Here is a 54,847-nt window from a genome sequence, read left to right as displayed (position 1 = left end):
GCTGCTGCGCCACACGGCCAGGGCGGCGAACCTCCCGTGAACGCGCAGATCTTGATCATTCAGAACAGCAGGAGCGGCGGCCCCAGCCGGCTGGGCGGCTGGCTGGAGGAGGCCGGGCTGAGGCTGGACGTCGTGCTCGCCCACGAGGGCGCTCCCCTGCCCGCCCGCCTCGACCACGCGGCCATGATCATGCTCGGCGGCGGCTACCTGCCCAGCGAGGACGACCGGGCGCCGTGGCTGGCCGACGCCCGGCGGCTGGTGGGGCAGGCGCTGGAGGAGGGCGTGCCCTTCTTCGGCATCTGCCTGGGCGGGCAGCTGCTCGCGGAGGTCGCGGGCGGCGAGGTGACCGCCGACACGGGCGCGCCGGAGAACGGCAGCCTCCCGCTCACGATCCGGCCCGAGGCCGCCGGCGATCCGCTGTTCCACGGGCTGCCGGAGGTGGTGCCCGCGATCGAGCACCACAAGGACGCGGTCACCCGGCTGCCCGGCGGGGCCGTCTGGCTGGCGGAGACGAGCGCCTGCCCGTACCAGGCGTTCCGGGTGGGCGAGCGGGCCTGGGGCGTGCAGTTCCATCCCGAGGTGCTGCCAGCGCGCATCCGCGAGTGGTCGCCGGACGGGTTCGACCCCGAGGAGGTGCACGCGCGGGCGGTGGCGGACGAGCCGGTCTCCACGCCGGTCTGGCACCGGGTCACCACCCGCTTCGCCGCGCTCACCACCGCGCTCACCACTGGGGCGCCCCGGGAGGTCAGCGCGCGTAGGAGTCCCAGCCGAGCTTGACCGCCACCGCCAGGCCGCAGGCGGCCGCGAGGTAGCGCAGGCTGTTGCCCGGCAGCCGGCGCGCGATCCTGGGCCCGATCCATCCCCCGAGCAGGAACCCGGCCGCCAGCGGTGCCGCCGCGCCCCAGTCCACCGGCCCGAACAGCGCGAACCCGAGCGCCGCCACCGCGTTCGCCAGCCCGGACATCACGTTCTTCATGGCGTTCAGCTTGGCGGCCGGGTGGTCGAACATAAGGGCCAGCACCGCGAAAACCAGCAGCCCGCCGGCCGCGCCGAAATACCCCGTGTAGATCGTCACGACGAACAGCGCCACCCGCCCCAGCACGCCGTGCTCGCCGTGCGTCCGCCCCGACGGGGGTCTGACCAGCAGCAGCGAGGCCATCGCGATCAGCCACGGCGCGATCAGCTCGAACGTCCTGGCCGGGGTGACCAGCAGCAGCAGCGCGCCCGTCGCGCCGCCGATCGCGGCCACGGGGCCGAGCCTGAGCACCCGCGCGCCCTCCCCGGCCAGCTCCGGCCGCGATCCCGCGGCGGCGCCGATGCCGGTGAAGACGAGGGCGACGGTGTTGGTGACGTTCGCGGTGAGCGGGGGCAGGCCGAACGCCAGGAGCGCCGGATAGGAGACGATCGAGGCGAGGCTGACGACCGTGCTCACCACTCCGGCCGCCACCCCGACTCCGAGCAGGCCGAGCGTTTCTCCGACGATCACCCGGTTATGTTATTTGTCGTCCGTTTTATCCCCTTGAGGCGGGGCCAGCGCATGGGCGATGGCCTCGGCGGTGGCCTGCCAGATCGGGGTGGCGGGGTTGATGACGTCGAAGTGGTCGCCGGGCATCTCGAGGTAGGTCACGTCGTCGCCGGCCCGCTCGGCCGCGCGCGCGTAGCGGCGGCTGAAGTCGACCAGGTCCAGATCGTCTGCCGCGCCCTGGACGATCAGCTGGCGGACCCGGAGCGGGAGCCGGAGCAACGGCGAGGCATCCGCGTACGGCGGCGCCGCCTGGCCTTCCCCCGGCCCGGGTGCGCGCCCGCCCAGGGCGGCACCGACAGCGCCGGTCCCGACCCATCGCCGGTCGCCTTCCACAAGATCGAGCACCCCCGCAAGCGACACAGCCATCACCACCCCCACCCCACCGGCCACGCCCTCCGCCGCTCGGGCACCGCCGGCGGCACCCGCCTCACCGGCCGCCGCGTCGGCCACGGCACGGAGGGCGAGTTGGGCGCCTGCCGAGTGGCCGACGACGGCCACCCGGGTGAGGTCCAGAGCGGCCGCCGGGCTCCGGTCGGCGCCCGGCGGGAGCGCGTCCGAGCCGGCCGCCATCGTGAGGGCGGCCGTCGCCACGTCCACCGTCGCGAGGGCGGCCAGGCCCGCCGCCACGTCCGCCGTCGTCGCGTCCCAGCCGTGCAGGTCGGGCCGCCGGTACTCGAGGTTCCACACCGCGAGCCCGCGCCGGGCCAGGTCGGCGCAGAGCGGCCCCATGATGTCCGCCGCCCAGATCGACCGCCAGTATCCGCCGTGGATCAGCATCACCACGGGCGGCTCATCGGCGTCCGGAAGGTACAGCTCGCCCCACTGCTCCGGCAGCGGCCCGTACGCGATCCGCCGCGACGGATGCCGTACCCGGTGCACGGCATGGCGGATCGCCCAGGCCGGCCCGCTGATGCCGCGCCCGTGGAGGTGAGTGGCGCCCTTCCCGGCCGTCACCCCGTCGGCGCGCTCGACGTCCACCCAGACCACCGCCCCGAGATCGCGCCCGATCAGCGAGCGCACCTCGGCCGAGGGCCCCGGCAGCACGACCGCGCAACCCGCGCCGCCCGGCGAGGACGGCGAGGACAGCAGCGAGAGGACGTGAGAGGCGTCGCGGGCGTGGACGAGCGTCCCGGAGACCCCCGCGGCGGCGAACTCGCGGGCCGCGATCTCCTCCAGCAACCCATCGTCGGCCACCAGGCCGGGACCGACGATCACCAGCACCTCGATCATGAGCCAGACCTTACGCGTAATAGCTTAGGCCGGGTGCAGGTAAAGCAGCTTCACCCATGGCCCACCACCACCGCCGAGGCCGAGGCCGTCCAGGACCGGCTCCGCGGGCGCGTCGAGCTCACCGGCCCCACCGACTTCTCCCTGGTCGCGGGCCTGGACGTGCACTATCACGGCGACGACGCCCTCACGGCCGCCGTGGTCGTCCTCGACGCCGGCACGATGGCGACGGTGGAGGAGGTGACGGTGCGCGGCCGGGTGGCGTTCCCGTACGTGCCGGGGCTGTTCGCCTTCCGGGAGCTGCCCGCCCTGGTGGAGGCGCTCGAACGGCTCACGGTGACGCCCGACCTGCTGGTCTGCGACGGGTACGGGCTGGCGCACCCGCGCGGCTTCGGCCTGGCCTGCCACCTGGGCGTGCTGACCGGCCTGCCCGCGCTCGGCGTGGGCAAGACGCCCTTCGTCGGCACGCACGAGCCGCCGGGGCCGGAGCGCGGCGACTGGGCGCCGATCGTCCACGAGGGCGCCGTCGTCGGCCGCGCGCTGCGCACGCAGCGGGAGATCAAGCCGGTGTACGTCTCCCAGGGCCACCGCATCTCCCTGGACACGGTCACCGACCAGGTCCTGCGCCTCGCCCCCAGCTACCGCCTCCCCGACCCGATCCGCCGCGCCGACCACCTGGCCCGCCACCCCGGCTGATCCGCGCCGTCACGCCGGGCGCCAGGCCCAGACGAGGAGCCAGACGCTGAGCCCGAAGAGGGTCATCCCGAGCGGTACGTGCACCGCCAGCACGCCCGAGCCGCCCAGGGCGGACTGGGCGAAGCCGAGCAGCAGCACCGCCAGGCCGACCAGCGCGGGCCAGCCCGGCCCCCGGCCGGGCCGCCACAGCAGGACGGCCGCGACGAGTTGCAGCAGCCCCAGCACGTGCACGGCGAGCGCCCCCATGCCGTGCGAGCCCGCCCCTCCCCCGCTCATCAGCTGCCCTGCCGTGACGGCCTGCGCCAGGACGGACAGCGTGTTGAGGACGACGACGGCCTTGAACGCGGTCACGTACCCGTTCCCCTTGGCGACCTGGGTTACCACTGCATCTCTCCCCTTCGACCTCGTTTGCGGTCTCCCAGGATCGTGCCGGGCCCGCCGGAGGGCATCCGCCGCTCGTCGTCATCCCCGATACACCGACGGTCGTATGGCCTAGACGCCCGAATAGGCCACCGGCGGGAGCACGGCCTGGGCGTCGGCGCCGCCGAACCAGAGCCCGATCATGAACGCGGCCGTCGCCTCCAGCAGCGTGGCCCGGTCGAGCCCGCCGCCGTCCACCGGGGTGCAGCCGAGGTCGGTGACCAGCGTGCGCACCGCGGCCAGGGCGGCCGGGTCGTCACCGCACAGCGGCACCGCCAGCGGCCTGCCGTCGAACACCGGTGGCGTCAGCCGCCACACGTCCACGTGGCACAGGTTGAACGCCTTCACCACGTGCCCTCCCGTGAGGTCGCGGATCAGCGGGGCGATGGGGCGGTTGGGGTCGTACGGGCCCTCGGCGTTGGCCACGTCGATGACGGGCTTGCCGCGCAGCGCGGCGCCGGCGGACTCGAGCACGCCGGTCAGCCCCGCCTGCCTGACGGCCACCATCACGACCTCACCGAACGCCGCCGCCTCCGCCCAGCTCCCGGCCCGCACCCCCACCACCTCGGCCGATGTGCGCGCCACCCGAGCCTCCGTGCCGGCCGCGTCGGCCCGCGTGCGCGCCGCCTCGGCGGTCATCGCCGCCGCCCGGGTCGCGCTCGCCGAGGCGTCCCTGCCGCTGATCATCACCTCGTGCCCCGCCCTGGCCCACTGCGTGCCCAGGGCGTCCGCCATGCCGCCCGCCCCCAGGATCCCGATACGCATGTTCGTCCTCCGTCGCATGAACTGGTAAGTAGAAGGACTGTAGAAAGCCCGTCACACACCATTTGGTGCCTAACGGAGGCCTCGTTGGGGTTCATCGCCGACTGCCAGGCCCGGCTGGCCTTCGACCTGCTGGCCAACACCTGGAACGCGGTCGTCCTGTGGGCGCTGCGCCACGGCCCGCGCCGGCCGGGGCGGCTGCGCGAGGAGATCGGCGGCATCAGCACCAAGGTCCTCACCGAGACGCTGCGCCGCCTGGAGTTCAACGGCCTGGTCACGCGCCGCACGTACGCCGAGGCCCCGCCCCGCGTCGAGTACGAGCTGACCGACCTCGGCCGCACCCTCCTCGGCCCGATCGAGGCGTTCGGGGCGTGGGCGCACGACCACGGCGACGAGGTCATGGCCGCGCAGGACCGCTGGGAGTCGTGAGAGCTTTCTAATATACGTAGCGTTACTGGATCACTACCCTGGGTAGCTAGACGACGGTTGTTCATTACCGTCTCCCAGGAGGTTCCATGCTTTTCTCCCCCCGAAGGATCGTCGCCGTCGCGGCCGTCGCCGGTGGCCTGACCCTGCTCGCCGCCCCTGCGTCCTACGCCGTGGTGGATCCTCTCACTCTGGTCCCCTGCCTGGCCGAGGCCGGCGCCGGCGCCTCGACGCTGATCGACCCGACCGCGCCGGCCGTGCCGGCCGAGGTTCCGGCCGTGAGCTGCCTGCAGCCCTGACCGGCCCAGCCTGGGCACGTCCCCGGCCGATCCGGTTATCCGGGCAGGCGGCGCGGCGAGCCGGCCGCGCCGCCGCCACGGCGGCCCGATCAGTTCCCCCCTACAGCGCAAGCCCAGTCCATCCGATAGCGCAGAGCAGCTAGGAGATCCTTTGAAGGTCCGCGTCCTGACCGCCGTCGCCGCACTCGCGCTGGCGGGCGCCATACCCCCCATCGCCCTCGACAAGCTCACCACCGACCCGCCCATCGTGCGCGTCGAGACCTGGGTCCAGCACGTCAACGTCTTCACGTCCTAGTGCGGCTCGCGCAGGTGCCCGTGGCCGACACTCCACCGGAGTCACGGACCATGTCCGGGTATGTCGGCTATTTCATGTTCCTCAGCCGGTGGATTCAGGCGCCGCTCTACATGGGGCTGATCCTCGCCCAGATCGTGTACACGTGGCGGTTCATGCTGGAGCTGCTCCATCTGATCGAGCTCGGGTTCGGCGGCTCACCACCGGAGACCACCGTCATGCTGATCGTCCTCGGCCTCGTGGACGTGGTCATGGTCTCCAACCTGCTCATCATGGTCATCATCGGCGGCTACGAGACGTTCGTCGCCCGGCTGCGCATCGAGGGGCACCCCGACCAGCCCCAATGGCTTTCCCACGTCAACGCCAACGTGCTGAAGGTCAAGCTGGCCATGGCGATCATCGGCATCTCGTCCGTCCACCTCCTGCAGATCTTCATCAACGCGTCCAGACCGACCATCACCGACAGGGAGCTGCTGTGGAAGACACTGATCCACCTGACCTTCGTGGTCTCGGCACTGGCGCTGGCGCTGATCGACCGCATCATGGCGGGCGCGCGGCGCGAGGCCGGGACGAACGGGGGCGAGCGGCAGTCGGCCCTGCAGCAGGAACGGGTCGCCGCCTAGCCGGGGTGCCCCGGTGAGGCGGCCGGCCGCCGTCGTGGCGATCGCGGCGTTCGTGTGCTCGCTCGCGGGCGCCGCGCACGCGGAGGGCGAGGCCCCCAGGCCGAGCGGCCCGCCGCCGCTGATCGGCAACGTGACCATCTTCAACGACGAGATCATCGAGCCGGTGTCGCTGCCCGTGAGCACCTGCGGGTCGCTGCTCCCGCTGCTCGGCAAGGGGCCCACCACATGCCAGGGCGCCTCACGGGTGTCGGACGACGACGCCTGACGCCGTACGTGCCCGCCTGCGGGGGCGGGCGGGCACCTCGGCGGGCAAAGGCGATCGTCAGCCGTAGAGTTCCTCCAGCACCGCGGCCACCCCGTCCTCGTCGTTGGACAGCGTGCGGCGCTCGATCGCCGCCAGCACCAGGTGGTGCGCGTTGGCCATGGCGTACCCGGCGCCCGCGTAGGCGAGCACGGCCAGGTCGTTCGGCATGTCGCCGAAGGCCACCACCTCGCCGGGCTCGACCCCCCGCTCCCGGCACAGCACGTCGAGCGTGCTCGCCTTCGTCACCCCGGGAGCGCTGATCTCCAGCAGCCCTTCCCCGCCGGAGTGCGTGACCTCGGCCAGCCCCTCGATCGCCGCGACGACGGCCGCCACCATCTCGTCCGCCGTGCTGGTCTGCGACTGGGCGAGCAGCTTGATGATGGGGTCGTCGCCGTCGAAGACGGAGCTCACCTCGCGGAGGAAGGCCAGGTCTTCCACGATGCGCCTGGTGTAGGCGGCCTCGGCGAGCACGCCCCGGCCCGTCTCGACGGCCAGGCCGACTCCGGGCAGGGCCGCGGCCAGGGCCTGCGCGACCCTGTTCGCCGCCGTCCGGTCCAGGAGATGGCTGGTGACGACCTCGTCGGTGTCCAGGTCGTACACGATCGCGCCGTTGCTGCAGATCGCGACGCCCGTGACGCCCGCCTGATCGGCGATCGCGCGGACGCCGCGCGGCGGCCTGGCGGTGACGAAGACGATCTCGGCTCCGGCCGCGCGGGCGGCTTGCAGGGCCTCTACGGTGCGGGGGGTGACGGCACGTGCGGAGTTGAGGAGGGTTCCGTCGAGGTCGGTGGCAACGAGGCGGGGGAGGATGGGGGCGCTCACGCTGCCGATTATGCCGATCTTTCAGATCCGCATCTCGGGCGGGAGCCGCGAGGACGCGTTCGAGAGCTCCAGGCCGAGGAACTGCCCGGTGTCGCCGAAATCAAGGACGACATCCGCCACTTCAACCTGACTTACGACCTCTTCTGGCGCTATTTCGTGCTTCGTCGCGATATAGGCGATATCGCGGATCTTGTCCAAGCTCACGTACACCGTCTGCGGCCGCTGCCCGAACGGCGCCTCGTCCCAGCTCAGCAGCCCCTCCTTGGCCTCGTGCGAGCCCGCCAGCGCGGCCCGGACCATGGCCAGGGTCAGCTCGATCGCCTCCAGCGAGTCGACCCCGGTGACCTTCCGCTCGTGCTCCCACCCGTCGAGCCCGTCGATCCGGTACGGGCACGACCAGTCCCCCGTCGGCTCCTCGTAAGGCACGCCGATCGTGACGGTGACATCACGCGGCGGATCGGTACGCAGCACCAGCACCCGATGGGCGATCTCGTACATGTAGCCTGATCTACCCCATGTAAGACACTTGAAGGCCCGATCCCATACCGTCGCCGAAGTATGCATTCCTGGCTACGGCCGCCGCAAGCTAGGCTGCCTACGGTCGTAAGGGGGCCCATGAGATGAACGAGTCATTCGGGACGCGCCTTCGAGCCAGGCTCGACGAGTGCGGGCCGCTCTGTGTGGGCATCGATCCGAGCCCGGCGCTGCTGCACGCCTGGGGGCTCGACGACTCGCCCGCCGGTCTGGAACGCTTCAGCCGCACCGTCGTCGAGGCGGTCAGCGACGTCGCCGCCCTGGTCAAGCCGCAGTCCGCCTTCTACGAGCGCTGGGGCAGCCGCGGCATCGCGGTGCTGGAACGCACCATCGCCGACCTGCGCGAGGCCAGGACGCTGGTGGTGCTCGACGTCAAGCGGGGCGACATCGACAGCACGATGGCCGCCTACGCCGAGGCCTACCTCGACCGGGGCAGCCCGCTGGCCGCCGACGCCGTGACGCTGAGCCCGTATCTCGGATTCGGGTCGCTGGAGGGCGCGATCCTGTCGGCCATGGCCAACGACGCCGGCGTCTTCGTGCTGGCCCGCACCTCCAACCCGGAGGCGGCGCCGCTGCAGCGGCTCGTGGCCGACCAGGTGCTCGCCGGGGTCGCCGCGGCGAACGCCGGGCACGAGCCGCTGGGGCCCATCGGGGTCGTGATGGGGGCCACGCTGCCCGAGCTGGAGCACTCGCTGGACGACCTCAACGGCCCCATCCTCGCGCCGGGGCTGGGCGCCCAGGGGGCCTCGCCCGCCGACGTGGCGCGGCTGTTCGGTTCCGTACGGCACGCCGTCGTGCCCTCGGTCTCCCGGGCGGTCCTGGCCGACCCCAAGCGGCTGCGCTCCCGTACGCTCTACTTCCGCGACGAGTGCGCGGCCCACCTGGACGCGAAGATCGCCACCCAGACGTGAGCCGCGCCCGCCGGTGATCAGGCCGGCACGGACGCCAGCACGCGGTTGACGGCGGCCAGCACGGCGTGCGCCGAGGCGGTCAGGACCGAGGTGTCCTGGGCCGCGCCCCAGCTGGTGACGCCGTCGACGCGGGCCTCCACGTAGGCGATGGCGCGGCTGCCCCGGCCCGGGTCCAGGGCGTGCTCGGCGAAGTGGAGGATGTCCACGTCGATCCCGTCGTCGCCGAGCGCGGCGGTCAGCGCGGACAGCGGCCCGTTGCCGGTGCCGCGCAGCCGGCGCCCCGACCGCAGTGTGCCCTCGAACTCGTGCACCCCCGGCGCCGTCTCCCTGGTGCTCCATTCGGCCAGCGCGCTGGTCTCCCCCGGGGCCACGTAGGTGGCGTGGAAGAGCTCCCACAGCTGCTCGGCCGTGATCTCCTCGCCGCTGCCGTCGGTGGCGCGCTGCACGACCGAGGAGAAGTCGATCTGCAGGCGGCGGGGCAGCTCCAGGCCGTAGCGGGCGCGCAGGAGGTAGGCGATGCCGCCCTTGCCCGACTGGCTGTTGACCCGGATGACCGCCTGGTAGCCGCGGCCCACGTCGGCGGGGTCGATGGGCAGGTACGGCACGTCCCACGGCGCCCGCTCCGGCGGCACGCCCAGCTCGGCGGCCCGCTTGGCGTGGTGGGCCAGGCCCTTGCCGATGGCGTCCTGGTGGGTGCCGGAGAAGGCGGTGTAGACGAGGTCCCCCGCGTACGGGTGGCGGTCGGGCACGGGCAGCCGGTTGCAGTGCTCCACGACCCGGCGGATCTCGTCGATGTCGGACAGGTCGAGCATGGGGTCCACGCCCTGGGAGTGCAGGTTGAGCGCGAGGGTCACCAGGTCCACGTTGCCGGTCCGCTCGCCGTTGCCGAACAGGCAGCCCTCCACGCGCTGGGCGCCGGCCAGCACGGCCAGCTCGGCGCAGGCCACGCCGGTGCCGCGGTCGTTGTGCGGGTGCACCGAGAGGATCACCGCGTCCCTGCGGTCGAGGTGGCGGTGCATGTACTCGATCTGGTCGGCGTACACGTTGGGGGTGGCCACCTCGACCGTCGCGGGCAGGTTGTGGATCACCGGGCGGTCCGGGGCGGCGTCCCACAGGGCCGTCAGGTCGTTGCAGACCTCCAGCACGTAGTCGGGCTCGGTGAGGTTGAACACCTCCGGCGAGAACTGGAAGCGCACGTCGCGGCCTTCCGCGAGCCGGGCGATGTGCCCTGCGGCGTCCATGATCAGGGCGCGCAGCTCGGGCCTGTCGTGGCCGAGCACCACGTCCCGCCAGGTGGGGGCGGTGGCGGTGTAGAGGTGCACGACCGCGCGGGGCAGCCCCTCGATGGCGGCGAACGTGCGCTCGATCAGGTCGCGCCTGGCGGCCGTGAACACGACCACGGTCACGTCCTCCGGCACGACGCCGGGCTCGGCCAGGTGGCGGACGAAGTCGAAGTCGAGCTGGCTGGACGAGGGGTAGCCGACCTCGATCTCCTTGAACCCCATGCCCGTCAGCAGGTCGAACATCCGGCGCTTGCGCGCCGGGTCCATCGGCTCGGCCAGCGCCTGGTTGCCGTCGCGCAGGTCGACGGGCACCCAGAGCGGGGCTCGTGTGATGCGCGCGGACGGCCAGTCGCGCTCGGTGAGCGGCACCTCGACGCGCTCGTGGGCGGGCTTGTAGCGGTGGTACGGCATGCTGCTGGGACGTTGACGGTTCCAGACGTACACGGACGGCGTCATGGCGGCTACACTAATCACAACACAGGTCCTCAGACAACCTGAGAGGTGCATTCGATGCCGCTCGGCTCCCTCCGTCCCAGCCCGCTCGTCGAGCAGGCCACCCAGCACCTGCGCGAGCAGATCACGCAGGGCGAGTGGCCCGTGGGCACCCGCCTGCCCGGCGAGAACGCGCTGGCCAAGACGCTGGGCGTGGGGCGTTCGACGGTCCGGGAGGCGCTGCGCGCGCTGGCGGGGGCGGGGCTGGTGCAGGCCCGGCAGGGCTCCGGCGTGTTCGTGATCGCCACTGCGATCACCACTGCGATCGCCGAGGACTGGCCCGGCCGGCTGCGGCGGGCCGCCATCACGGACGTCTACGAGGTCCGCATGATGGTCGAGACCCAGGCCGCCCGGATGGCCGCGCAGCGGCGCACCGAGGAGGACATCGCGGCGCTGGAGGAGGCGCTGGCGGCGCGGGCGCGGGCGGCCTCGGAGGACGACGCCGCGTTCGTGGACGCCGACATCGCCCTGCACGCGGCGGTCGTGGCGGCGGCCGGCAACCCGGTGCTGACCGACCTGTTCGCCGAGTTCGCGCCGGCGTTGCGCGAGGGGCTGATCGGCCTGGTGGAGGTGCTCGGGCTGCGCTCGCACGACCGCAACCCCGGGCACGACGCGCACGCGGAGCTGGTCGCCGCCGTCCGGGACGGGGACGGCGACGCGGCGGGCGCGATCCTGCAGGCGGAGCTGGAGCAGACGCTCGCCCACCTGCACGGCGCATAGCCTTGTCACGGTGATCGCCCGCACGCAGCGCCCCACGGCCCGCGTCATCCTGGCCGCCCCCGACGACCGCGTCCTGCTGTTCCGCTTCATCCCGCCGGACCCGTGGCAGAAGGAGCCCGCCTGGCACCTGCCCGGCGGCGGCCTCGAGCCGGGCGAGTCACCGGCGCAGGCGGCGGCACGCGAGGCGCTGGAGGAGACCGGCCACGTGCTCAGCGCCGCCGACCTCGGCGACCCCGTGGCGGTGAACGAGGGCGCGTGGTCCAACCTCGGCCGCCACTTCTACACCGTGCACACGTACTTCTTCGCCCGCGTGCCGTCCGCGACGGTCACCCACACGGCGCTGGAGGAGTACGAGACGGAGGACTTCAAGCTCGGCAACCGCTGGTGGCGCGCGGACGAGCTGGCCGCCACCGAGGAACGCGTGTTCCCGCCCGGGCTGGCCGCGCTGCTGCCCGATCTCCTGGCCGGGATGCGGCCCGCAGCCCCCGCCAGGCTCCTCTGGACGCACGAGAAAAGATCTTCGGAAGGGATGTAGAGAAGGCGCGGACGGCTCCGACCCAGTCACGAGCACAACGCGAAGGAGCACACGATGAGCAAGCTCATCTACTGGGTCCACACTTCCGTCGACGGCCACATCGAGGGCCCGAACGGGGAGTTCGACTGGCCGGCGATGGGGCCGGAGCTGTCGGCGTACGGGGACGAGGTCCACGCCCGCGTCGGCACCTTCCTGTACGGGCGCGTCGTCTGGGAGATGATGTCCAACTACTGGCCGAACGCGGAGTCGATCTCGGACGACCCACACGACCTCAAGTTCGCCCCCATCTGGCGCAGCACCCCGAAGATCGTCTTCTCCACCACGCTGCAGGAGGCCGGCTGGGCCACCCGGATCGTCTCCGGCGACCTCGCCAAGGAGGTCGCCGAGCTGAAGAGCCAGCCCGGCAAGGACCTCCTGCTGAACAGCGGCTCACGGCCGACTGGCGCGCTCACCCGAATGTGATCGACGAGTACCACATCGTGACTCCTCCGCTACCCGAAGGAAGCGGCTTCTCGCCTTCCCCAGCCGGAGTCGGCGACGGCCAAGCCCTGACCGGCGTCCTTGAGGACACACGCAGAACCTACCGGAGAAGCGATCCCTCTGCCGGATGAACTCCGAAATCCTGCTGCGCTACGAGCGGGCCGAAGGCTAGGGCAGGGCGGCCTCGATCTCGTGGCGGGTCGGCATGGACGTGCTGGCCCCCTCACGCTGCACCGACAGCGCCGCCGCCGTGGACGCGAAGCCCAGCGCCTCGGCCACACCCATCCCCTCCGACCTGGCCACGGCGAACGCGCCCACGAAGGTGTCGCCGGCCGCGGTCGTGTCCACGGCCTCCACCTTCACCGCGGGCACCCGCAGCCGCTCCCCCGAGCGCGACCCGTACAGCGCGCCCTCCGCGCCCAGCGTGATCAGCACCTCCTCGACCCGCTCCAGCAGCGCGTCGAGGGCGGCCTCCGCGTCGGCGGCGCCCGTGATGGCGGCGGCCTCGTGCTCGTTCGGGACGATCGTGGTGACCGCGTCGAGGAGCTCGTCCGGCAGCGGCCGGGCGGGGGCCGGGGTGAGGTAGACGGGCACGCCGGAGACCTGGGCGGCCTGGGCGGCCGCCACGACGGCCTCCATGGGCAGCTCCAATTGGAGCAGCAGCGCGTCGGAGCGGGCGATGGCGGCCAGGTCCTCGCCCGAGGGGCCGGCGATGGCGCCGTTCGCGCCGGGGACGACGATGATCGAGTTGCCGCCCTCGTCGTCCACCACGATGTGCGCGATGCCGCTGGGTCCGGGTACCTCGCGCAGGCCGCGCACGTCGATCCCGGCCTCCGCCAGCGTGGCGCGCATCTCCGCCCCGAACCCGTCGTCACCCACCGCCCCGAGGAAGGCCACGTGCGCGCCCGCGCGGGCGGCGGCGATGGCCTGGTTGGCGCCCTTGCCGCCGGGCACGGTCCGGAACCGGTGCCCGGTGACCGTTTCGCCCCGCTTGGGGGCTTCGGAGACGTACGCGACGAGGTCCATGTTGGCGCTGCCGAAAACCGAGATCATGGCTTCATCATCTCCTGTGTACGGGTGGCCAGCTCGGCCAGCCCCACCCCGTCGTACCCGGTCAGGCTGCTGGCCAGGCTGTCACGCAGCCGCCAGCGCTCCGGCACGCCGCCGTTCAGCGCGCCCGCGACGGACCCGGCCGTGGCCCCGGCGGAGTCGGTGTCCCAGCCGCCGGCCACCGCTCCGGCGATCGTGGCGGTGAAGTCGCCCCGGCCGTGGATCAGCGTGGCCGCGACGAGGGCGGCGTTGTTGACGGTGTGCACCCAGTGCAGGCTGCCATGGCGTTCGTGCAGGAGGTCGACGACCCGCTCGAAGTCGTCCTCGCGGGCGGCGTCCGCGGCGGCCAGGCGTACCGCCTCGTGCAGGCGGGAGCGCTCCGGCACCACCGACAAGCCCGCCCGCACGACCTCCTCGGGCGAGGTGGCGACCATGGCGGACGCGCACATGGCGGCCACGAACATCGCCCCGTAGATCCCGTTCGCGGTGTGGGTCAGGCGGGCGTCGCGCCAGGCGTGCTCCGCCGCCGTGGCGGGGTCGCCCGGGTTGCTCCAGCCGTACACGTCGGCCCTGATCAGGGCGCCGATCCACTCCCTGAACGGGTTGCGGCGGGTGGCCGTGGCGGGCGGCTCGACGCCGTCCAGGAGGTTGCGGTACGCGACCCGTTCGGCGGTGAACGTACGGCCGGCGGGGAGCTCGTCCAGCCACAGCTTCGCCACGTCGTCGGTGGTGAAGCCGCGGCCGTGGCGCTCCAGGACGGAAAGGGCCAGCAGCGGGTAGTTGAGGTCGTCGTCCTCCGGGATGCCGTCGATGTTCTCGGCCAGGGAGTTGACGGCGCTGCGGCGGTTCCACGGCCAGCGGCGGGCGACGTCGTCCGGGAGCCCCTTGGCGGTGAACCAGCCGCGGATGGGCCAGTTGCCGGTGGCCTCGGCGATCTGCCTGATGCCTTCGCGCGGGATCTTCTCCACGGGCTTGCCGAGCACGCACCCGGCCGCCCGGCCCTGCCACGCGCCCAGCACCCGCGCCGGATCCACGGCCTCTCTCGCCGCCGCGCCGGGCCAGGACGGGCAGGCGGCGACGATGCCGGCCAGGTCCGAGGGCTCGGGCAGCGGGGACGGGACGGCGGCCAGCTCGTCCAGCAGCTCCCCGGCCAGGTCCCGCAGCCGCGCCGCCCCCGGCTCGGAGGCCCCGGCACGCGGGGGCGCGTCATGCCCGCCGGCCGCGTGCCAGCGGGCCGCGATCTCCCGCACGCGCTCGGCGTCGGGACCGGAGGCGCGGCCGTCCTCGGCGGCCTGGCGGAGTTCGTGCCCGATCAGGTCCTCCGGCTGGACCCAGGTGAGCCGGATCACCGGCGGTCGAGGTCGGCGAAGGCGGCCTCGTGGCCGCGGCGCCGTACCAGGTCGTCGGCGTGCACCCGGCGCGCCACCTCCGCGATCGCGAGCCCGGGGGCCACCAGGTCCGTACGGCTGGCCGCCCCCACCTGCGAGACCCACTCCGACGGCACCGCGGACAGCCCCCCGAGAGCGCCCGCGATGGCCCCGCCCATGGACGCGATCGAGTCGGCGTCGCGCCCGTAGTTGACGCCGCCCAGCACGGTCTCGCGGTAGTCGCCCTTCGCGATCACCAGGAACCCGAGCGCCAGCGGCAGCTCCTCGATGCTGTGCACCCGGCTCGGCCGCCGCGCCCCCAGCCCCTGGTCGCGGTAGGTGTCGGCGACCGTGTCGTAGGGCCGCATGGCGGCGCGCAGCGTCTCGAACGACCCGTCCCAGTGCCCCAGCCCGGCGGCGGCCTCGCAGACGGACTCGATGGCGGCCCGCGTGCCGTCCTTGGCCAGGCGCAGGCAGGCCGCGATCACGGAGTCCGCGGTGGCGCCCGGCCGCATGGCCTCGGCCACGGCGGCGGCCATCACCCCGGCGGCCTCCCGGCCGTAGCTCGACTGGTGCGCCCCGGCCAGGTCGACGGCCTCGGCGTAGGCGGCGTCGGGGTCGGCGGCGTTCACGATGCCGACGGGGGCGACGTACATGGCCGCGCCGCAGTTGACGATGTTGCCGACGCCGGCCTCGCGCGGGTCCACGTGCCCGTAGTGGAGCCTGGCCACGATCCACTTCTCGGCCAGGAAGATCCGCTGCAGCGGCAGCGCCTCGGCCTCCAGCTCGGGGATCCAGCGCCGCTCGCCCATCAGCTCGGGCACCAGGTGCTCGGCCATCGAGTACGCGCTCAGGTGCCCGCCGGCCTTCTCGTACACGCGGATCAGGGCGTGCGTCATCAAGGTGTCGTCGGTGATGTGGCCGTCGCCCTTGTGGTATGGGGCGATGGGGCGGGCGTTGCGCCAGTCCTCGTTGAACGGCGGCACGATGCCCTCGACGCGGCCCCCGTACCTCTCGACGATCTGCTCGGGGGTCCAGCCCTCGGTGGCGCCGCCCAGCGCGTCACCGACCGCCGCCCCCGCCACGCAGCCAGTGGCCCTGTCTTCAAGCGGCGTCATGCGATTCCCTCCGATAGTTCGATCAGATCCCGGCCCGCCAGGTCAGGCAGGCAACAACCGGCCAGCGTGCGGGACGACGCGATCCACCCCTCCGGGATCGCCTCCGATCCGCGGCACGCTCCCGTGAGCGCCCCGGTCAGCGCGGGCGCCGAGTCGGCCAGCGCGGCCAGGCAGGCGGCCGCGGGCACGGCCCGCGCGAGCTCGCCGCCCGCGCACTCGGCCAGCGCCAGCGCCACCGGCACGGTCTGCGCGGCGCCGACGCCGTAGCTGTAGACGTGGTCGAGCAGCGCGGCGTCCAGCGCGGGCACGGCCGCGAACGGGTCGCCCGCCCTGCGCGTGACGGCCAGCGCCGCGCGGGCGTTGTGGCCGATGGCGGTGTCCTCGGGCAGTACGGCCAGCGCCGCCTCCACCGCCCCGGCCGCCGATCCCGACCGCACCGCCTCGGTCACGGCGGCGGCCATGGCCCGGGCGCCCAGGACGCCGTCGTAGGCGTTCGTCACCTGGGCGTCCTGCGTGGGGTCGCGCCCCAGGACCCCGAACGCCACGGCCCTGACGGCGGCGGCGTCGTCGAAGTGGTGCGGGTTGTCGTGCCCGGACGCGGGCGGCTCGACGCCCTTGGCGAGGTTGTCGAGCGCGGTGGCCACCGAGATCCGCGCCCTGATGCCCTCCCGGGGCAGTTCCCTGAACGCCTCGGCCCTTGGGCGGTCGATCGTGAGCGCCGTCCAGGCGAGCCATTCGGCGTCGTCGGACGGGCCCACGGCCAGCGGGGCCGTGGGCTGGTTGAGCGCGAACGGGACCGGCAGCGTGGTGACCTCGTGCTCCTCCGCGAAGGCGTCCAGCTCTCTGTGCAGGCGTCTGCTCCAGGGGGCGTGCAGGGCCGCCCGGTGCCTGGCCGCCGGCCATCCGGCGGCGTCACCGACGGCGAGCCCGGCGAAGGCCCCCCTGATTCTGTCCCCCGACATCGTGATCTACAGTCCTCCCGCCAGTTCGTCGGCGACGTCCAGTACGTGTTTTCCGGCCACGACGGGCAGGCATTTGCCCGTCACGGGCCCGATCCTGTCCGCCCACCGCTCGGGCACGCCGCTCTCGCCGCGCATGGCTCCGGCGATCGCCCCGGCGATGGCGCCGATCGTGTCGGCGTCCCTGCCCAGGCTCACCCCGAACGTCACGGACGCCTCGACGTCGCCGTCTCCGGCCAGTACGGCCGCCAGCGCCAGCGCCACGGCCTCGGGGGCGACGTCGGTCCAGGGGTAGTGCCTGACGACCACGGCCTCGTGAAGGGCCTCGACAAGCTCGGCCGCGTCCGAAGCCGGGCCCATGGTCGGCAGGGTCGCGCAGGCTCGCACGACGTTGCGGGCCGTCCACGAGTCGGCGGGGATCACCGACAGCGCCGCCCGTACGACGTCCTGGACCGGGGCCCCGCCCATCGCGGCGGCCACGGCCCCGGCGACCGCGCGGCCGCCCAGGATGCCCTCGCCGGATCCGCTGACCAGCCCGTCCTGCTCTACCAGCCGGGCCGCCTCCGCGGGATCTCCCGGGCAGAACACCCCGTACGGCGCCGCGCGCATCGCGAGCCCGTCCGACCAGCCGTGCGAGTGCACCAGCCCCGTCAGCGGCGGCTCGAGCCCCCGGCGAAGCGCTTCGACGGTGCCCAGCTCGGAGAACCCGGCCCCGCGCATGGGCCCGGTGACCCGCGGGATGATCTCCCGCCGGTACGCCTGCGCCACGTCGGCGGAGGTCAGCGCGTGCCCGTGCCGCACCAGGAGCGAGGCGGCGAAGATGGCGTATTCCGTGTCGTCGGTCCCGCCGCCCTCGATCTCCGTGAGCCGGCCCCACCGCCGCCGGATCTCCGACGGCGGCAGGTTCTCGGCCGGGGCCCCGAGGGCGTCCCCGGCCGCGAGGCCGAGAAGACACCCACGGGCTTTATCCCGATAAGTCACCGCTGGTACCGCTCCAACACCTTGTTGCCGTCCTCGACCAGCTTCGAGGCCGCCTGGTCGATGGTGATCTTATTGGCGAAGTACTCCTGCAGCGTCGGCGTGGCCACCTTGGTCTTCCACTCGTCGAACCCGTTCACCTTGAGGAACGGCGCCACGACGAGGTTCTTCGCGGAGGCGGTGGCCACGTCCCAGCCGTTCTCCTTGGTGGTCATCGCCGGGTCGGCGGCGGCCGCCTGGGAGGTCGGCAGGAGCCAGTCACCCTTGGCGAGCTTGGCCTGGTTCGGGCCGTTCAGGAAGAAGGCGATGAACTTCATGGCCTCGTCCGGGTGCTTGCTGTCCTGCGCGATCGACAGCGTCTGCGAGACCGCGCCCTGCTGGGCGCTCGTGCCCTTCGGCGCGGGGAGCGTGACCCACTCGAAGCCCTCCGGAGCCTGCTCGGCGACCTGCTGGCGCAGGTAGACGCCGGCGGGCAGCAGCGCGAACTTGCCCTTGTAGAAGGCCGGCAGCGGGTCCGCGGTGCCCTGGCCGAGCGCGGCCGGGTCGGCGGACTTGTCCTTGTAGAGCTGGTCGTGGATGCGCTGGAGCACCTCGCGCTCCTCGGGCCCGACCTTGACCGTGGTCTTGCCGTCGGCCGTCTGGAAGAACGTGCCGCCGAAGTTGAGCGCCAGGTTGAGCGTCTTGTTGACCGGCGACTTCATCGGCCAGGCCACGCCGAAGTTGCCGTCCTTGGTCATCTTCTTCGCGGCGGCCGAGAACTCGTCCCACGTCCAGGGGCTGTCGGCCGTCGGGACGCGCACGCCGGAGGCGTCGAGCAGCTTCTTGTTGGCGATGATGACCTGCGACTCCTGCAGGAACGGCACGCCGTACACGCCCTGCTGGCCCTTGCCGTCATCGAAGGTGACGGTGTCCCAGGCGGGCTGCGGGATGTCGCTCTTGAGCTCGGCGGGCAGCTTGTCCTTCAGGTCGAGCAGGTAGCCGTCGGAGGCGAAGCCGGACAGCGCGGGCGAGTCGTTGTGGATGACGTCCGGCGCCGTGCCGCCGGCGAACTGGGTGACGAGCTGGTCGTTGACGTTGTCCCAGCTGCCCTGGACGTAGGTGACCTGGATGTTGGGATTGGCCTTGTTCCACTCGTCCACGAGCTGCTTGTTCGCGGCGACGGATTCCTTCTGCCACGCCAGGCTGAGGAAATTGATCTTGACTGGCTCGTTGGGGGCGGACGACGACTGCGCGCCGCCTCCCCCGCCGCACGCGGCGGCCAGCGTGAGGATCGCCGCAGCCGCCAGAGCGGACGTGATTCGCATGTGAGCCTCCTAGCCCTTCACGGCGCCGGCCATCAGGCCGGACTTCAGTCGCCGCTGAATGATTGCGAAGAAGATCAGGCTCGGGATCGTCGCCATGAGCGACGCCGCGGCCAGCGGGCCGAGCCTGGCCACCCCCTCAGGACCGGTGAACCGCACCAGAGTGAGCGGGAGCGTCATGACATCGGGGTTCTGCAGGACCACGAGCGCGAACATGAACTCGTTCCACGACGAGATGAACGAGAACAGCAGCGTGGCCACCACCCCCGGCGCCAGCAGCGGCGCGACCACGCTCGCGATCGAGCGCAGCCGGGTCGCGCCGTCCACGGCCGCCGCCTCCTCCAGCTCACGCGGCACCGCGCGCACGTACCCCTGGAGCATCCACAGCGCGAACGGCAGCGTGAACGTCACGTGCACGACCACCAGGCCGGGCAGCGTGTTCACCAGGTCCAGATCGCGCAGGATCATGAAGAGCGGGATGATGATCAGGATGAACGGGAACACCTGGCTGACCAGCACCCATCCGATGGCGATCCGGTTGAGCAGGCTGCGGTAGCGCGCCATCGCGTAGGAGGCGGGCAGCGAGATCAGCACCGTGATCACGCTGCTGAACAGCGCCACGACCAGGCTGCGCAGCCCCGCGCCCACCAGGTCCTGCTCGCCGAACGCGTCGGCGAAGTTGGCCAGCGTCGGGTCGCGCGGGATCCACGTGGGGTCGGCCAGGGCCATCTCCCGCGGCGTCTTCAGCGCCGTCGACAGCAGCCAGACCAGCGGGAACGCCAGGAAGACGATGTACGCGACCAGCGCCACGTACTGCGAGAAGCGCCTCATCACTTGGCCTCCCTCATCTGGCGTCCCAGGTAGAGCGCGAGCACGGCCAGCACGACGATCGCCATCGCGAGGCCGAGCATCGAGGCGTAACCGGCCATCCGGTACCTGAACGCCTCCTCGTACGCGAACAGCATCGGCAGCCGCGTCTGCCCGCCCGGCCCGCCCTGCGTGAGCACGTAGACCAGGCCGAACTGATTGATGTTCCACACGAAGTCGAGCGAGGTGATCGCCACGATCACCGGCCTGAGCTGCGGCAGCGTGATGTTCCAGAACCTCCGCCAGCGGGTGGCGCCGTCCACCTCGCCCGCCTCGTAGAGCTCCTTGGGGATGCCCTGCAGGCCCGCCAGCAGGACCACCGTGGTCTGCGGCATGCCGGTCCAGATGCCGACCACGATGATCGCCGGCAGCGCCAGCGAGAAGTCGGCCAGCCAGTTGATGTCCGTGCCGAGCAGGTCGTTCAGGATGCCCGCGTCGGGGTGGTAGACGAGCTTCCACATCAGGCCGATGACGACCGGCGGCATCGCCCACGGCACCACCGCCAGCACCCGGGCCACGCCCCTGAACCGCAGGTTCTCGTTGAGCAGCAGCGCCAGGCCGAGCGCGGCCAGGAACTGCAGCACGGTCACGGAGACGCCCCAGATCGCGCCGATCTTGAACGAGGACCAGAACTCGTCGTCGGTCAGCAGCCGGCCGAAGTTCTCCAGGCCGACGAAGCTCGTCTCGTGGTTGCGGGTGTTGCGGGCGTCGGTGAACGCCAGGCCGATGCCGTACAGCAGCGGGCCCACGCTGAACAGCGCCACCGGCACCAGGGCGGGCAGCATGAGCAGCCACATCTCGCGCGTCTGGCGCGAGATCCGCCGGCGCTTGGCGCGCCGCGTCCCGCGCGGCGGCGCCGGTCTCGTCGCGGTCGCCGTCACGCCTTCCCTCCTTCGTCCGTACGGTGCTCGTATCCGGCGCCCTGCCCGCCCTGTCCGCCCGGCCCGCCCGGCTCCCCGGCGGTTGAGGCGCGGACCACGAGCTTGGGCGGCACGGTGACCAGCCTCGGCTCGCGGTCGCCTCCCTGCAGCCGTTCGAGCAGCAGCTCGGCGGCGGCCTTGCCGCGCTCGGCCGACCCCAGCGAGACGCTGGTCAGCGACGGCCAGGAGGCGGCGGCCAGGTCGGTGTCGTCCATGCCGACCACCGCCACGTCCTCCGGCACCCGCCGCCCCGCCGCGCGCAGCACGTCGAGCGCGCCGAGCGCGATCAGGTCGTTCGCGCACATCAGCGCGTCCACGTCGGGAACCCTGGCGAGCAGCTCCGCCACCGCGCGGCCCCCTTCCGCGCGGTAGAAGTCGCCGATCTGCACGAGGTTCTCGTCGTAGGGCAGGCCGAGGTCCTGGAGCGCCTCCCGGTACGCGGCCCCGCGGGCGGCGCCGGGGACGGTGTCCAGCGGGCCGTTGACCATGGCGATCCGGCGGCGGCCGAGCGCGTACAGGTGATCGATCGCCAGCCTGACGCCGGTCCGGGAGTCGGCCCGTACGTTGTCCACGCGGGTGCCCTCCGGCACCTGGCCGATGATCACGACGGGGGTGCGGGCGGCGGCCAGCATCTGCAGGTGCGCCTCGGTGACCCGCAGCGGGCTCATGATCAGCCCGTCCACGTACCGCTCGCCCAGGCTGTGCAGCACGTCGATCTCGTCGGCCACGACGGCGTCGGTGGAGTGCAGCACGAGCCGGTAACCGGCGGCCTTCAGCACGGGCTGGATCTGGCGGAGCATGGCCAGGTAGGCGGGGTTGCCGACGTCGGCCATGGCGAAGGCGACCTGGTGGGTGCGGCGCGACTTGAGCGACCTGGCCACGGCGTTGCGCACGTAGCCGAGCTCGTCTGCGGCGGCCATCACCTTGCGCACGGTCTCTTGCCTGGTCGGCAGGCCGTTCAGCACCCGCGAGACGGAGGCGATCGAGACACCGGCACGCTCGGCGATCGTGTTGATCGTGGGTCCGTCGGCCAAGGCTGTCCTTCCATGTCCTGTAAACGTTTACGATCTAGACGCTGTAAACGTTTACGGTGTGTGGGACATGAAATATGCGCGTAACTTGCAGGTCAAGTCACGATCACATAACACCAGCTCAAAGCCACTTTCCACACTTTCCACACACCCTCGCACACCCACACACCACCGCCCACCCGCCGCTGCCCACACCCGCCACCCGCCGAGCCCGCCACCCGCCGGTTGAGCACCGCGCGCATTGCGCCGAGCACCACTGCCCCACACCCACCGACCCGGCGCCTGGTTCGCGGCGGCGCCGAGGGCGGGCACGAGCCACCGGCCACCGGCGACCGCGCCCGTCGCGCACCGCCTGCCCGCCCGAGCCCGCCGCCCCCGGGGCCCCGGGCCCGCCGCCGCACCCCTCCGCAGACGCCACCTGCCGCCCTCGGGCCGTCACCGTCCCACCACCGGCGACCGCGCCCGCCCGTAGGCCCGCCCGGTGCCGTACGGATCCGCTGGCCTCCGGGCGAAATCGCAGTCCGTGGGGCGGTCGGTGGGTGGGGTCAGTCGTGGGCCGGGGTTGGGGTGGGTTTGGGGGTTTCGGTTGAGGTGGGGAGGTGGGTGAGGGTGCGGATGGCGGGGGTGCCGGTGAGGGCGACGACGGCGGCGAGGATGGCGGGGATAATCAAGGCGATCGGCAGGGACGAGGCCTCGGCCACGTAGCCCAGGACGGCGGGCCCGAGGAGGAGGCCGCTGTAGCCGAAGGCGGTCACCATGGCGAGGGCGCGGCCGACGCGGCCCCCCGCGGCCCCGACCGCGCTGAACAGGACCGGGACCACCGTGGCCAGCCCGACGCCCGCCAGGGCCCAGCCGGTCCAGGCGCAGACGATCTGGAGGGCACCTCCCACCGCTGGTGACGCCAGGACCAGGATGTAGCCGGCCGTGGCGAACAGGCCGGCGAGCTGGATGGTGCGGACGGAGCCGAGCCGGGCGCGGATGGGGTCGCCGAGCAGGCGGACGGTGGTCATGGCCACCGAGAAGATCGTGTACGCGAGCGGCGCCATGGCCGGATCCGTCTCCAGCACCCACCGGGCGTGCAGGGCGGCCCAGTCGATGGCGGCGCCCTCGCTCAGGTGCCCGGCGAAGGCGGCGAGGCCCAGCAGGGCGATCAGGCCCCAGCCCAGCGACGAACCGGAGGCGGCGCCGGTCTCCGAGGCGGTGGTGTGGGCGGGCGGGTCGGGGAGCAGGAGGCGGGCCGCCGGCACGTACAGGAGGGGTACGACCAGCGCCGCCACGATGAGCAGCCACTGCGCGTCCACGCCGGCCTGCAGCGCGAGCGAGGTGAGCCCGCCGCCGGCCGCCCCGCCCAGGCTCCACGTGCCGTGGAAGGCCGAGATGATCGGGCGGCCGTAGCGGCGTTCGACCTCGACGGAGTGGGCGTTCATGGCGACCTCGGTCACCCCGAGCCCGATCCCGAACACCACCGCGAGCACCGCCAGAGCCCAGTACGAGGACGCGAGGGCGGGGCCGAGCAGGACCAGCCCCGAGAAGGGACCGGCGAACCAGCACACCCGGCGGCTGGACCACCTGTCCACCAGCGGCCCCGCCACCAGCATCGACACCAGCGCGCCACCCGAGATCAGCAACAGGACGCTGCCCAGCCTGGCGGGGCCGAGGCCGAGCCGGTCGTTCAGGGACGGGAGCCCGGCGGCCCACAAGCCCATCACGAACCCGGCGAGGAAGAAGAATCCGAACACTCCGGCACGAGCGCGTCTGGCGTCAATGAGGATTTTGTTCACGGCTAGAGCATAAACTGTGGTCCGTGATCGGTGCTACGACGAGTGGCGAGCTTCGCGCGCACAACCGGGTCCGGTTGCTGCGCGCCGTACACGACTGCGGGGCCACCCGCACCAGGTCGCAGCTGACCCGCGACCTGCGCCTGGCGCGAGGGACCGCGTCGGTGCTGGTGGCCGGGCTCGCCGAGGACGAACTGCTGCACGAGGAACCCTCCCGGGAGCACGCGAGGGGCCGCCCGACGCAGGTGCCGGGGCCGCATCCGCGCGGCCCGCTCGCCCTGGCCGTGGACGTACGGGAGGACGCCTGGGAGCTGGCGGCCTGCGAGCTCGGCGGCCGGACCGAGACGCTCGACCTGCGCCCGCACGACGGCACCCCCGAGGGCGTCCTGAGGCCCCTGGGCGAGGCCGTCGCCGCGCACCGGCGCCGCCTCGGGCACCGGGTGGTGGGCCTCGGGGTGGCCTTCGCGGGTCCGGTCCGGCACGGCGGCCTGGTGGACATCGCCCACCTGGGCTGGCGGTCGGTCGACGTCCCTCGCCTGCTCGGCCCGGACGTCCCGGCGCCCGTCGTGGGCAACGACACCGCGTTCGCTGCGCTGGCCGAGGCGCGCAGGGGACGACTGCAGGGCGTACAGGTGGGCCTGCACCTGCACGTGGACTTCGACCTCGGCGGCGTGCTCGTCGTGGACGGCCGGCCGCTGGCCGGGGCGAGCGGCGCGGGGGCCGAGTTCGGTCACATGCCGCTGACCGGCGGCGGCCGGCCCTGCCCGTGCGGCGCCATCGGCTGCTGGAGCATGGACGTCGGCGCGAACGCCCTGCTCCGCCACGTCGGCCTCGCCCACGGCGGCGGCCGGGGGCGCGCGCAGGCCGAGCGGGTGCTGGCCACCAGCGAGGAGGCGGTCACGGCCAACGCCAGAGCGCTCGGACGCGGCATCGCGGCACTCGTCAACGCCCACGACCCCGAGGTCGTGACTCTCTCGGGCCACGGCGTGGAGCTGCGCGAGCGCGCCGGGAAGGCGCTCCTCGCGGCCTGCGAGCCCGGCCTCATGGCCATCCGCCGCGAGCACCCGCCCAGGATCGAGGGCTCGGCGCTGGGCTGGCGCGGGGCGCTCGTGGGGGCGATGGAGTCGGTGTTCGACGCCTTTCTCACGCCGGAGTGTGTCGAAATGTGGCGGCAAAACCGGCCTGACCAGGGTCGCGACACGCCCGAGCGACAGAATGTGATGAATTCCACGCTGAAGGGGTGAAGCCCCTCCGGCCCGCTCCCCTTCCGAGCCATGTTAGCGATCTTGCCGTGCCCGGCTAAAGGCCTGTACGCATGGGAGGAAGACCAAACATGACCCGAGCGATCCGAGGGAATCAGGCGTGAATCTCGAGCTCGCGCTCCGCATGACCGAGGCCGCCGTCAGGCGGGCGATCCGCGAAGGCGCGGTGATCTCCGTGGCGGTCGTCGACGAGGGAGGACATCTGGTGTCTTTCCAGCGTATGGAGGGTGCGGAGATCGCGGGCCCCGGTCTCGCGCAGGGCAAGGCGTACACCTCGGTGGCCCTGCGCAGACCCACCGCGGAGCTGGCCGTGCGGACGGCTCCGGGAGGCGACCTGTACGGCCTGCCCAGGGACGATTACGTCTGCGTCGGAGGCGGCATCCCGCTCTGGGCGGACTACGGTGGGGGAGCCCGCGTGGTCGGCGGCATAGGCGTCAGCGGAGGCACGATCACGCAGGACGTGGTGTGCGCGGAAGCGGCCGCGGAAGTGTGGCGGACACGTTGAGCGGCGCTTTTCGCAACACGAACCGCTGGTATCCGCCATGATTAGCCACTGCACCACGGGTAACAGAATCCCGAACGTAAACTCCCCGAGGAGAGAACTGAGATGGCACTTCCCACTCTCACCCCCGAGCAGCGTCAGGCGGCTCTGGCCAAGGCCGCCGAGGCGCGTGCGGCCCGCACCGCTCTGCTCGCCAAGGTCAAGGCCGGCGAGCTGACGTTCGCTCAGCTGCTCGAGCGCGACGACGACATCGCGAAGAAGATCAAGGTGTCGCAGGCGCTCCGCGCCGTCAAGGGCGTCGGTCCGGCCAAGGCCACCGCGCTGATGGAGGAGGCGGGCGTCGACGAGAAGCGTCGCCTCGGCGGCCTGGGCGCCCAGCAGCGCAAGAAGCTGGTCGACGCGCTCGGCTAATCCCCCGAGCGGCCAGGTCCGCGCGCGACGCCGCGCGGACCGGCCACCACCCCTCAACCATCGGGCCCCCGGGAGGGTCAGGAACGCAGGTAGGTCAGGACGGCGAGCACCCGGCGATGCTGGTCGCTGTCCTCCGCGTAGAGGCCGAGCTTGTTGAAGATGCTCCTGATGTGCTTCTCCACGGCTCCGTCACTGATCACGAGCTGCCGTCCGATGGCCGGATTGGACTTCCCCTCGGCCATCAGCCCGAGCACCTCGCGCTCCCGCGGCGTCAGCTGCGCCAGCGGATCGTCCTTACGTCTGCGCACCATCAACTGGGACACCACCTGCGGATCGAACACCGTCCCGCCCGCGGCCACCCGCCGCAGGCCCTCCAGGAACTCGTCCACGTCGACGACCCGGTCCTTCAGCAGGTAACCCACCGCGCCCCTGGCGTCGGCGAGCAGGTCGTCGGCGTAGGAGACCTCGACGTACTGCGAAAGGATCAGCACGGGCGCCCCGGGCACCCTGCGCCGCGCCTCCACGGCCGCCTTGAGCCCTTCGTCGGTGAACGACGGCGGCATGCGCACGTCGACCACCGACACGTCCGGCTTGTGCTCGGCGATCGCCCGCACGAGGGCGTCGCCGTCACCGACGGTCGCGACCACCTCGCAGCCGAACTCCTCCAGCAACCTGACCAGGCCCTCCCTGATCAGAACCGCGTCATCGGCCACGACTACCCGCACGGCACCTCCGCCACGATCACTGTCGGCCCGCCGTCCGGCGACTGCACGCTCAGCTCCCCGTCGACGGCGCGGAGCCGGTCGGCCAGCCCGGCGAGACCGTGTCCCTTGGCGACGTGTGCGCCGCCGACCCCATCATCCCCGATCGTGAGCATGAGGATGTCGCCGATGCGGGTCAGCTGGATCGCGCAGCTGGTGGCGCGGCTGTGCTTGGCGACGTTGGTGAGGGTCTCGGCGCAGACGAAGTAGAGGGCGTTCTCCACCGCGGCCTGGTAGCGCTCGGCGGTCTGCACGTCGAGGTCGACGGGGACCGTGCAGCGCCCGGCCAGGGCGGCCAGCGCGGGCGCGAGGCCGCGGTCGGACAGGATGGGCGGCGCGATGCCGCGCGAGAGCGCGCGAAGCTCGTCGAGCGTCTCGCGGGTGGCGGAGATGGCCGACTTGATCGTGGCCTGCGCCGCTTCTGGGTCCTTGGCCATCTGCCGCTGCGCCCTGGACAGCTCCATGGCCAGCGAGACCAGCCGCTGCTGCGGGCCGTCGTGGATGTCGCGCTCCAGCTTGCGCAGCGCGTTGGCCTCGGCGGAGACGGCGGCGGCGCGGCCCTGGGCCAGGTCGTCGATGCGCTCCTGCAGCTCGGCCACGCCGGTCAGCAGCGCCCGGCCGAGCCCGGCGCGCAGCAGCGCGGAGCCGCGCACGGCGAACGGCATGATCAGCGTGAAGACCAGGCCGAGGGAGACGTAGAAGATCGAGTTGACGCCGTAGCCGTCGCCCAGGCCGAGCAGTTCGGGCAGCTCCACGTTGCCCGGGATGCGCGAGGTGACGATGCCGTAGATCGGATAGGTCAGGCCCGCCAGCGGCAGCGCCCAGAACACCACGGTGAGTACGAACGACAGGATGGCGAACGGCAGGTTGATGATGCCGTGCAGCAGGTCGAGCCAGGACTGCCCGCTGGTCAGCGGGTTGACGATCCGGCGGAAGCGGCCCGCCCCGGGCGGCGCGGGCTTGTAGCGGGGCCGTACGGGCGGGCGGTCCAGCACGTCGGACAGCCAGCCGCGCTCCGCGTCGGCGAAGCCCCGGGCGGCCATCAGCGTGCCGGCCAGCAGCGGCACGCCCAGCCATACGATCGCCGTGCCCACGCCGGCCGCGAAGCCGGCGAGCATGATCACGAAGCCGATGACGGCCGTGGGGAAGCCGACGAGCGTGTAACGGGTGTCGAGAAGGACACGCCTCATCCGGGAGCGCATGGGATCACCGTATGGCGTGGCGGCGCCCGGCACGAGCGGGTCTACGGGTGTCTGAGGGTAGGGCCAGCCCTACCCGGGAGGGTCACGTGATCTCGACCGCAAGACGGTGGCGAGCGGCAATGTGCGCGGACGCCCCCGGCGGGAGCCTTGAGCCATCCGTTTTCTCCGAAATCGAGGCCCCCCATGACCGTCCTGCTGGACCGCCCCACCGCCGCGCCGGCGGCGCCATCCCGCGCGGCGGGCACCCGCACGGCGGTGCGGGACCCGTTCATCGACCTGCTGCGCGTCTTCGGCATGGCGCTCATCGTGTTCCAGCACTGGACGATCCCGGTGCTGACCTATGACGGCGGCCGGCTGACGACGGGGAACGCGCTGTCGACGCCCGGCGTGTGGGTGGTGACGTGGATCAGCCAGGTCATGCCGCTGGTGTTCTTCGCGGGCGGCGCGGCGAACGCGATCAGCTTCGCCCGGGCGGACAAGGGCCCGCAGCGGTGGCTGTCCACGCGGCTGCGCCGGCTGGCCTGGCCGCTGCTGCCGCTGGCGGCGGTGTGGATCCCGCTCCCCCACGTGCTGCTCACGCTGGGGGTGCCGGCGCAGCCGCTGGAGACGGGCGCGCGGCTGACCGGCCAGCTCCTGTGGTTCCTGGCCGTCTACCTGATCGCCGTCACGGTCACCCCGTACGCGGTGCGCCTGCACGAGCGGTACGGCCTGCGCGTCCCCGCGGCACTGGCGGCCGGGGCGGTGCTGACGGACGTGGTGCGCTTCTCGACCGGGTTGGAGGCGCTGGGCTACCTGAACGTCGTGTTCGTCTGGCTGGCGGTGCACCAGCTCGGCTTCTTCTACGCCGAGGGCCGGCTGCGGCGGCCGTGGGCGCTGGCGATCGGCGGGTACGGGATCGCGGCCCTGCTGGTGGCGTACGGCCCGTACCCGGGCAGCATGATCGGCCTGCCGGGCGCCGAGGTGTCGAACATGGCCCCGCCCACCCTCGCCATGCTGGCCGTCGGGATCGGCCAGATCGGCCTGGTCACCCTGCTGCGGCCGTGGCTGCTCCGGCTGCGCACCGGCCGCGTGCTGGCCTGGGCGAGCCCCAGGATCATGACCGTGTACCTCTGGCACATGCCGGCCCTGTTCGCGGTGACCGGCGTGGTGGTGGTCCTGCTGGGGATCGACACGCCGCGGCCCGGCAGCGCGTTCTGGCTGGCCGGGTGGCCGATCTGGTTCGGGCTGCTGTGCCTGGTGATGTGGCCGCTGCTGAAGGGGTTCCACAGGTTCGAGACGCCGCCCGCGCTGCCGTACGGGAAGGGTGGATGGGGCGGCACGCTCGCCTCGGTCGCGCTGATCGGCGGCGGGGTGCTGACGCTGACGGTGGGCGGGTTCGCGCCCGGCGGCGGGCCGTTCCTCGCGGTGCTCGCCCTCCTCGGCGGGCTGCTGCTGACGGTGCCGCGGACCCGGTCCTGAGGACGGCGCTGTGGACCCGAGCGTGAGAAGCGCGAAACACCGCCGTCACACGCCGTTGCGCAGAATGTGGGCCATGACCAGTATCCGCGCCCTCGTCGAAGCCGATCTCCCCGCCGTCGCCGACATCTACGCCCACTACGTGATCGACGGCGTGGCCACGTTCGACGAGACGCCGCTCGGACTCGACCAGTGGCGGGCCAAGGCGGACGGCATCGCGGGCGCGGGGCTGCCGTTCCTGGTGGCCGAGGTGGACGGCGCGGTCGCCGGGTACGCCTACGTCTCCCAGTACCGCCCCAAGCCCGCCTACCGGCACACGGTCGAGGACACGATCTACCTGGCGCCCGGCTTCACCGGACGGGGGCTCGGGAAGCTGCTGCTCGGCGAGCTGATCGAGAAGACCGGTGAGACCTCCGCCCGCCAGATGATCGCGGTGATCGCGGACTCGGGCAACCCGTCGTCGGCCCGGCTGCACAAGGCGTTCGGATTCGAGGAGGCCGGGCGGCTGCGGGCGGTCGGATTCAAGCACGGACGCTGGATCGACACCGTGCTGCTTCAGCTCGACTTGCGATAAGGGGCCCCGACCGGTTCGACCACACGGCAAACTTCGGCAGGATAGAGAGCGTGAGCCTACTCCTTGACCGCCTGCCCGAAGACATCGACGCCGACCCGGACGCGATCTTCGACGCGTTCGTCCAGTGGAACTCCGAGCGGGGGCTCACTCTCTATCCCGCTCAGGAGGAGGCACTCATCGAGGTCGTCTCCGGCAGCAACCTGATCCTGGCCACCCCGACCGGCTCGGGCAAGTCGCTGGTGGCCGCGGGCGCCCACTTCACGGCGCTGACGCGCGACCAGCGCACCTTCTACACCGCGCCGATCAAGGCTCTGGTGTCGGAGAAGTTCTTCGACCTGTGCGCCATCTTCGGCACCGACAACGTCGGCATGATGACCGGCGACGCCAGCGTCAACCCGGGCGCGCCGATCATCTGCTGCACGGCCGAGATCCTGGCGAACGTGGCTCTGCGCGACGGCGCCGGGGCCGACATCGGCCAGGTCGTCATGGACGAGTTCCACTTCTACGCCGAGCCCGACCGCGGCTGGGCGTGGCAGGTGCCGATTCTGGAGCTGCCCAACGTGCAGTTCATCCTGATGTCGGCCACGCTCGGCGACGTCTCGATGTTCGAGCGCGACCTGACCAGGCGCACCGGCCGGCCGACGTCCGTGGTCAAGCACGCCGAGCGCCCGGTGCCGCTGGTCTACTCCTACCGGATGACGCCCCTGCACGAGACGCTGGAGGAGATGCTCAAGACCGGCCAGGCGCCGGTCTACGTCGTGCACTTCACGCAGGCGGCGGCGATGGAGCGGGCGCAGGCCCTGATGTCCATCAACATGGCGACGAAGGCCGAGAAGGAGGCCATCGCCACGATGATCGGGGGCTTCCGGTTCACGACCCGGTTCGGGCGGGCGCTGTCGCGGCTGGTGCGCCACGGCATCGGCGTGCACCACGCCGGGATGCTGCCGAAGTACCGCCGCCTGGTGGAGCGGCTGGCCCAGGCGGGCCTGCTGAAGGTCATCTGCGGCACCGACACCCTCGGCGTCGGCGTCAACGTGCCGATCAGGACGGTGCTGTTCACGGCGCTGTCCAAGTACGACGGCAACAAGGTGCGGCGGCTGCGCGCCCGCGAGTTCCACCAGATCGCGGGCCGCGCGGGCCGGGCCGGGTTCGACACCATCGGCTACGTCGCCTGCCAGGCCCCCGAGCACGACATCGAGAACGCCAAGGCCCTGGCCAAGATCGGCGACGACCCCAAGCGGCGACGCGGCTACGCGCGCAAGAAGCCGCCGGAGGGGTTCGTGGGCTGGAGCGAGGACACGTTCCAGAAGCTCCAGGAGGCCGAGCCGGAGCCGCTCAACTCCCGCTTCAAGGTCAGCAACGCGATGCTGCTCGCGGTCATCAACCGGCCGGGCGACTGCTTCCAGGCGATGAAGCACCTGCTGACCGACAACCACGAGGACCGCAAGTGGCAGCGGCGGCACATCAGCCAGGCCATCGCGATCTACCGGTCGCTGCTGGCGGGCGGCATCGTGGAGCAGTTCGCCGAGCCCGACGAGCAGGGACGGCGGGCCAGGCTGACGATCGAGCTGCAGGAGGACTTCGCGCTCAACCAGGCGCTGTCCACGTTCGCGCTGGCCGCGTTCGACCTGCTCGACCGCGAGTCGCCGTCGTACGCGCTGGACATCGTCTCGATCGTGGAGTCGATCCTCGACGACCCGCGCCAGATCCTGTCGGCGCAGCTGAAGAAGGCGCGCGGCGAGGCGGTCGCGCAGATGAAGGCCGACGGCATCGAGTACGAAGAGCGCATGGAGCAGCTGGCCGAGGTCATGTACCCGATGCCGCTGGAGGACCTGCTGCTCGGGGCCTACGAGACCTACCGGCGCGGGCACCCGTGGGTGGGCGACTACACGGTCAGCCCGAAGGCCGTCGTGCGTGACATGTACGAGCGGGCGATGACGTTCAGCGAGTACATCCAGTTCTACGAGCTGGCCAGGTCCGAGGGCACGGTGCTGCGCTATCTGGCCGACGCCTACCGGACGCTGTCGCGCACGGTGCCCGAGCACCTCAAGACCGACGATCTGGTCGATCTGATCGAGTGGCTCGGCGAGCTGGTCCGCCAGGTCGACTCCTCGCTGATCGACGAGTGGGAGAAGCTCACCAACCCGGCCGAGGCGCTGGAGAAGAAGGACCAGCTGGAGGCCAAGGTGCGCCCGGTCACGGCCAACCCGCGGGCCTTCCGCGTGCTGGTGCGCAACGCGATGTTCCGGCTGGTCGAGCTGTGCGCCATCGAGAAGGAGGAGGAGCTGGAGGAGCTGGCTCCCGACGTCGACTGGGGCGCGGCGCTGGACGCGTACTACGCCGACCACGAGGAGATCTTCACCGACGCCGACGCGCGCGGGCCCGCGCTGCTGCGGATCGAGGAGGAGAGCGGGCTCTGGAAGGTGCGGCAGACGATCAAGGATCCGGCCGGCGACGGCGACTGGGGCATCGACGCCCAGGTGGATCTGGCGGCCTCCGACGAGGAGGGCCGCGCGGTCCTGCACGTGATCGGCCTCAACAGGCTCTAGAAGCTGCGCTGGGGCTGCCCCCGAAGCCCAATGCAGCCCCAGAAAATGACAAGCCGTGTGCCGGAACGGACTGGCAAGGGCGCCCCGGCACACGCCTGTCGATTAAGTGTCCTCGGTGGAACGTCGGAGTCGTGTCATGACAATGTCCCAAGATCGAGACATTTCCCGCAATCAGCAGTCGGCGATGGTGCAGACCTTGGCGAGCATGCGCTTGGTGTCACTGGTCTGCTGCTTGAAGTCGGCCTTGGCGGGCTTGCCCCACTCGCCGGCCACGGTGTAGAGGACCAGGGCGTTCCCGCGGCGGGTCACGATGGCCCGCTCGCCGCCGACGGCGGCCTTCTTGCCCTGGTAGGCCTGGCCGGTGACCTTCAGCCCCTCGTCGCCGAGGTCCATCGCGACGGCGGAGTAGCGGTAGCCGGACCTGGAGCAGGCGCGTACGGCGGCGCCCAGGTCGCGCAGGGCCTTGCCCGCGGCCTCGGCCGTCACGTAGAGGATCACCTGCTCGGACTTGGAGTAGTCGGGCACCGCGGTGTAGGTGAGCGTCCTGGCCTGAGCGCGGCCCGGCTGGGCGAGCTTGGCCTTCTGGCACGGGTTGACGACCAGGGCGGCGGACTTCTTGCCGCTGGCCGTCCAGCTCGTCTCGGGGTTGTCGTCCTTCGTGGCGGCGGCCTTCTCGTACAGCAGGAAGTTGTTCGGGATGGCGAGCGCGACCGCGACTAACAGCGCTGGGATCATGCGACAAAATGGTAGGGGTGAACGACGAAGACCTCAGGCGCGTGCTCGGCCTGCTCTCTCAGGACGACACGTTACGGACCTTCGCCTCCCTGGTGCTGGGCGAGACCGACGACCTGTCCCCCAAGGCGCTGCGCAAGCTGGCCGGCGGCGGCCTGGCGGCGTGTGACGAGAGCGGCAAGTGGCGGGCCGCGCCCGAGCGGTTCAGGGAGCTGCTGCGGGCGCGGGCCGAGCCGGCGCAGGCGCTGAGCGCCGATGAGCGGGTGCTGCGCACGTTCCTCGTGGACGGGCGGCTGACGACCATGGGGATGCGCCGCGACAAGCGGCTCGTGGTGCTGCGCTACATCGCCACGCTGTTCGAGCCGGGCGTGCGCTACCCGGAGAAGGACGTCAACGTGACGCTGCGGGCCTTCCACGACGACTACGCGGCGCTGCGCCGCTACCTGGTGGACGAGGGGCTGCTGTCCAGGGAGGGCAACGTCTACTGGCGCAGCGGCGGCCCCGTGGATATCGGCACAGTGGAGATCTAGCGGCGCAGGTTGCTGGTCCAGGCGTCTACTTTGGCCTGCCAGCGCTCCGGATCCTCCGGCCGCCCCGGCACGCCGGGCCGGGTCTGCCAGGGCAGCGGTCCGTCCTCGTGCCGGTACTCCACGCCGATCGCCTCCAGCCGGGGCAGGTGCGCCGCCAGCCGCCTGCGGAAGTCGGCCAGGTCGCGCTCGGGAGAGCTCCACACCGTCTCGGAGAAGGCCGTGAGCCGCGGGAAGGCCATGTAGTCCGCGTGCCGGGCGGAGTCGATCAGCTCCGTCCACAGGCAGCACTGCGCGCCCAGCACGCGGGCGGCCGCCGGTTCGCCGCGCAGGTCGGCGGGCACGGGCTCGAAGGCGTAGACGTCCTCCAGCGCCAGCACCGTCCCGAACGGGACCGGCTCCTCCTCCCCCGGCCCCTGCCGGTAGTCCAGGTAGAGGCTGGTGTTCGAGCAGTTGATCACGTCGTGGCCCCTCCTGGCGGCGGTCACCGCGCCCAGCTCGCCGCGCCAGGACGCGACCACCGCGCCGGGCGCGAGGCCGCCCTCCAGGATCTCGTCCCAGCCGACGAGCCTGCGGCCGCGTGCCGTCAGGTAGGCGTCGAACTGGTGGATGAACCAGCTCTGCAGCTCCTCCTCGTCCCGCAGCCCCAGCTCGGCGATGCGCCGCTGCGCCGCTGGGCTGGCCCGCCACTGGTCCTTGCGACACTCGTCGCCGCCCAGCACGACGTACGGGCTGGGGAACAGCTCGAGCACCTCGTCCAGCACGTTCTGGAAGAACTTGATCGTGCTGTCCTCGACGTTGAGCACGTTGTGGCCGACGCCCCAGGTCGTGCGCACCTCCAGGGGTGTGTCGAGGTTGCCCAGCTCCGGGTAGGCGGCGATGGCGGCCTGGGTGTGGCCGGGCAGGTCGATCTCGGGGACCACCGTCACGTGCCGCGCGGCGGCGTAGGCGACGATCTCCCTGATGTCGTCCTGGGTGTAGTAGCCGCCGTGCGGGCGGCCGTCCATGGGGCCGTCCCAGCCGGTCTGGCTCTCCCTGCGCCAGGAGCCGGCCTCGGTCAGCCTCGGGTAGCGGCGGATCTCGACCCGCCAGCCCTGGTCGTCGGTGAGGTGCAGGTGCAGGACGTTCAGCTTGTGCAGGGCCAGCAGGTCGATGAAGCGGAGCACGTCCCGCTTGACCATGAAATGCCGGGCGACGTCGAGGAGGGCCCCGCGCCACCCGAACCTGGGCGCGTCCTCGACGTACGCACCGGGCACCTCGAAGGGGCCGCCCCCGGCCTTCCTGAAGGCGGCGGGCGGCAGCAGCTGCCTGAACGTCTGCGCCCCGTAGAAGGCCCCGGCGGGCCCGCCCGCGACGATCTCCACCGTGGAGCCGACGGTCAGCCGGTACGCCTCCGGCGGCAGGTCGCCGAGCGCCAGGGTGATCGTTCCCGAGCCCCTCGGCAGCAGCTCGCCACCGGCGATGGGGGCGAGCTCGCCGCGCAGCCAGGCGGCCACCTCGCCGAGCGCCGGGTCGGCGGCGAGCGAGGTCTCGCGGTCGAGTACGAACGCCCCTGGCCTGGGCTCCTGCTTGACGGGCTTGGGAACGATCAACAACGGCAGACTCCTTACTTGCAGGTGATAACGGCGTCGGCGAAGTCGGCGTGGTCGGAGGTCGCGTTGTCGCCTCCGTTGGTCGCGACCAGCCGGACATATCTGGCGCCCTCGACGGACGCGGTGACCTTGCGGGCGGGCATGGCGCCGGTGAGCACGCCCGAGTGGGCGACCCGGCCGCCGTCGGCCCAGACCTCGAAGTCGGCCGAGCCCGCCGCGCCGACCTCGTCGTCGATCCCGGCCTGGAACTCGACGGTCGAGCAGCGCCCGGCGAGGTAGTACTCGATCTCGGCGGGCGCGTGGGCGCCGAGGCCCTTGGCGTAGGTGACGCCCTCGATGGTGATCGGCCTGCCGTCGCCGGCCGCCTTGTCACCGTTGCTGGTGTCCTTCTCGACCGGGCCGAAGTAGTTCTTGGCGCTGGTCCAGGCCACGTCGCTGAGGGAGGTTCGCCCCGGGCCGGGCACCGTCGCGACCGTCACGACCGCCACGGCGCTCTGCGTGCCCTGGGTGAAGGTGAGCTCGTAGTTCCCCGGCGTCGTGCCGGCGGACGGGGTGACGGCCCACTTCACAGTGAGCGTCTCGCCGCCGTCGAGCCGGCTCGCCCTGGTGGGCGTGCGCGCGGCGACCTGCCACCCGTCCGGTACGCGGGCCGCGACCTCGACGTCGCGCAGCCGTGCGGTGCCCCCGGTGTTGGTGACCCGGGTGACGATCTCGCCGGCCTTGCCCGGCTCCAGCACCGAGGGCCGGTCGTCGCCGAGGAACGCGGGCGGGTCGGCCTCGAACGTCACCAGCGGCGGCGCCTGCTCGCGGCTCTCGCTCACCCGGTAGAGCAGCGCCCCGTGCGCGGGGACCTGGGCCGAGAGCTCGCCCTTGGACGAGGCGACCGCGCCGCTCCACAGCTCCTCGACCCGGTAACGCGAACCGCCGAGCCGGGTGGCGATGGTGGCCGCCCGGTCGCTCTCGTTGAACAGCGCGATGGCCCGGTCGCCGTTGGCCAGCGGCTTGGACAGCACGTGGTACCAGCCGTCGGTCTTGACGAACGTGCCGTGGACGCCCAGCGAGTCCTGGTTCACGGCGACGACCTTGGGGTTGGCCACGACCGAGGGCGGCGCGGCGGCCGGGTCGGCCTGCAGGATCAGCGGCGCGGCGCCGACGGCCCAGAGGGTGAACTGGGCGCGGTACTCGGTCTCGGTCATCCCGCCGCGCCCGGCCTGGATCAGATCGGGGTCGGCCCAGCTGCCCGGGCCCGCGTACTCGGCCCTGAGCTGGTTGGTCTCCCAGATGTCCACCATCGTGGCGTAGGTGTCGGGGATGGGGCGGTTGTAGACGTTCGTCCGCCAGGTGGTGGCGCCCGCGCCCTTGCCCCAGAGCCACGGCACGGTGCTGCCGTCCTCGTTGTTCATGGCGAACACGACGTCCGCGCCGAGGGCCTGGCGCATGCGCGGATAGAGGACCTGGGCGATCTGCTGCACGTTCTGGCCGGGGAAGTCGGCCGTGGGGATGCTGCACCAGTCGTACTTGACGTAGTCGACGCCCCAGCCCTTGAGCTGCTCGGCGTCGGCGGCCTCGCTCTTGTACGAGCCGGGGCCGCCGCCGGAGCACGCCTTGGTGCCCGCCGACAGGCTGAGCCCCAGCTTCATGCCCTTGCCGTGGACGTAGTCGGCCAGGGCCTTGACGCCGCCGGGGAAGCGGGTGGCGTCCGGGGCGAGGGCGCCGCCCGCGCGCTGCGTGGCCAGCCAGCAGTCGTCGACGATGACGTACCGGTAGCCGAGCGGGACGAGGGGCACGAGGGCGTCGGCGGCCTTGCGTACCGACGACTCAGAGACCGAGCAGCCGAGCGAGCGGCTGCTCCAGCCCATCGGCGGGCCCGCCGCCGCTTCGGCGGTGCCGGCTAACGGCACGAAGGGCACGGCGAGGAGGGCCGCCGCGGCGGCGGCCGTGAGGATGCGCATGGGAGTCCTGTCAGGCGGGGTTCAGTCTGGCGGTGCCCGGCTCGACGACGAAGGAGCCGGAGGTGTAGGCGGGGGCGTACGGCTCCGTGACGCGTGACAGCGACCGGAAGTCGACCTTCATCTCCTGCTGCGTGAGCTTGGTGCGCACGTAGCCACGGCGGCCGTTGAAGAACTTCACGTGCGGGTTCTCGTTGAGCAGCACCTGCGTGTTGGGGTATTCGTCCAGTCCGTTGCCGGCGCTCGTCACCGAGGTGGTCACCAGCTCGACGGCCACGGACTTCGACTCCGGGTCCTGGTAGTCGCGCTTGACCTCGCCGGCCCAGTGGCTGTGCACGTCGCCGGTGAGCACGACGGCGTTGCGCTTGTAGGTGTCGATGGCGGCCGTCAGGCGGTTGCGGGAGGCGACGTAGCCGTCCCAGCCCTCGTTGGAGTAGCCCTTGCCCTCGCCGTTCGTCCAGTCCATCTCCATGAGGAAGACCTGCTGGCCGAGCAGGTCCCAGGTGGCGCGCGAGCCCTTCAGCTCGCCGTCCAGCCAGGCCTCCTGGTCGCGGCCCAGGATCGTGCGGTTCGGCTCCAGGCGGTCGAGGCAGTCGGGACCGACGGTGCCGCTCTTGCCGGTGCACGCGTACAGGTCGCGGTACTGGCGGGTGTCGAGCAGGTGCAGGTTGGCGACCGCGCCCCAGCGGATGCTGCGGTAGAGCTTGAGCGCCGAGCCGTTGGGCTTCTGGGCGCGGCGCAGCGGCATGTTCTCGTAGTACGCCTGGAAGGCGGCGGCCCGGCGCGCGAGGAACGGCGGGTCGGGCTGCTCGGGCACGTCGCCGGCCCAGGCGTTCTCGATGTCGTGGTCGTCCCACACCACGACCCAGGGGGCGATGGCGTGGGCCAGCTGTGACTCGGGGTCGGCCTTGTGCTGGGCATGGCGTAACCGGTATCCGGCCAGGTCGAGGCACTCGCCGCCGGCCTGGTCGCGGACCGGGTACTTGTAGTCGCCGTACTCGTAGATGTAGTCGCCGAGGAAGGCGATCAGGTCGGGCTGGTCCTCGGCCATCCTGCGGTACGGCGTGAACCAGCCCACCTGGTAGTCGGCGCAGGAGGTGAACGACAGGTTCAGAGCGCGGCCGCGGGTGCCGGGGGCGGGGGCGGTGAGGGTGCGGCCGGCGGGGCTGATCTCGCCCTCGGCCTTGAAGCGGTAGAAGTACTCGGCGCCCGGTTGGAGGCCGTCGAGCTCGACGTGCACGCTGTGGGCCGCGTCAGTGCGGGCGACCTCGACGCCGCGCCGTACGACGTGCCGGAAGTTCTCGTCCTTGGCGAGCTGCCACTGGACCGGCACCGGCCGGTCCGGCATGCCGCCGAGGCCGTCGAGGGCGACCGGGTTCATGGCGAGCCGGGTCCACAGGACCACGCCGCCGGGCGTGGGCTCGCCCGAGGCGACGCCGAGCTGGAAGGGGTCGGAGAGAGGGGCGCGCCGGACGGCCGCGCGCACGGGTTCGGCACCCAGTGCGGCGGAAATGCCCAGGCTCGCGCCCCCGGCGAACAGAGAACGCCGGGTGATCATGGAGGTCCTTTACTTGACGGTGGCGTTGCCTTCGGCGACGGCCTGGTCGGCGGCGGCCTTGGGAGTGAGCTTGCCGAGGTACATCTCGTTGAAGATCTGGTTGAGCTTGGTCTCGAAGCCGGTGAAGCCGGTGGTGACCGGCAGCGGGAAGGTCGAGCCCGCGGCCTCCTGCTCGAAGGGCGTGACGTCGATCTTCTTGGCCTTCCAGTGGTCGACGTAGCCCTGGCTGAGGCCGTTGAGCGCGGGGAAGACGTAGCCGCCGTCGGCCATCATCTTCTGCGGCTCCTGGGTGCCGAGGTATTCGGCCAGCTTCATGGCCTCCTTGGGGTGCTTGCTCTTGGCGTAGACGGCCTCGGCCAGGCCGTTCAGGTTGACCGAGCGGCCCTGCGGCCCCTCGGGCATGGCCGCGACGCCCATCTCGAACGTGGCCTCCGGCGCCACGAACGGCAGCAGCGCGTTGTTGGCGGGGAACATCGCGACCTTGCCCGCCTTGAACATGTCGGTGACCTTGCCGGTGGGCGGGTTCGTCTGGGTGGCGGGCGGGGAGACGTGGTGCTTGTTGACCAGGTCCACGCCGAACTGCAGCGCCTCGACCGACGCCGGGTCGTTGAAGGCGTACTTGCCGAAGGGCTTGTCGACGAGCTTGCCGCCGTTCGAGCTGACCCAGTTCATCCACTGCGTCTGGTAGTGGTTCCAGGAGGCGAAGCCGTACGTCTTGACCTTGGCGGGGTCGAAGCCCGCGTCGCCGGGGTGCTTGCCGGCCTCGTCCACGGTGAGCTTGCGCGCCGTGTCGAGGAAGGTGCCGGTGCCGTCCTTGGCCCAGGTCAGCTTGTCGGGCATCTCGACGCCGGCCTGCTTGAACAGGTCCTTGTTGTAGAGCAGGCCGACGATGCCCCAGTCCTTCGGGACGCCGTAGAGCTTGTTCTCGTAGGTGAAGGAGCCGACGACGGTCTGGTGGTACTTCGACCCGTCGACCTGGACCGGCGACAGGACGCCCTTGGTGACGTACTCGGGGAACTGGGTGGGGGTCATCCAGAACACGTCCGGCGCGGTGCCCGCGACGACGTCGGCGGTGAGCTTCGTCCAGTACTGGTCGTACGGGAGCAGTTCGATGTTGACGTGGATGCCGGGGTTGGCCTTCTCGAAGGCCGCCATGACCTTCTCGTAGCCGACCTTCTGCTGGTCGTCCCAGAGCCGGTACGTCAACGTGACCTGATCTGACTCGCCGCCGCCGCCCGAACCGCAGGAGGTGAGGGCGAGCAGGGCGGCGCCGAGCAGCGCCCAGCGAATCGGGGGGTTGCGCAACATTCGCTGACCTCTTCTTACTTGAGACCTGTGAGGACCACGGATCTGACGATGTGCTTCTGGAAGAAGATGAAGATGGCCACCATCGGGACCAGCGCGATCAGGCTGCCGGCCATCATGAGGTTGTAGTCGACGCCGATGCCCTGCTTGAGCGTGGCGATGGCCACCGTGATGACCTTGGTGTCGTCGCCGCTGGTGATGATCAGCGGCCAGAGGAAGCTGTTCCAGGACGAGATCACGGTGATGATCGCCAGCGTGCCGAGCGCCGGGCGGCAGAGCGGGAGCATGACGCGCAGGAGGATCGTCAGCGGGCCCGCCCCGTCGATCCGCGCCGCCTCTTCAAGACCCGCGGGCAGGGTCTTGAAGAACTGCCGCATGAGGAAGATCCCGTACGGGGTGCCGAGCACGTACGGGGCGAGCAGGCCGTACCAGGTGTTGACCAGGTCCAGCTGCCGCATGATCAGGAACAGCGGGATCATGGTGACGGCGCTGGGCACCATCATCGTGGCCACGAACAGCCAGAACAGCGCGTCCCTGCCCCTGAACCGGAGCCGGGCGAACGCGTACGCGGCGAACGTGGTGAACACCAGTTGCCCGGCCGTCAGCAGCGCCGTCATCACGGCCGTGTTGAGCAGGTAGCGGGGGAAGTCGCCGGCCAGCATCTTGGCCAGGTTGTCCGTGGTCGGCGGCAGCCCCGGCAGCCACGGGGCCGTCTCGCTGAGCTGCCCCTGCGTCTTGAACGCGGTCAGGACCACGAGCAGGTACGGGAAGACGGAGATGAACGCACCGATGGCGAGCACGGCGTACAGGAGGATTCGCTTGGCCATGGGTCTCTCAGCTCAGGTCGTAGGTGGTGCGCTTGCCGAAGAACCTGACCTGCGCCATCGTCACCAGGAAGATGATCAGGAAGAGCAGCGTCGACAGCGTGGCCGCGTAGCCGAAGTCGAACTCCTTGAACGCGGTCTGGTAGATCCGGAAGTTCAGCACCTCGGTGGTGTGGCTGGGGCCGCCGTCCGTCATCGCGAACACCGTGTCGAACACCTGGAAGGCGCCGATCAGGTTCGTCACGCTGACGAAGAACATCGTGGGGTTGAGCAGCGGCAGCGTGACCCGCCAGAACCGCTGGGCCGGGGTCGCGCCGTCGGTCTCGGCCGCGTCGTGCAGCTCCTTCGGGATGCCCTGCAGGCCGGCCAGGAAGAACAGCATGTTGTAGCCGGTGTACTGCCAGATGCTGACCAGCGCGACGGCGGGCAGCGCCCACGTGGGGTCGGACAGCCAGTCGGGGCCGGTGACGCCGACCAGGGCGAGCGCGCTGTTGATGGCGCCGTCGCGGGGGTCGAAGATCCAGTTCCAGATCAGGGCGAGGACGATGGGCGTGGCCATCCACGGGACCACGAAGAGCGAGCGGTAGAACCTGACGCCCTTGATGCGCTGGTTGAGCAGCAGGGCGAGGGTCAGGGCGAGCACGGTCTGGAGCGGGATGCACAGCAGGACGTACGCGACCGTCACCCCGAGCGAGTGCCACGCCTGCCCGTCCCCCGCCAGCCGGCGGTAGTTGTCCAGCCCGACGAACTCGGGGGACGAGAGCAGCTCCCAGTCGAAGAGGCTGAGAACGAGCACGATGAGCATCGGGAGCAGCAGGAACGCGATCACCCCGAACAGGCTGGGGCCGACGAAGAGGTAGGCGTGCCAGCCGCTCCCCCGCCTGCGCCGCCCCTTCGCCGGCTTGACGTCCGCCACCAGGCTGCCGCGCGCGGTGTGGCTGGTCACGAGGGGTCCGTCGCCGTCGGGACCATGAGACGCCGGGTCGTCTCCAGGCCCCAGTCGTCCAGCGCCGCGATCGGGTCGCTCGACCCGCGCAGCCCGCCCGTGCCGGCGATGTGCGCGGCCCACTCCTCCCGCGCCTCCACCTCGGGGCGCAGGATGATGCAGTCGGGGTCGTTCACCCACCAGCGGGCGTGCAGGAACTCGCGGGCCGCGCCCGTGAGCCGGGCCCCGAGCTGGGACGGCTGGCTGATGTCGCCGGACTTGGGCTGCAGGGTGGGCGCGATGTCCGGGCTGACCCGCATGACGTCGACCAGGCCGATGCTGGGCAGCATGGGCGCGCCGCACCCGTGCAGGGTGGCGTCCGCGCCCGCGCCCCTGCGGATCAGCTCCAGGCCCCGCCGGTACGCGGCGATCGGGTCGAGGTCCTCGTGCCGCCCGCCCGCGAGGGCTCCCGCGTAGATGAAGTCGAGCTTGAAGTGGCTGATGCCCATGGCCCTGAACGTGCGGAAGACGTCGACGAGATGCTCGGCCGCCTCCGGGTTGGTGACGTCGAGCACGGCCAGCTCCTGGTCCCACATGCGCCCGGCGTACGCGCCCTGGACCAGCCAGTCGGGGTGCTCGCGGAAGATCCGGCTGCGGTGGCCGACGAGGAACGGCGCGGTCCAGATCCCGGCCCGCCGCCCGGCGCCCGTGACGGCGTCCACGGCCCGCGCCAGCGAGCCGAACTCCGGCCGTCCCTCCAGCCAGTCGCCGATCTCGGCCTCGTAGCCGTCGTCGACGAGGAACATGTCGGCGCCCAGGCCGAGGCGTTCGGAGTGCTGGAGGTTCTCGATGACGTCGGCGTCGGTGACCTTGTCCCAGTAGCCGTACCAGGTGCACCACATGGGCGGGACGGCGGGGAAGGTCCGCTTCTCCGTCATGGTGTCCGCCCAGTCGCGCAGGGCCCGGTCCAGGCCGCCTTCGGCGCGGTGGTGGCGTACCGGGCCGTCGGCGGAGATCACCAGGCGGCCGCCCTCCTCACGCGCCCTGATCGAGGGCACCTGGAGGGGGCTGGGCGCGGACCAGAGCTCGACTGACCCGTCTCCGGGCTCGACGGCCAGCAGCCCCTCGCCCTGGAACACCCCCTGGGGGATGGGGGTCTCGGGGCGGTAGGCGAGGATCTGGATGGTTTCATCGGCGGGCCGGGGCGGGGTGTCCGTCAGGCGGTACGCGCCGGTGGGGCTCCACGACTGCCAGCCGTGCTCGAACACCCGCGCCTCGCCAGGGCCGCACCTGATCTCGCCGATGTCTTCGAACGACATCCTCAATCCTCTCGACTTACGAAGGAGCGCTTCATTAGTAGCACCGGCCTTCGGGTGGGGTCAATGACGGATTTTTGCCGTCGTAACAGGAGATGTAGGGGGCGCGTACAGCCGTCAATCGCTGGCATAATCTCTGGTTACAGAGGAGACCTACTTAAGGACGGCGATGGCGGACGTTCGCGGCGGCGACCTGTCCCGGCTGCGGCAGCTCAACTCGCTGACGGCCATCCGGGAGCTGCGCAGGGCGGGGCCGCTCACCCTGTCGGCGCTCGCCGAGCGCACCGGCCTGTCCAGGCCGTCCATGAAGGAGGTCACCGACGAGCTCATGGGCCTGGGCTGGGTGGAGGAGGTGCCGCCGAGCCCCGGCACGATGGGCCGGCCGGCCCGCCGCTACCGCTTCCGCGCCGACAGCGGCTACCTGGTCGGGGTGGACATAGGGGGTCACAACATCCGGGCCGCCCTGTCCGACCTGGACGGCGAGATCCTCGCCGAGACCCGGCAGCCGGTGCTGCCCGACGACCCGATCGAGGAGCGCCTGGCGGCGATCGAGCGCGCCGTCTCCGGCTGCCTGGCGCTCAGCCGCACGTCGGTCTCCGACCTGTGGATGATCTCGGTCGGCACGGTCGGCGTGATCGACGTCGAGGGCCGCGTCATCTACTCGGCCGCCGTGCCCGCCTGGCGCGACCTCGACCTCGCGGGCAAGATGCGCGAGATGTTCCCCTGCCAGATCCTCATCGAGAACGACAGCCGCCTGGCCGCCATGGCCGAGACCCGGCGCGGGGTGGCCAAGGGCGCCAGGGACGTGGTGTTCCTGCACGTCGGCCGGCGCATGGGAGCCGGCTTGATCATCGGCGGGAAGGTGCACAGGGGGTTCGGGGCGGCGGCCGGGGAGATCTCCATGCTGCCCGAGGCCCGCTGGTTCGACCCCGCCGAGCACCTCAACACCTGCCCGTCCCTCCCCGAGGGCACGCCGCCCGAGGACGCGGCCGGGTGGACGCTGGCCGCCGCCCGCAACGGGGACCCGGTGGCGCTCACCGCCGTCGAGCGGTACGTGGACGACCTCGCGGTGGGCACGGCCGCCATGGTGCTCATCCTGGACCCGCAGATGGTGGTGCTGGGGGGCGGCTTCTCCCGCTCCTCCGACGTGCTGCTGGGGCGGCTGCGGGAGCGGTTGGAGCGTACGTGCATGCGGATGCCGGAGGTGCGAGCTTCCACGTTGGGGGACGAGTGCGTGGTGGTGGGAGCCATCGACTACGCGGTCGACCACCTCGACGACCAGCTCTTCACCCCCGACAAGGGCCCCCTCCCCGTCACCCGCTGACGGGGTTGTGGCCCGCTGACGCCCGCCCTCCGCCTCCGCCTTCGACGATGCCGGATCCCAGGTTCCAGCCGGGTCGCAGCCGCTGCGACCGTGCTGGAACCGGGTCCCGCGTACAACCGTCGCCATGAGTTCATCCACGCCCTACCGATCCAGCCGACGGGCCGGGCAGGACCGTTTCCCTCAGTTGCTGCGCGCGGAGTGGACCAAGTTCCGTACCGCGCGCGGCTGGGCGCTCGCCATGGCGGCCTCCGTGCTGGTCACCGTGTCGCTCGGACTGCTGGTCGCCGGGGGCGCCCGCAGCACCTGCGTGACCGGGAAGGGGGAGGGCCCCTGCCCCGCGCCGTTGGTGGGACCCGATGGCACGGCGGTGAAGGACAAGTACTACTTCGTGCACCAGCCGCTCAAGGGGAACGGCAGCATCACCGCCCGCGTGTCGGACATGACCGGGCAGATCCGGCTGCCGGACGCCGTACCCGGGGTGCGCAACGTCAAGGAGGGAGTGGTGCCGTGGGCCAAGGCCGGGCTCCTCGTCAGGCAGAGCCTCAAACAGGGCACACCGTACGCCGCCGTCATGCTCACCGGAGATCACGGCGTGCGGATGCAGTACAACTTCACCCACGACGTGGCCGGCGGTCCGCACAATGGCCCCCAGTGGCTGCGGCTGACCAGGTCGGGCGACACCATCACCGGCTACGAGTCCGACGACGGCAAGACGTGGACCGAGGTCAGCACAGTCGAACTGACCGGGCTGCCGGAGACGGTCGAGATCGGGCTGTTCGCCACCTCGCCAGGCGTCCTGTGGGACATGGCGAAAGCCTTCGCCCAGGCCACCGCCACCTTCGACCAGATCACGCTGCAGGGCGCGAACGGTTCGTGGCGCCGCGACGACGTCGGCGTCTCCATGGAGTCCGACGGCAAGACCCCGCATCACCCGGGCGGGGTCGTCGAGTCCGGCGACAAGCTCATCGTGACCGGGGGCGGTGACATCGGGCCCGCCACGGTGGAGGGCGGTGTGCGCGCCGACCTCATGCTGATCGGCGGGGCCGTGGGACTGATCCCGGTGCTCGTGGCTGCGGTCACGTTCTTCACGGTGGAACACCGGCGGGGGCTCCTCGGGACCGGTACGGCCGAGCCGCATCCGGCGCGGCTGCTGGCGGCCAAGGCCGTGGTGGTCGGCGCGGTCGCGTTCGTGGCGGGGCTGGTGGCCTCGGGGGTCGTGATTCCTGTCGGCCTGGCGATGTTGCGCGCGAATCAGAACCCGGTTCAGCCGATCACCCTGGTGACCGAGTTGCGGGTGATCGTCGGCTACGCGGCGCTGACCGCGGCCGCCACCGTGCTGGCTCTGGGCCTCGCCGCGCTGGTCAAGCGGGGCATCGTCGCCATCGGGCTGGCCATCGCGCTGGTCGTCGTGCCCTACCTGCTGGCGACCGCGGGCCTGGCGCCATGGCTGCTGATGATCACCCCTGCCGCCGGGTTCGCGATCACGCAGAGCGTCCCCACGTTCGCGCACGTGGACGTGCACCTGTCACTGCTCGGAGGCTATTACCCGCTCCCACCGTGGGCGGGTCTGACCGTGACCTGCGGATATGCCGCCATCGCCCTCGGGGCGGCGATGGCCGTACCCCGCCGGAAGGTTCCGCTCGCCTGAAGGTGCAGCATCTGCACCCAAACGTCGTCCGCCCATTCGGCGGCCCTACTCCCCCACCGGCGCTTCACCCCTCGCACCCGCCGCCTAGCTACGGCGCCACGCCAGCGACCACCGCCCGCTTCCCTCCGCCTCCCCATCACCCCGGGCGCAGAACCGGGCGTCCCGCCGTAGATCAGGAGTGCGGGCGGAGGCGGGCGCGGTAGTCGCGGGGTGGCAGGCCGTACTGGCGGCTGAAGGCCCGGCTGAAGTGGAACGGGCTGACGAAGCCGGACGCCGCCGCCACCTGCCCCACGTCCAGGTCCGTCACCTCCAGCAGGCTCGCGGCGTGCCGTACCCGCGCCTCTCGCACGGCCTGCATCGGGCTGCGCCCGGTCTCGGCGGCGAACAGGTGGGCGAAGCGGGACGGCGAGAGCGCGACGGCACGCGCGAGCGAGGCGACCGAGTGGGCCGCGCCGGGCTCGGCGGCGATGAGCGCGAGCACCCGGCGTACCCGCTCGTCGCCCTCCTCCGGCCGCCGCACCCCCTCGGGCCGCGCGGACGCGGTGGCCAGGACGAGCGCCTCCTCGACGGCCCCCAGCACCAGCTCCCGCGCCGGCCCCGCCAGGACGACGGCGGGCAGCCGCGCCTCGGCAGGAGCCGGTACGGAACGGCACGCCTCAGCAGGGGCCACGGCACGACCGGGCGCGTCGGGGAGGGGCGCGTCGGCAGAGGCCGAGGGAGGAACGGGCGCGTCCGGCACCCACGCGGCCGGCACCCATCGGGCGTCCTGGAGCGCGCGCTCGAACGCCAGTCCCATCCGCCCGTGCACGCCCGCCGGCACGCCCCCGACCAGATGGCACCCGTCACCCCGGGCAAAAGGCCCCAGCCAGGCCGCCCACGAGGGACGGGGCTGGAAGTGCACCCACCAGAACCGCCACCGCTCCGCGCCCGGCAGCACCCGGTAGTACTGCGACACCCCGGACCCGAGCACCGCCAGGTCCCCCGCCCGGACCTCGAACGACGCCCCGCCCTGCGCCACGAACCCCGCCCCCGCCTCCGTCCACAGCAGCAGCCAGCTCGGCGACCCGGTGGGACGGCGCGTGGCGTACCCGGGCGCCTTGTCGTAGTGGCCGACGATCGTCAGCTCGGCAGCAGGAACAGACATGTCCTCAGCGGTCACAGGCATACCGTTCCACGATCCCGCTCTCTAGCGTGGGAAACATGAGGCTCAACGACTTCCACGATCAGGGGTACTTGCTGGTGCCCGGTCTCCTCGCCCCGGAAGAGGTGGCCGAGCTGCGCGACGGGTTCATGGCGCTGCACGCCAAGGGGCCGATCCCGGGCCACTTCGCCCCGCAGCCGCAGGAACCCGGCCGGCCGTACGACATCCTCCGTGACTACCCGCGGATCATGCACCCCCATCAGGTGAACGACCTGGCCCTGCGGTATCTGCTCGACACGCGCATCGCCGCGATTCTCCGCGACATCCTAGGAGAGGAGCCGATAGCAGCCCAGAGCATGTTCTACTTCAAGCCGCCGGGCGCCAGGGGCCAGGCGCTGCACCAGGACAACTTCTACCTCCGGGTCGAGCCGGGCACGTGCGTGGCCGCATGGGTGGCGCTCGACAAGGTGGACCGGGCGAACGGCGGCCTCGAGGTCGTGCCGGGGACGCATCTCATGGACCTGTTCTGCCCGGAGGAGGCTGATCAGGACATCTCGTTCACCAGGGAGTACGTGCCGCCGCCGCCCGGCCTGACGAAGGTGCCGGTGGACATGGAGCCCGGCGACGTGCTGTTCTTCAACGGCAGCCTGGTGCACGGCTCGGAGCCGAACAGCACGGCCGACCGCTTCAGGCGCAGCTTCATCTGCCATTACGTGGGGCGCTCGGCCGAGCGGATCGCCGAGTACTACCCGACGCTCACGATGTCGGGCGAACCCGTCCGGCTGGAAACGTCCGTGGGCGGCGGCCCCTGCGGCACCGAGATCACCGGCCCGCACTAGAACCGACCTCACGCCGTGGCGAGCGGAGCGCGGCTGCCTCCGCTCCCGTCCTGATCGCTGCATGCCTGCCGTACCGTATGCTGTACGGTACACCGTACGACAACGGCGGTGCGCGAGAGGACGAAGTGTGAACATGACGGCGAAGTGGCGAGCCGGGGCCGCAGGCATGAGCGTGATCGCGGCACTGGCGGCCGGGACGGGAGTCGCGGCGGACGACTCCGGCCCCCCACGCTGCGAGCAGATCTCCGTGGCCGTGCCACTCACCGCGGGCGGCCTCCTGGACCAGCGGATGGCCGGCACCCTCTGCCGGCCCCGCGGCGCCGCCCAGGCGATCCAGATCCTGGTCCCCGGCGGCACGTACGACCGGTCCTACTGGCTACGACGCGGCGGAGACGGGCCGTCGTTCGCCGAGACCATGGTGCGGGGCGGGTACGCCGTCCTGGCCGTCGACCGGCTCGGGTCCGGACGCAGCTCCTGGCCGTCCGGGGCCGACATGCGGCCGGACAGCCACCAGGCGTCGCTCCACCAGGTGGTGCTCGCCGCCCGTCAGGGCAGGCTCGACGGGCAGCCGTACAGGCGCGTCGTCGCCGTCGGCAACTCCGTCGGCTCCACGATCATCCGCGGCGTCCAGATCCGCCATCCGGACGCGCTGGACGGCATCATCCTGACCGGCGAGTCCAGCACCCCGAACGAGCGCGCCTTCGAGGAGTTCTCGGCGGCGATCCACCCGGCCGCCCAGGACCCGCGCCTGGCCGCGCGCCGGTTGGACGAGGCGTACTACACCACCCGCCCCGGCACCCGCGGCGACTGGTTCTACCATCGGCCGGGCGCGCGGCCCGCCGTCATCGCCCGTGACGAGGCGACGAAGGAGCCGGACACGTTCCTGGAGTCCCTCCCGCCCGTCTCCGACAACCGCCTCATCCGCGTACCCACCATGATCATGGTCGGCCGGTACGACCGGCTGCTCTGCGGCGAGGGCGCCACGGACTGCACGAGCACGGCGGCCCTGCAGGCGCAGCAGAAGCGTTGGTACCCGAACGCCCCCTTGGAGGCGACGGTGATCCCCGGCACCGGCCACGTCCTCACCCTGCACCGCACCGCGCCGTCCTCATCCGCCCAGGCCCTCGACTGGGTCAGGCGGAACATCCGCTGACCGCCGGGACGGCTCAACCGCCGGAGATGTCGGACTCCGCGTCGCCGTCGGGGACCACGCAGTCCCAGGGGTCGTCCAGCCATCCGTCCGGCAGCAGCACCTTGGCCCGCTCCCCCGACTTCCCCCGAGGCGTGTCCGTGTTCGGCGGCCAGGGCTGGTCGTGCTCCAGCTTCGACAGCCCTTCTCGCAGCCCGTCGAGCGACTCGGCCGTGGCCAGCTCGCGCCGCAGCTCGCTTCCGACCGTGAACCCCTTCAGATACCACCCGACGTGCTTGCGGAAGTCGGCGACGGCGTAGCGCTCGATGTCGAAGCACTCGGTCAGCCCCTCGGCGTGCCTGGCCATCACCTCGGCGACCTCGCCGAGCGTGGGCCGGGCCCGCTCGGGGCTGCCGTTGAACGCGTTCTCCAGATCCTTGAACAGCCACGGCCGCCCCAGGCAGCCCCGCCCGACCACCACGCCGTCGCACCCGGTACGCGCCACCATGCGCAGGGCGTCGTCGGCGCACCAGATGTCGCCGTTCCCGAGCACGGGGATCTCCGGTACGGCCTCCTTCAGCCGGGCGATGGCCTCCCAGTCGGCCACGCCCCCGTAGTGCTGCTTGGCCGTACGGGCGTGCAGCGCGATCGCCGCGACACCCTCCTCGGCCGCGATCCGCCCCGCGTCGAGATACGTCAGGTGATCGTCGTCGATCCCCTTGCGCATCTTCATCGTCACGGGCAACGACCCCGCGTTGGCCACCGCCTCCCGCAGGATCCGCCGCAGCAGATTCCTCTTGTACGGCAGCGCGGACCCACCCCCGCGCCTGGTCACCTTGGGCACGGGGCAGCCGAAGTTGAGGTCGATGTGATCGGCCAGGTCCTCCTCGGCGATCATCTTGGCCGCCCGCCCCACGACGTCGGGATCCACCCCGTACAGCTGGATGCTCCTGGGCTGCTCCGACTCCGCGAACCTGATCATCCGCAGCGTCTTCGGGTTACGCTCGACCAGCCCGCGCGTCGTGATCATCTCGCAGACGAACAGGCCCGCGCCCTGCTCCCTGCACAGCACCCGGAACGGCGCGTTCGTGATGCCCGCCATCGGCGCCAGCACCACGGGCGGCCAAACCCCAATCGGCCCAATCTTCACTCGATCAGTTGTAGCGCAGGTCAGGCCGTAACCGGTATTCGCGGATAGGCTGTTATTCGCATCTTCAGGGGAGGGATGGATGCTTCTTCGTGTACGGGTGGCGCTGCCCGACAAGCCGGGTTCACTCGCACAGGTGACCAGGGCCCTGGGGGCGTCGGGGGCCGACATCACGCAGGTGACCGTGCTCGACCGGGGCGCCGGCACGGCCGTCGACGACATCACGATCTTCTGCGCGGAGAGCACGCCCAGGCAGTCGCTGGTCAAGAGCCTGGAGACGGTGGAGGGAGTGGCGGTCGAGGGCATCTGGACCACCCGCGAGGCACCGGGCACGTACCCTGAGCTGGAGATCCTCAAGTACATCACCACGGCCGGCGACCGGGCACTCACCACGCTCATCGACTCGCTCCCGGTCCTCTTCAGCGCCGACTGGGCCGCCACGGCGGCGGATCGGCGCGTCGTCTACGCCAGCTGGCGCGCCCCGAAAGACCTGGTCGTCCCGGAGGAGACCCCGTCCCGCCCGACGGCCGTCACCCTCGAGAAGGGGCTGCACGTCATCCACGCCCCGCTGCCGCCGCTGGCCCTCTCCCTCCTCCTGGCCCGCTCGGAGGGCCCCGCCTTCCACCGCATCGAGGTCCACCGCCTCACCCGCATCCTGGAGATCTTCCTCAGCCTGCCCGCCACGGAGCGGAGCGTGGCACGCCAGCTCCGCAAGTAGGCGCACAGCCCGCTTCACGTAACCAACCGGTCGGCGGACGCGCTAGAGTTGTCGAGGCAGCAACGCGGAAGTGGCTCAGTGGTAGAGCATCACCTTGCCAAGGTGAGGGTCGCGGGTTCGAATCCCGTCTTCCGCTCGGGAGAAGATTTGACTCGCTGGAGTGGCCGAGAGGCGAGGCAGCGGCCTGCAAAGCCGTCCACACGGGTTCAAATCCCGTCTCCAGCTCCACGGACGATTAGCTCAGCGGGAGAGCGCTTCCCTGACACGGAAGAGGTCACTGGTTCAATCCCAGTATCGTCCACCATGCTTCACAGCAGACCAGGCCCCAGCTCACGGCGTATGCCGGGAGTCTGGGGCTTCTTGTTGTTCCTGGTTGACCATGGGTGTTGTCAGCACGGGTGCTGACTTCGTGCTGACCCGATTCAGTGGCCTCTCTTGATGACCGGCGCACGTTCGGAGCAGTGGAGGCCGTCATGGCGCTACGGTTCATCGGCACGGGTTCGTGGCTGCGACGCGCTGCTTGTATCGCGTGGCGGCGTGCCTTGTATGGGGTTGTCAAGCGAACTATGAGAGCAGCTCCGCCCCGCGCCGGAGGATCCGGAAAACAGGATGGTTGGGGGCGATCTTGCGGAATTCCGACAGCGGCGCCGTCGGAGTGAGTCCGAGGTGGGGTCTGGCTCCGGGCGCGATGGCCAGGTAGCCGCGGAGGATCTCGGCGCGATGCTCGGGCGGGACTTGCACCAGCATGATCGGGATCTCGCGACCTCGGCGGCCGAGAACGGCCCGGCCGCCGGCGGCTCGGACGTTTCGCACCCAGTTCGCATCCGGCCCGAGCATCGACACGAGGTAATCGGCGCCCCGGTGTTTCGCGACCGCAACAGGCACCGAGGTGAGCTTGCCGCTGTTGCGTCCTGCCACCTTGAGCACTGCGGCCCGGCGCGGCGACAGTAACCCGGTCCGATACAGCATCACGTCGAGACGGTTCGCCAGCCGCATCACCGCGTCGGCCCGCCCGCCCCGGTACATGAAGCGCTTGAGCGACCACACCCACCGCCCGATGGACCGAAGCGTCATCACGCCCTTCTCCACAGCGGCACCACTGCTGCGAGTCCGGCGACGCAGGGAAGCACCTGAATCCAGCCCACCAGTGGCGCGAGTCCGACCTGACCGTTGACGTCCTGGACGGTGAGGCCCGCCACCGCGATGACGGCCGCGATCGCGAGCAGCCCGGACGCCAGCCAGCGGGCCCAGCCCTTGCCCACGCGGACCGCCCAGACAGTGGCGAACCAGCCGAGGAGTCCTATTGCTCCCACCACGGCCACGATCACCGTGTACGCGGTGACGGCGCCGCCGATCTCCTCCGGTCCGTATGCGGGGTATCCCGCTCTGAGGTGGTCCGCCAGGGCCGGCTGGTCGATGAGCGGGAAGAGGGCTGCGATCAGAGTCAGTACGGCTCCGCCAAACATCATCCCGAGAGCTACTTGCTTGGTTGTCATGGCGAAGCCCTTCGTGACAGTCACTTTCAATAGAGAGTCACTGTACAAGATGTTTTCAGCGAGTCCAATGTCATTTGGGAGTGACTTTCTGATAGCCTTCGTGGCGTGAGCGGACTTCGTGAGCGCCAACGGCTCCAAGCCATGCGCACCATCCAGGAACGCGCACTCGATCTGTTCGACGAGCGGGGGTTCGGCGCCGTCACGATCGAGGAGATCGCGGCCGCGGCCGAGGTCTCGCCGTCATCGGTGTATCGCTACTTCGGCACCAAGGAAGCGCTCATCGTCGCCGACGAGTTCGACGCCATGAGCCCGGAGATGCTCGAAGAGCTCCTGGATCCCGCGGATCCGGTCGAAAGCCTGCTCCGAGCTGTTCGTGCGTACGAGCAGGAAGGAAATCCGTGGCGCAGGGTCCGTTACTTCTTCGCAGAACCGTCGGTGCGGATGGCCGTCTGTGCCACCCTCGACCGAGCGAGCCAGCGGATCGCGCCGAGCCTCGCCTCGGCCGGAAAGCTGACCGAAACGCAGGCGCGGGTGACCGCGAACGCCCTGGCTTTCGGCTATTTCGCCGCGCTCGAGCAGTGGTATCTGGGCGGGGGCGACCGGCCTATCGCCGACTACGTCGAGGAAGGCACGCGCCCGTTGCGTGCGCTCTGGTCGCCTGCGTGACGATCAGACGGATGGCCACGCATTGGACCCTCGCTCTCTTTGGGTTTGAAACCAGTCCCGTTCAGGTGGGGGTCCGATGTTGTACGGGCGTCAGGCGGAACTGTCCGTCATCGGCGAGTTGCTCGAGAGCCGGTCGGGCACACTGATCGTGCGTGGCGAGGCGGGCATCGGCAAGTCCGCTCTCCTGGAGCACGCCGCCGCGAAAGCGCGGGGGCGCGTGCTGCGTGTGACCGGCGTCGAGTCCGAGGCCGATCTGCCGTTCGCCGCCCTGCACCGGCTGCTCCGTCCGGTGCTCGATCACCTCGAGCCGCTGCCGGCGCAGCAGGCGGAGGCGTTACGCGGCGCGCTGGCTCTGGGCGACGCCCCGCGGGGAGACCGCTTCCTCGTCGGGCTGGCCACCCTCAGCCTGCTCGTGGAGCTGTCGGCCGAGACACCGGTGCTCTGCCTGGTCGACGACGCGCAGTGGCTGGATGGCGAATCGGCCGACGCGCTGCTGTTCGCCGCGCGCCGCCTGCACGCCGAACCCGTCATGATCCTGCTCGCCGCCCGAGAAGCCTTCCGCACGACCGAGCTGCCCGAGCTGCGGCCGGGAAAGCTGGACGCCGAGACCGCGCGGAGGCTTCTCACCGAGCAGGCGGCGGACCTGCCGCCTACCGTACGCGACCAGCTCGTCGCCGAGGCTCAGGGCAACCCGCTCGCCCTGATCGAGCTGCCCCGCATGCTCACCGCCGAGCAGCGCAGGAGCGCCCTGGTCCCGCTGTCCTTCTCCCTCGGTACGGCACAGCCGGTGACGGAGAGGGTGCTGCTCGGCTTCCGCGACCGGATAGCAGCGCTTCCCGAGGCCACCCGCTCCTGTTTGCTGGTGGCGGCCCTCGATCATCACGACGAGCTGGACGTGCTCGCACGAGCCGCCGGCCTGCTCGGCGCCTCGCTGGTCGACTTCGCCGCAGCCGAGCGCGCCGGCCTGGCCCGCACGTCCTCGGTGAGTGTCGTCTTCCACCATCCGCTGGTGCGCACCGCGGTTCTGCTGGCCTGCGACATCGCCGCCCGGATGGCCGCCCACCGGGCGCTGGCGGAGGCGGTCGACGATGACCGGCGGGCCTGGCACCTGGCCGCCATCACCCTGCAGCCCGACGAGGAGGTGGCCGGGCAGCTGGAGTGCCTGGCCGTGCGCGCCCGGCTGCGCGGCGGGCAGGCGGCGGTGTCGGCGGCCTACGCGCGGGCGGCGGAGCTGTCCCCCGATACCGCCGAAGCCGTACGCCGGTGGACGGCCGCAGCCCAGGCCGCGGTCGAGGCGGGCCTGTGGCTGCTTGCGGGTGAGCAGGTGGACAGGGCACGACACCTGGCCGAGACGACGACGCCGAGGCGGGCCGTCCTGGCCGAGCTGGCCCACGTGCGCGCGAAGCTGGAGATAGAGGCGGGCCGGCCGCTGGAGGCCGCCCGCCTGCTGCACGAAGGCGCCGAGGCGGCCGACGACCTGCCCACCAGGCTGTCGCTGCTCGGCATGGCCGGGTATTACATCTGGGCCAGCGCCACCCACCCCGACCAGGTGCCGCTTGCCCGCCGTACGGAAGA

Annotated in this window: 57 protein-coding genes and 3 tRNA genes (2 of these 60 cut by a window edge); 29 read left to right on the top strand and 31 right to left on the bottom strand. The window is 71.6% G+C overall.

The window, feature by feature from the left end; all coding sequences use genetic code 11:
• Positions 1–40, top strand: partial view of a bifunctional 5,10-methylenetetrahydrofolate dehydrogenase/5,10-methenyltetrahydrofolate cyclohydrolase gene (locus tag ACIBI9_RS21845; protein WP_397223980.1) — the end only. The gene continues 788 nt to the left of window position 1, outside the view; the window shows 40 of its 828 coding nt (coding positions 789–828); its start codon lies off the left edge, out of view; its stop codon occupies positions 38–40.
• An 11-nt stretch (positions 41–51) separates the two neighbouring features.
• A complete protein-coding gene (locus ACIBI9_RS21840) occupies positions 52–777 on the top strand; it encodes a type 1 glutamine amidotransferase (protein ID WP_397223979.1) in 726 nt (241 codons plus the stop codon).
• On the opposite strand, the gene ACIBI9_RS21835 is transcribed toward ACIBI9_RS21840, so the two are convergent.
• On the bottom strand, positions 746–1,486 hold the full coding sequence (locus ACIBI9_RS21835; RefSeq protein ID WP_397223978.1) for a sulfite exporter TauE/SafE family protein: 741 nt from the start codon (positions 1,484–1,486) through the stop codon (positions 746–748). The two genes, ACIBI9_RS21840 and ACIBI9_RS21835, sit on opposite strands and share 32 nt — an antisense overlap.
• 9 nt (positions 1,487–1,495) lie before the next feature.
• Complete coding sequence (locus ACIBI9_RS21830; protein ID WP_397223977.1) at positions 1,496–2,755, bottom strand: alpha/beta hydrolase; 1,260 nt, start codon at positions 2,753–2,755, stop codon at positions 1,496–1,498.
• A 33-nt stretch (positions 2,756–2,788) separates the two neighbouring features.
• Between ACIBI9_RS21830 and ACIBI9_RS21825 the strand changes: the two genes are divergently transcribed.
• The gene (locus ACIBI9_RS21825) at positions 2,789–3,448 is read left to right on the top strand and encodes an endonuclease V (RefSeq protein WP_397223976.1); all 660 of its coding nucleotides are present in this window, start codon (positions 2,789–2,791) and stop codon (positions 3,446–3,448) included.
• 9 nt (positions 3,449–3,457) lie between these two features.
• Here ACIBI9_RS21825 and ACIBI9_RS21820 read toward each other — a convergent pair whose 3' ends face one another.
• A complete protein-coding gene (locus ACIBI9_RS21820; RefSeq protein WP_397223975.1) occupies positions 3,458–3,832 on the bottom strand; it encodes a hypothetical protein in 375 nt (124 codons plus the stop codon).
• A gap of 108 nt (positions 3,833–3,940) precedes the next feature.
• Entirely contained in the window at positions 3,941–4,633 is a 693-nt protein-coding gene (locus tag ACIBI9_RS21815; RefSeq protein ID WP_397223974.1) for an NADPH-dependent F420 reductase, read from the bottom strand.
• A gap of 84 nt (positions 4,634–4,717) precedes the next feature.
• Here ACIBI9_RS21815 and ACIBI9_RS21810 point away from each other — a divergent pair, with 84 nt between their 5' ends.
• The 5 genes from ACIBI9_RS21810 to ACIBI9_RS21790 all read left to right on the top strand — a co-directional run bounded on the left by ACIBI9_RS21810 (position 4,718) and on the right by ACIBI9_RS21790 (position 6,535).
• Positions 4,718–5,059: a winged helix-turn-helix transcriptional regulator gene (locus tag ACIBI9_RS21810; RefSeq protein ID WP_397223973.1), complete on the top strand. Its 342-nt coding sequence runs from the start codon at positions 4,718–4,720 to the stop codon at positions 5,057–5,059.
• Positions 5,060–5,145: 86 nt separating this feature from the next.
• Positions 5,146–5,355: a hypothetical protein gene (locus tag ACIBI9_RS21805; protein ID WP_397223972.1), complete on the top strand. Its 210-nt coding sequence runs from the start codon at positions 5,146–5,148 to the stop codon at positions 5,353–5,355.
• Between the two features lie 151 nt (positions 5,356–5,506).
• Entirely contained in the window at positions 5,507–5,650 is a 144-nt protein-coding gene (locus ACIBI9_RS21800) for a hypothetical protein (RefSeq protein WP_397223971.1), read from the top strand.
• Between the two features lie 50 nt (positions 5,651–5,700).
• Complete coding sequence (locus tag ACIBI9_RS21795) at positions 5,701–6,270, top strand: TIGR00645 family protein (protein WP_397223970.1); 570 nt, start codon at positions 5,701–5,703, stop codon at positions 6,268–6,270.
• Between the two features lie 13 nt (positions 6,271–6,283).
• On the top strand, positions 6,284–6,535 hold the full coding sequence (locus tag ACIBI9_RS21790) for a hypothetical protein (protein ID WP_397223969.1): 252 nt from the start codon (positions 6,284–6,286) through the stop codon (positions 6,533–6,535).
• 57 nt (positions 6,536–6,592) lie between these two features.
• Here ACIBI9_RS21790 and ACIBI9_RS21785 read toward each other — a convergent pair whose 3' ends face one another.
• Positions 6,593–7,396, bottom strand: coding sequence for a Cof-type HAD-IIB family hydrolase (locus tag ACIBI9_RS21785; protein ID WP_397223968.1), 804 nt, complete (start codon positions 7,394–7,396; stop codon positions 6,593–6,595).
• A 21-nt stretch (positions 7,397–7,417) separates the two neighbouring features.
• Entirely contained in the window at positions 7,418–7,894 is a 477-nt protein-coding gene (locus ACIBI9_RS21780) for a DUF6968 family protein (RefSeq protein ID WP_397223967.1), read from the bottom strand.
• Positions 7,895–8,016: 122 nt separating this feature from the next.
• Between ACIBI9_RS21780 and pyrF the strand changes: the two genes are divergently transcribed.
• Positions 8,017–8,841: an orotidine-5'-phosphate decarboxylase gene (gene pyrF / locus ACIBI9_RS21775; protein WP_397223966.1), complete on the top strand. Its 825-nt coding sequence runs from the start codon at positions 8,017–8,019 to the stop codon at positions 8,839–8,841.
• 17 nt (positions 8,842–8,858) lie between these two features.
• Here pyrF and ACIBI9_RS21770 read toward each other — a convergent pair whose 3' ends face one another.
• Positions 8,859–10,580: a 2-isopropylmalate synthase gene (locus ACIBI9_RS21770; RefSeq protein ID WP_397223965.1), complete on the bottom strand. Its 1,722-nt coding sequence runs from the start codon at positions 10,578–10,580 to the stop codon at positions 8,859–8,861.
• A gap of 54 nt (positions 10,581–10,634) precedes the next feature.
• Here ACIBI9_RS21770 and ACIBI9_RS21765 point away from each other — a divergent pair, with 54 nt between their 5' ends.
• Genes ACIBI9_RS21765 through ACIBI9_RS21755 form a run of 3 tightly spaced genes read left to right on the top strand, consistent with a single transcriptional unit; the run spans position 10,635 to position 12,333 of the window.
• The gene (locus tag ACIBI9_RS21765; RefSeq protein WP_397223964.1) at positions 10,635–11,336 is read left to right on the top strand and encodes a FadR/GntR family transcriptional regulator; all 702 of its coding nucleotides are present in this window, start codon (positions 10,635–10,637) and stop codon (positions 11,334–11,336) included.
• A 10-nt stretch (positions 11,337–11,346) separates the two neighbouring features.
• Positions 11,347–11,871, top strand: a complete 525-nt coding sequence (locus ACIBI9_RS21760; protein ID WP_397223963.1) for an NUDIX hydrolase — start codon at positions 11,347–11,349, stop codon at positions 11,869–11,871.
• A gap of 54 nt (positions 11,872–11,925) precedes the next feature.
• Entirely contained in the window at positions 11,926–12,333 is a 408-nt protein-coding gene (locus tag ACIBI9_RS21755; protein WP_397223962.1) for a dihydrofolate reductase family protein, read from the top strand.
• A 186-nt stretch (positions 12,334–12,519) separates the two neighbouring features.
• Here the strand turns inward: ACIBI9_RS21755 and rbsK are convergent, their stop codons facing one another.
• From rbsK to ACIBI9_RS21705, 10 genes are all read right to left on the bottom strand, one after another.
• A complete protein-coding gene (gene rbsK / locus ACIBI9_RS21750) occupies positions 12,520–13,404 on the bottom strand; it encodes a ribokinase (RefSeq protein WP_397223961.1) in 885 nt (294 codons plus the stop codon).
• Complete coding sequence (locus ACIBI9_RS21745) at positions 13,401–14,750, bottom strand: ADP-ribosylglycohydrolase family protein (protein WP_397223960.1); 1,350 nt, start codon at positions 14,748–14,750, stop codon at positions 13,401–13,403. Before ACIBI9_RS21745 ends, rbsK begins: the two co-directional genes overlap by 4 nt.
• Positions 14,747–15,886, bottom strand: a complete 1,140-nt coding sequence (locus tag ACIBI9_RS21740) for an ADP-ribosylglycohydrolase family protein (protein WP_394501497.1) — start codon at positions 15,884–15,886, stop codon at positions 14,747–14,749. The genes ACIBI9_RS21745 and ACIBI9_RS21740 overlap by 4 nt, the downstream gene beginning before the upstream one ends.
• Entirely contained in the window at positions 15,883–16,848 is a 966-nt protein-coding gene (locus ACIBI9_RS21735) for an ADP-ribosylglycohydrolase family protein (RefSeq protein ID WP_397223959.1), read from the bottom strand. Before ACIBI9_RS21735 ends, ACIBI9_RS21740 begins: the two co-directional genes overlap by 4 nt.
• Positions 16,849–16,854: 6 nt before the next feature.
• Positions 16,855–17,826, bottom strand: coding sequence for an ADP-ribosylglycohydrolase family protein (locus ACIBI9_RS21730; RefSeq protein WP_397223958.1), 972 nt, complete (start codon positions 17,824–17,826; stop codon positions 16,855–16,857).
• A complete protein-coding gene (locus tag ACIBI9_RS21725; protein WP_397223957.1) occupies positions 17,823–19,127 on the bottom strand; it encodes an ABC transporter substrate-binding protein in 1,305 nt (434 codons plus the stop codon). The genes ACIBI9_RS21730 and ACIBI9_RS21725 overlap by 4 nt, the downstream gene beginning before the upstream one ends.
• Positions 19,128–19,136: 9 nt before the next feature.
• Positions 19,137–19,955, bottom strand: a complete 819-nt coding sequence (locus ACIBI9_RS21720) for a carbohydrate ABC transporter permease (RefSeq protein ID WP_397223956.1) — start codon at positions 19,953–19,955, stop codon at positions 19,137–19,139.
• A complete protein-coding gene (locus tag ACIBI9_RS21715; RefSeq protein WP_397223955.1) occupies positions 19,955–20,872 on the bottom strand; it encodes a carbohydrate ABC transporter permease in 918 nt (305 codons plus the stop codon). Before ACIBI9_RS21715 ends, ACIBI9_RS21720 begins: the two co-directional genes overlap by 1 nt.
• Positions 20,869–21,945, bottom strand: coding sequence for a LacI family DNA-binding transcriptional regulator (locus tag ACIBI9_RS21710; RefSeq protein WP_397223954.1), 1,077 nt, complete (start codon positions 21,943–21,945; stop codon positions 20,869–20,871). Before ACIBI9_RS21710 ends, ACIBI9_RS21715 begins: the two co-directional genes overlap by 4 nt.
• A 542-nt stretch (positions 21,946–22,487) precedes the next feature.
• Entirely contained in the window at positions 22,488–23,723 is a 1,236-nt protein-coding gene (locus tag ACIBI9_RS21705; RefSeq protein WP_397223953.1) for an MFS transporter, read from the bottom strand.
• 23 nt (positions 23,724–23,746) lie between these two features.
• Here ACIBI9_RS21705 and ACIBI9_RS21700 point away from each other — a divergent pair, with 23 nt between their 5' ends.
• The 3 genes from ACIBI9_RS21700 to mihF all read left to right on the top strand — a co-directional run bounded on the left by ACIBI9_RS21700 (position 23,747) and on the right by mihF (position 25,895).
• Positions 23,747–24,964 carry an ROK family protein gene (locus ACIBI9_RS21700; protein WP_397223952.1) on the top strand — a complete coding sequence of 406 codons (1,218 nt, stop codon included), beginning with the start codon at positions 23,747–23,749 and terminating at the stop codon, positions 24,962–24,964.
• Positions 24,965–25,082: 118 nt separating this feature from the next.
• Complete coding sequence (locus ACIBI9_RS21695; protein ID WP_397223951.1) at positions 25,083–25,487, top strand: heme-binding protein; 405 nt, start codon at positions 25,083–25,085, stop codon at positions 25,485–25,487.
• A gap of 102 nt (positions 25,488–25,589) precedes the next feature.
• Complete coding sequence (gene mihF / locus ACIBI9_RS21690; protein ID WP_043641121.1) at positions 25,590–25,895, top strand: integration host factor, actinobacterial type; 306 nt, start codon at positions 25,590–25,592, stop codon at positions 25,893–25,895.
• A 77-nt stretch (positions 25,896–25,972) separates the two neighbouring features.
• Here the strand turns inward: mihF and ACIBI9_RS21685 are convergent, their stop codons facing one another.
• Both ACIBI9_RS21685 and ACIBI9_RS21680 read right to left on the bottom strand, forming a co-directional pair.
• On the bottom strand, positions 25,973–26,620 hold the full coding sequence (locus ACIBI9_RS21685; RefSeq protein WP_397223950.1) for a response regulator: 648 nt from the start codon (positions 26,618–26,620) through the stop codon (positions 25,973–25,975).
• On the bottom strand, positions 26,611–27,846 hold the full coding sequence (locus ACIBI9_RS21680) for a sensor histidine kinase (RefSeq protein ID WP_397223949.1): 1,236 nt from the start codon (positions 27,844–27,846) through the stop codon (positions 26,611–26,613). The genes ACIBI9_RS21685 and ACIBI9_RS21680 overlap by 10 nt, the downstream gene beginning before the upstream one ends.
• A gap of 195 nt (positions 27,847–28,041) precedes the next feature.
• Here ACIBI9_RS21680 and ACIBI9_RS21675 point away from each other — a divergent pair, with 195 nt between their 5' ends.
• The 3 genes from ACIBI9_RS21675 (at position 28,042) to ACIBI9_RS21665 (ending at position 32,436) form a co-directional block, all read left to right on the top strand.
• Positions 28,042–29,316 carry an acyltransferase gene (locus ACIBI9_RS21675; protein ID WP_397223948.1) on the top strand — a complete coding sequence of 425 codons (1,275 nt, stop codon included), beginning with the start codon at positions 28,042–28,044 and terminating at the stop codon, positions 29,314–29,316.
• Between the two features lie 73 nt (positions 29,317–29,389).
• A complete protein-coding gene (locus tag ACIBI9_RS21670; RefSeq protein WP_397223947.1) occupies positions 29,390–29,887 on the top strand; it encodes a GNAT family N-acetyltransferase in 498 nt (165 codons plus the stop codon).
• Positions 29,888–29,928: 41 nt separating this feature from the next.
• Complete coding sequence (locus tag ACIBI9_RS21665) at positions 29,929–32,436, top strand: DEAD/DEAH box helicase (protein ID WP_397224191.1); 2,508 nt, start codon at positions 29,929–29,931, stop codon at positions 32,434–32,436.
• 171 nt (positions 32,437–32,607) lie between these two features.
• On the opposite strand, the gene ACIBI9_RS21660 is transcribed toward ACIBI9_RS21665, so the two are convergent.
• A complete protein-coding gene (locus ACIBI9_RS21660) occupies positions 32,608–33,171 on the bottom strand; it encodes a hypothetical protein (RefSeq protein WP_397223946.1) in 564 nt (187 codons plus the stop codon).
• A gap of 8 nt (positions 33,172–33,179) precedes the next feature.
• Between ACIBI9_RS21660 and ACIBI9_RS21655 the strand changes: the two genes are divergently transcribed.
• On the top strand, positions 33,180–33,698 hold the full coding sequence (locus ACIBI9_RS21655) for a DUF2087 domain-containing protein (protein ID WP_394501483.1): 519 nt from the start codon (positions 33,180–33,182) through the stop codon (positions 33,696–33,698).
• On the opposite strand, the gene ACIBI9_RS21650 is transcribed toward ACIBI9_RS21655, so the two are convergent.
• From ACIBI9_RS21650 to ACIBI9_RS21620, 7 genes are read right to left on the bottom strand one after another with little or no spacing between them, the layout of a single operon-like run.
• Positions 33,695–35,296: a beta-N-acetylhexosaminidase gene (locus ACIBI9_RS21650; protein ID WP_397224190.1), complete on the bottom strand. Its 1,602-nt coding sequence runs from the start codon at positions 35,294–35,296 to the stop codon at positions 33,695–33,697. The genes ACIBI9_RS21655 and ACIBI9_RS21650 overlap by 4 nt on opposite strands.
• A gap of 5 nt (positions 35,297–35,301) precedes the next feature.
• Positions 35,302–37,239, bottom strand: a complete 1,938-nt coding sequence (locus ACIBI9_RS21645; protein WP_397223945.1) for an NPCBM/NEW2 domain-containing protein — start codon at positions 37,237–37,239, stop codon at positions 35,302–35,304.
• A gap of 10 nt (positions 37,240–37,249) precedes the next feature.
• Positions 37,250–38,794, bottom strand: coding sequence for an alkaline phosphatase D family protein (locus ACIBI9_RS21640; RefSeq protein ID WP_397223944.1), 1,545 nt, complete (start codon positions 38,792–38,794; stop codon positions 37,250–37,252).
• A gap of 9 nt (positions 38,795–38,803) precedes the next feature.
• Positions 38,804–40,102, bottom strand: a complete 1,299-nt coding sequence (locus ACIBI9_RS21635) for an ABC transporter substrate-binding protein (RefSeq protein ID WP_397223943.1) — start codon at positions 40,100–40,102, stop codon at positions 38,804–38,806.
• Between the two features lie 14 nt (positions 40,103–40,116).
• Entirely contained in the window at positions 40,117–40,926 is an 810-nt protein-coding gene (locus ACIBI9_RS21630; RefSeq protein WP_397223942.1) for a carbohydrate ABC transporter permease, read from the bottom strand.
• A 7-nt stretch (positions 40,927–40,933) separates the two neighbouring features.
• Complete coding sequence (locus ACIBI9_RS21625; RefSeq protein ID WP_397223941.1) at positions 40,934–41,869, bottom strand: carbohydrate ABC transporter permease; 936 nt, start codon at positions 41,867–41,869, stop codon at positions 40,934–40,936.
• Positions 41,866–43,167: a glycoside hydrolase family 36 protein gene (locus tag ACIBI9_RS21620; protein WP_397223940.1), complete on the bottom strand. Its 1,302-nt coding sequence runs from the start codon at positions 43,165–43,167 to the stop codon at positions 41,866–41,868. Before ACIBI9_RS21620 ends, ACIBI9_RS21625 begins: the two co-directional genes overlap by 4 nt.
• A 166-nt stretch (positions 43,168–43,333) precedes the next feature.
• Here ACIBI9_RS21620 and ACIBI9_RS21615 point away from each other — a divergent pair, with 166 nt between their 5' ends.
• Entirely contained in the window at positions 43,334–44,488 is a 1,155-nt protein-coding gene (locus ACIBI9_RS21615) for an ROK family protein (protein ID WP_397223939.1), read from the top strand.
• A 124-nt stretch (positions 44,489–44,612) separates the two neighbouring features.
• Positions 44,613–46,136 carry a hypothetical protein gene (locus ACIBI9_RS21610; RefSeq protein ID WP_397223938.1) on the top strand — a complete coding sequence of 508 codons (1,524 nt, stop codon included), beginning with the start codon at positions 44,613–44,615 and terminating at the stop codon, positions 46,134–46,136.
• A 172-nt stretch (positions 46,137–46,308) separates the two neighbouring features.
• Here the strand turns inward: ACIBI9_RS21610 and ACIBI9_RS21605 are convergent, their stop codons facing one another.
• A complete protein-coding gene (locus ACIBI9_RS21605) occupies positions 46,309–47,280 on the bottom strand; it encodes a helix-turn-helix domain-containing protein (RefSeq protein ID WP_397223937.1) in 972 nt (323 codons plus the stop codon).
• Positions 47,281–47,336: 56 nt separating this feature from the next.
• On the opposite strand from ACIBI9_RS21605, the gene ACIBI9_RS21600 reads away from it, so the two are divergent.
• Both ACIBI9_RS21600 and ACIBI9_RS21595 read left to right on the top strand, forming a co-directional pair.
• Positions 47,337–48,116, top strand: a complete 780-nt coding sequence (locus tag ACIBI9_RS21600; RefSeq protein WP_397223936.1) for a phytanoyl-CoA dioxygenase family protein — start codon at positions 47,337–47,339, stop codon at positions 48,114–48,116.
• A 133-nt stretch (positions 48,117–48,249) separates the two neighbouring features.
• A complete protein-coding gene (locus tag ACIBI9_RS21595) occupies positions 48,250–49,269 on the top strand; it encodes an alpha/beta hydrolase (protein ID WP_397224189.1) in 1,020 nt (339 codons plus the stop codon).
• A 13-nt stretch (positions 49,270–49,282) separates the two neighbouring features.
• On the opposite strand, the gene dusB is transcribed toward ACIBI9_RS21595, so the two are convergent.
• On the bottom strand, positions 49,283–50,395 hold the full coding sequence (gene dusB / locus ACIBI9_RS21590; protein WP_397223935.1) for a tRNA dihydrouridine synthase DusB: 1,113 nt from the start codon (positions 50,393–50,395) through the stop codon (positions 49,283–49,285).
• A 79-nt stretch (positions 50,396–50,474) separates the two neighbouring features.
• Here dusB and ACIBI9_RS21585 point away from each other — a divergent pair, with 79 nt between their 5' ends.
• From ACIBI9_RS21585 to ACIBI9_RS21570, 4 genes are all read left to right on the top strand, one after another.
• Positions 50,475–51,110, top strand: coding sequence for an ACT domain-containing protein (locus ACIBI9_RS21585; RefSeq protein ID WP_397223934.1), 636 nt, complete (start codon positions 50,475–50,477; stop codon positions 51,108–51,110).
• A 64-nt stretch (positions 51,111–51,174) separates the two neighbouring features.
• Positions 51,175–51,246 (top strand) — tRNA-Gly (locus ACIBI9_RS21580).
• A gap of 18 nt (positions 51,247–51,264) precedes the next feature.
• Positions 51,265–51,338: transfer RNA gene (locus ACIBI9_RS21575), tRNA-Cys, on the top strand.
• Position 51,339: 1 nt separating this feature from the next.
• Positions 51,340–51,414 (top strand) — tRNA-Val (locus tag ACIBI9_RS21570).
• Between the two features lie 260 nt (positions 51,415–51,674).
• On the opposite strand, the gene ACIBI9_RS21565 is transcribed toward ACIBI9_RS21570, so the two are convergent.
• Together ACIBI9_RS21565 and ACIBI9_RS21560 are read right to left on the bottom strand one after the other, a co-directional pair.
• Positions 51,675–52,199: a nitroreductase family deazaflavin-dependent oxidoreductase gene (locus ACIBI9_RS21565; RefSeq protein ID WP_397223933.1), complete on the bottom strand. Its 525-nt coding sequence runs from the start codon at positions 52,197–52,199 to the stop codon at positions 51,675–51,677.
• Positions 52,184–52,579, bottom strand: coding sequence for a hypothetical protein (locus ACIBI9_RS21560; protein WP_397223932.1), 396 nt, complete (start codon positions 52,577–52,579; stop codon positions 52,184–52,186). Before ACIBI9_RS21560 ends, ACIBI9_RS21565 begins: the two co-directional genes overlap by 16 nt.
• Positions 52,580–52,711: 132 nt before the next feature.
• Between ACIBI9_RS21560 and ACIBI9_RS21555 the strand changes: the two genes are divergently transcribed.
• Positions 52,712–53,272 carry a TetR/AcrR family transcriptional regulator gene (locus ACIBI9_RS21555; RefSeq protein ID WP_397223931.1) on the top strand — a complete coding sequence of 187 codons (561 nt, stop codon included), beginning with the start codon at positions 52,712–52,714 and terminating at the stop codon, positions 53,270–53,272.
• A 76-nt stretch (positions 53,273–53,348) separates the two neighbouring features.
• A protein-coding gene (locus tag ACIBI9_RS21550; protein WP_397223930.1) for an AAA family ATPase crosses the window boundary here: on the top strand, positions 53,349–54,847 show its 5' portion. 496 nt of this gene lie beyond the right edge of the window; the window shows 1,499 of its 1,995 coding nt (coding positions 1–1,499); the start codon lies at positions 53,349–53,351; its stop codon lies beyond the right edge, outside the window.

Source organism: Nonomuraea sp. NPDC050451 (assembly GCF_044458585.1).
This window is presented reverse-complemented; position numbering and strand designations above follow the sequence as displayed.

What these genes read in the sequence shown, in the direction of transcription:
- ACIBI9_RS21830 (WP_397223977.1), bottom strand. Translation starts at nt 2,755, where the DNA reads ATGATCGAGGTGCTGGTGATCGTCGGTCCCGGCCTGGTGGCCGACGAT.
- ACIBI9_RS21815 (WP_397223974.1), bottom strand. Translation starts at nt 4,633, where the DNA reads ATGCGTATCGGGATCCTGGGGGCGGGCGGCATGGCGGACGCCCTGGGC.
- ACIBI9_RS21805 (WP_397223972.1), top strand. Translation starts at nt 5,146, where the DNA reads ATGCTTTTCTCCCCCCGAAGGATCGTCGCCGTCGCGGCCGTCGCCGGT.
- ACIBI9_RS21795 (WP_397223970.1), top strand. Translation starts at nt 5,701, where the DNA reads ATGTCCGGGTATGTCGGCTATTTCATGTTCCTCAGCCGGTGGATTCAG.
- ACIBI9_RS21780 (WP_397223967.1), bottom strand. Translation starts at nt 7,894, where the DNA reads ATGTACGAGATCGCCCATCGGGTGCTGGTGCTGCGTACCGATCCGCCG.
- pyrF (WP_397223966.1), top strand. Translation starts at nt 8,017, where the DNA reads ATGAACGAGTCATTCGGGACGCGCCTTCGAGCCAGGCTCGACGAGTGC.
- ACIBI9_RS21770 (WP_397223965.1), bottom strand. Translation starts at nt 10,580, where the DNA reads ATGACGCCGTCCGTGTACGTCTGGAACCGTCAACGTCCCAGCAGCATG.
- ACIBI9_RS21765 (WP_397223964.1), top strand. Translation starts at nt 10,635, where the DNA reads ATGCCGCTCGGCTCCCTCCGTCCCAGCCCGCTCGTCGAGCAGGCCACC.
- ACIBI9_RS21755 (WP_397223962.1), top strand. Translation starts at nt 11,926, where the DNA reads ATGAGCAAGCTCATCTACTGGGTCCACACTTCCGTCGACGGCCACATC.
- rbsK (WP_397223961.1), bottom strand. Translation starts at nt 13,404, where the DNA reads ATGATCTCGGTTTTCGGCAGCGCCAACATGGACCTCGTCGCGTACGTC.
- ACIBI9_RS21740 (WP_394501497.1), bottom strand. Translation starts at nt 15,886, where the DNA reads ATGACGCCGCTTGAAGACAGGGCCACTGGCTGCGTGGCGGGGGCGGCG.
- ACIBI9_RS21735 (WP_397223959.1), bottom strand. Translation starts at nt 16,848, where the DNA reads ATGTCGGGGGACAGAATCAGGGGGGCCTTCGCCGGGCTCGCCGTCGGT.
- ACIBI9_RS21725 (WP_397223957.1), bottom strand. Translation starts at nt 19,127, where the DNA reads ATGCGAATCACGTCCGCTCTGGCGGCTGCGGCGATCCTCACGCTGGCC.
- ACIBI9_RS21720 (WP_397223956.1), bottom strand. Translation starts at nt 19,955, where the DNA reads ATGAGGCGCTTCTCGCAGTACGTGGCGCTGGTCGCGTACATCGTCTTC.
- mihF (WP_043641121.1), top strand. Translation starts at nt 25,590, where the DNA reads ATGGCACTTCCCACTCTCACCCCCGAGCAGCGTCAGGCGGCTCTGGCC.
- ACIBI9_RS21680 (WP_397223949.1), bottom strand. Translation starts at nt 27,846, where the DNA reads ATGAGGCGTGTCCTTCTCGACACCCGTTACACGCTCGTCGGCTTCCCC.
- ACIBI9_RS21675 (WP_397223948.1), top strand. Translation starts at nt 28,042, where the DNA reads ATGACCGTCCTGCTGGACCGCCCCACCGCCGCGCCGGCGGCGCCATCC.
- ACIBI9_RS21670 (WP_397223947.1), top strand. Translation starts at nt 29,390, where the DNA reads ATGACCAGTATCCGCGCCCTCGTCGAAGCCGATCTCCCCGCCGTCGCC.
- ACIBI9_RS21660 (WP_397223946.1), bottom strand. Translation starts at nt 33,171, where the DNA reads ATGATCCCAGCGCTGTTAGTCGCGGTCGCGCTCGCCATCCCGAACAAC.
- ACIBI9_RS21655 (WP_394501483.1), top strand. Translation starts at nt 33,180, where the DNA reads ATGGTAGGGGTGAACGACGAAGACCTCAGGCGCGTGCTCGGCCTGCTC.
- ACIBI9_RS21645 (WP_397223945.1), bottom strand. Translation starts at nt 37,239, where the DNA reads ATGCGCATCCTCACGGCCGCCGCCGCGGCGGCCCTCCTCGCCGTGCCC.
- ACIBI9_RS21640 (WP_397223944.1), bottom strand. Translation starts at nt 38,794, where the DNA reads ATGATCACCCGGCGTTCTCTGTTCGCCGGGGGCGCGAGCCTGGGCATT.
- ACIBI9_RS21635 (WP_397223943.1), bottom strand. Translation starts at nt 40,102, where the DNA reads ATGTTGCGCAACCCCCCGATTCGCTGGGCGCTGCTCGGCGCCGCCCTG.
- ACIBI9_RS21630 (WP_397223942.1), bottom strand. Translation starts at nt 40,926, where the DNA reads ATGGCCAAGCGAATCCTCCTGTACGCCGTGCTCGCCATCGGTGCGTTC.
- ACIBI9_RS21620 (WP_397223940.1), bottom strand. Translation starts at nt 43,167, where the DNA reads ATGTCGTTCGAAGACATCGGCGAGATCAGGTGCGGCCCTGGCGAGGCG.
- ACIBI9_RS21615 (WP_397223939.1), top strand. Translation starts at nt 43,334, where the DNA reads ATGGCGGACGTTCGCGGCGGCGACCTGTCCCGGCTGCGGCAGCTCAAC.
- ACIBI9_RS21610 (WP_397223938.1), top strand. Translation starts at nt 44,613, where the DNA reads ATGAGTTCATCCACGCCCTACCGATCCAGCCGACGGGCCGGGCAGGAC.
- ACIBI9_RS21605 (WP_397223937.1), bottom strand. Translation starts at nt 47,280, where the DNA reads ATGTCTGTTCCTGCTGCCGAGCTGACGATCGTCGGCCACTACGACAAG.
- ACIBI9_RS21600 (WP_397223936.1), top strand. Translation starts at nt 47,337, where the DNA reads ATGAGGCTCAACGACTTCCACGATCAGGGGTACTTGCTGGTGCCCGGT.
- ACIBI9_RS21595 (WP_397224189.1), top strand. Translation starts at nt 48,250, where the DNA reads ATGACGGCGAAGTGGCGAGCCGGGGCCGCAGGCATGAGCGTGATCGCG.
- ACIBI9_RS21585 (WP_397223934.1), top strand. Translation starts at nt 50,475, where the DNA reads ATGCTTCTTCGTGTACGGGTGGCGCTGCCCGACAAGCCGGGTTCACTC.
- ACIBI9_RS21560 (WP_397223932.1), bottom strand. Translation starts at nt 52,579, where the DNA reads ATGATGTTTGGCGGAGCCGTACTGACTCTGATCGCAGCCCTCTTCCCG.